This window comes from Clostridiales bacterium FE2011 (genome assembly GCA_017569305.1).
Classification (GTDB): domain Bacteria; phylum Bacillota; class Clostridia; order Christensenellales; family Aristaeellaceae; genus Aristaeella.
This window is the reverse complement of the sequence record CP069418.1, coordinates 2,705,502-2,763,172: the sequence shown is the minus strand read 5'-3', so window position 1 is coordinate 2,763,172 and position 57,671 is coordinate 2,705,502. Positions and strand designations below refer to the sequence as shown.

Sequence of the window (57,671 nt, the reverse complement as noted above, 5' to 3'; positions counted from 1 at the left end):
CAGCCGAAGGATACCGATGATCCAAGTGCCACCAGCGTATCCATATTCGGCGCGCCGTGGATCAGGGTCCGGAATCCGCTGGTGAAGAACTTCCCGTTGATGATCATCACAATCAGCGACAGCAGCATCTGCGTCAGCGTCAGCGCCAGGTGATTATGCGTCAGGAAAGCCGGCAGCGGCCATCCCGCCATGTGATGGCCCATTGTGATATACATCAGCACTGCCAGGAAGCCCACTGACAGCAGCAGCCTGCGTTTCAGTTTCGGTGTCTCCCGGTCCTGCAGCGCTTCCTCCTGTGCAGCCAGGTAATCCGTCTTCGCTTCCCCCGCAGGCGCGCCCTTCAGGCTGGCGCCGTATCCTGCCGCCTCCACAGCGCGGATGATTTCCTCCTGCGATGCGCTTCCCTCCACGCCCATGGAGTTGGTCAGCAGGCTGACAGATACCGAGCAGACGCCCGGCACCTGTCCGACCGCCTTCTCCACCCGTGCCTGGCAGGCCGCGCAGCTCATACCGGTCACAATGTATTGTTCCATGGTTTCCTCTCTTCTCACTTCATGAGTTTCTGCATCACTTTAACAAACTCATCAATGGCTTCTTCCTTGCCGTTCCGGATATCCTCCGATACGCAGCTGCGGATATGGCAGGCCAGCAGCTCCTTGTTGAAGCTGTTCAGTGCGGCGCTCACCGCGGACACCTGGATCAGGATATCCGGACAGTAGGCGTCTTCCTCCACCATCTTCTGGATGCCCCGGATCTGGCCCTCCGCCAGCTTCAGGCGCCGAAGCAGCGCGTTCTGTTCCTCCGCTGTGCGCTTCTTTTTCCGTTCACTGCAATGCGGACAGGCGTTCGTTTCGCTCATCTGCATCTCCTCATTTCCCGCATGTGATATACCCCCACGGGGTATTATGATCATATACCCTACCGGGGTATTTGTCAACACTGTTCTTTTCCTGCCCTTTCCTTGACCGGGCAGGGGCTTTGTGCTACGATCTGGAATTGACGCAAAGAAAGGAGTATGTGAATATGAAAGACCGTAAAATCTTTTGTCTGAATAATATCGCGAAGATCGGCACGGACGGTTTCCGCTCCGGCTATACGCTGATTGATTCCATCGACGAGGCTGCCGGCGTGCTGGTTCGCTCCGCCGACATGAAGGAAATGTCCTTCCCCGCCGGCCTCCGGGCCATCGCCCGCGCGGGTGCCGGCGTCAACAACATCCCGCTGGACCGCTGCGCGGAAGAGGGCATCGTGGTGTTCAACACCCCCGGTGCCAACGCCAATTCCGTCAAGGAGCTGGTGCTCTGCGGCATGTTCCTGGCCTCCCGTGACATCGCCGGCGGCATCAACTGGGTCCGGGAAAACGCGGATGATGAAAACATCGCCAAGACCACCGAGAAGGCCAAGAAAGCCTTCGCCGGCACAGAGCTCAAGGGCAAGACCCTGGGCGTCATCGGCCTGGGTGCCATCGGCGTCCTGGTCGCCAATGCCGCCATTTCCCTGGGCATGAAGGTCTATGGTTTCGACCCCTACCTGTCCGTCAATTCCGCCTGGAATCTTTCCCCCATGGTCATCCATGCGGAGAAGATCGAGGAAGTCTACGCTGCCAGCGACTATATCACCATCCACGTGCCTGCCACCGCAAGCACAAAGGGCATGATCAGTGCCGAAGCAATCGCCCAGATGAAGAACGGCGTCGTCCTGCTGAACTTCGCCCGGGATACCCTGGTGGATGAAAAAGCCCTGGCCAGCGCCCTGGAAGCCGGTGTGGTCAAACGTTATGTGTCCGACTTCCCCACGCCCGCCAGCGCCCATATGAAGAATGCCATCGTCATCCCGCACCTGGGTGCCTCCACGGAGGAAGCGGAAGACAACTGCGCAGTCATGGCCGTGAAGCAGCTGCAGGATTACCTGGACAACGGCAACATCCACAATTCCGTCAACTATCCGGAAATCAACCTCGGCTTCTGCGAAACGGAAGCCCGCGTTGCCATCCTGCACCGGAACATCCCGAACATGCTCAGCCAGATCACCAACTTCTTCGGCAACCAGGGGCTGAACATCGAAAACCTGGCCAACAAGAGCCGCGGTGATTACGCCTACACCCTGCTGGATCTCAGCCATCCCATGCCCCATGACACCGTGGAACGGCTGAAGGAGATCGACGGCGTCATCCGCGTCCGCCGCATCGTTGAAAACAAATAAGGCGCACATAACAAACCCCGCTTCCGGATCCACCGGAAGCGGGGTTTTGATTTTCTTACTTTTTCTTTTTCCCGTTGATTATCTCGTTGTAAACGCTCATCACTTCTCCGGGAGAGGATTCCATGTGAACCTTGTTGATCTCCTCCAGCACCGCCTTCCGGGGACTGGGCACACAGTAGGGACAGGGCGTCAGCTTGTTGTAGGGCGCTTCATCCAGTTCGCCGTATGGGAACTCAGTCAGCGGCAGGTACCGCTTTTTGATGTTCACGCAGTTGTCCTGGGAATGGTATTTGCTGCCGCCCTTGGGATTGTAGTACAGCGGAGTATCATCGTCCGGAATCTTCACCTGCCGTCCCTGGTAGTCTTCCCAGATCACCAGTTTGACGCAGTTTTTATCCTGCCGCTTTTTGATCAGGTTGGACAGTACGGACATGCTGTACCCTGCCCGGTTCTGTTTTGCCTGTACCCGAATGCATCCGTGGCTGGCCCGGCTGCCGAGGATTTCCTCAAATCCGCGGTAATTCTTGGAGCCGTCATTGTTTTTCCGGTGGGGCACCTCGTGAATATAGTCTGCCGCGTTAAACTTCAGGGCATAATTGCAGACCATGCCGGACTCGTCGTCGATCAGGGCGCCGGTCTTGGTATAGATAATCAGGTACTCGCCGGAACGGGTCTCGTTATAAGGCTGCTGCTTCTTCGCGCTGGGATTGTACTTGCCCGTTGACACCGCCAGCGATGTCTCCAGGTGGCCGTCCTTGAAAAGGTACAGCCGCTGGGTCAGCTTGTCTATCACAATACCGTAGTTCTGGTTCACTTCCACGGTTTTCAGCTTCTTGGTCGGCACATAGCCGGTCACAAAAGCGTTGAAATTTTTCACTTTGCTGTCATGAAAGCTGGTGGAGTAGGTCTCAATCTTGGTCCATCCGTTATCCAGCGTTTCCAGCACATGCACGCCCTGGCTCTGGCCGGTCAGCATACCGATGCCTTCGCTGCTCTCATCCGGTTGGGAATAGATCACCATCTGCTTGTTCATGTCGATATCTGCCACGGTGATGGGCAGGGTCAGCATCTTCCAGATGGCTTCCTCGTCATCCAGGTTCATGGGGGTATCCCAGTAGCTGTCATCCGGTTCCCCGTCCCGGGGTTCTTCTGAACGGAAGGAAGGCGTTATATCGGACGGTTCAGGAGCGACGCCCAGCAGAAAATCCTCCGCCGGCGCGCTGGCCGCGGAGAACAGCAGAATCATAAGCAAAAGCACTGCTGTTATTCTGCGCATGCTATTCCTCCATCCTTTGTGTTTCAGGACTGAAGAATCATACCATATATGGGAAAAAGTGTCAAAGTTCTTTCTCCTTGTTTTCAGGCGTTCAGCGCAGATTTTGGGAAATACAGAAAAGGCTTGATTTTCATCCCCGAAGGGGGTATACTGCCTGTATCCTTTTCAGATGAAGGGAAACACGCGGTCAGGATACCGGTTCACAGAGAGCGGGAGAAGGTGCAAGCCCGCAGCAAGGCCCTGATACGATACCATTCCCGGATGAGAAGCGGCTGCCGACCGATAAAGCGGCTCAATGAGTGGTTTTACAACAAGCAGGGTGGAACCGCGAATGCTTTTTCAGCATCCGTCCCGGCACAAGAATGCAGGGCGGATGCTTTTTTGTACACAGACGCCCGGAAAAAAGGAGGGTATTCCATGAAAATCATCTACAACGACGGTCATGTCGCGGAATGTCCCGCGGAAGATGAGCTGGAGGTGCTCCGTCACTCTGCCGCTCATATCATGGCCCAGGCGGTCAAGCGCCTGTACCCCGACGCCCACTTTGCCTATGGTCCCGCCACTGAAAAGGGATTCCATTATGACATCGATCTGGGCGACGTCAAACTCACAGATGAAGACCTGCCCGCCATCCAGGCGGAAATGCAGAAGATCGTGAAGGAAAACCTGCCCTTCAAGGTCTATCCCCTGCCCCGCGATGAGGCTGTCAAGCTCATGCAGGACCGCGGTGAAATCTACAAGGTCGAGCACATTGCCGACCTGCCCGATGACGCCGTCATCACCTTCTATCAGCAGGGCGACTACATCGACATGTGCGTCGGCCCGCACCTCACCTACACCAAGGCGCTGAAGGCTTTCAAGCTCACCGCCCTGTCCGGTGCCTACTGGAAAAACAACCAGAACAACAAGATGCTTACCCGCCTCAACGGCGTCGCCTTCCGGAACCAGGAAGAGCTGGCCGCCTATGAGAAGCAGGTTGAGGAAGCCAAGGCTCGTGATCACCGCCGCATCGGTAAGGAAATGGGCCTGTTCATGACAGACGACCTGGTCGGCAAGGGACTGCCCATGTTCCTGCCCAAGGGCTACACCGTCTGGCGCGAGCTGGAAAACTATATCCGGGATAAGGAACTCCGCCTGGGTTATCAGCATGTTATGACTCCCTGCGTCGGCACGGTGGATCTGTACCGCACCAGCGGTCACTGGGATCATTACAAGGACAATATGTTCCCCGCCATGGAGGTGGAAGGCGAAAGCTTCGTGCTTCGTCCCATGAACTGCCCCCATCACATGATGATCTACGCCAACCGGCTGCATTCCTACCGGGATCTGCCGATCCGCATCGGTGAAATCGCCCACGACTTCCGTTTCGAGCCCAGCGGCACCCTGAAAGGCATCGAGCGCGGCCGTCACTTCTGCCAGAATGACGCCCACCTCTTCGTCACGCCCGAACAGATCAAGGATGAGGTTTCCAGCGTGGTCAACCTGATCCGTGAAGTCTACCAGGACTTCCATATCACGGACTACCGCTGCGTGCTGTCTCTGCGTGATCCGGAAGACAAAGTCAAGTATCATCAGGATGATGAGATGTGGAACCGTGCGGAATCCGCCCTGCGCGAAGTGCTGAAAGAGCTGAACATCGACTTCACGGAAGAAATCGGTGAAGCCGCCTTCTACGGTCCGAAGCTGGACGTGAACGTCAAGCCCGCCATCGGTGCAGAATACACGCTGAGCACCTGCCAGCTGGACTTCTGCCTGCCGGCCAAGTTCAACCTGAAGTATGTGGACCAGGACGGTTCTGAAAAGACCCCCGTCGTGCTGCACCGCGCGATCCTGGGCTCCATCGACCGCTTTATGGCTTACCTGATTGAAGAAACCAAGGGTGCCTTCCCGCTGTGGGTTGCTCCCGTCCAGGTTAAGGTGCTCCCCGTCAGCGACAAGAGCATGGACTACGCCGCCAAGATCACCGAAGCCCTGCTGGACGACGGCATCCGTGCCGAGCTGGATGAGCGCAATGAAAAGATCGGCTACAAGATCCGTTACGCCCGCCAGGAGGACAAGGTTCCTTACATGCTGATCATCGGCGAAAAGGAAATCGCGGAAAACACTGTTTCCGTCCGTGACCGCGCCACCGACCAGACAACTTCCATGACCCTGGAAGAGCTGATCAAAAAGCTCGAAAAGGAAATCACGGAACGCCTGTAATCAACCTAAACCTAATAATCAAAAGAGTGTCCTTCACAGGACACTCTTTTTTCATGCGTTTTGAGTATTAATTATGCATTGTGCATTATGCATTGATTCCAAGTTTCAGCGTGTTAGCACAGAAACTTGGAAGTCTCTCCGGCAGTTTCACGACTACTACCCCGTAGTCCTTCCTGAACTCCACCGGTCCGTATCCCAGCAGCTCCACGCTCTTCACCTCATCCTCCGCGAAGCTGCGCAGCGTCACCGTCTCTCCGCCCTTTGCGCCCAGCAGGAAGGCATAGACCGCGCCCTCCTTCTGCACATAGCGGACGTCACTCAGGTTCCAGTCCGTCTTTTCCTCGGTAAAGCCGTCAATCTTCACCCGCGTTTCACCCTCGCCGAAAGTCCTCCACGGCCTTGTCCCGTAAACCGCTTCGCTGTTAATCGCGAACCAGGCTGCCAGCCTGTCCAGGATATACTCCGCGTCTTCGTCGATGGTGCCGTCCGGCCGCTGGAGAATATTCAGCAGCATTACGCCGTTTTTGGAGATAATGTCCACCAGCATCTCCACAATCTGTTCCGGACTCTTGTAGGGATGATGCACGTCATAGAACCAGTTGCCGATACAGGTATCTGTATGCCAGGGTTCCGGCATGATACCGGGCAGCTGGCTCTTTTCAATATCCAGCACACCCACGCTGAAGATTTCTTCCCGACGGTCCTTCTGCAGGTACACCGCCTGGTTTTCTCCGTGTTTGTCAATGGACGTGTTATAGAGCCTGGCCACCGCCTGCAGGCCGCGGTTATAGACAGACAAGTCCGTCAGTTTGCCCTGTTCCGCCATCCAGTGATCACCGAAGGGCAGCACGCCGTCGGAATACAGCAGGTCAGGCTTGAACTTATCAATCATCTCATTCACGCACTTCAGCCAGTAATCCCGGAACTGCTCGTTATCGGTATACCAGGGCGTCAGGTCCTCCCCTGTGCCATGCTCCTGGTTCGCGTGGTAGAAGTCCTGATACGCCGGATCGTTGCCGTCATAGGGCACACCCGCATAAGGACCGGTCTTGTCACAGCCTTTGTTCACCCGCCACCAGGAGAAGGAAGCCCCCAGGTGCTCGCTGATGCCGAAAGGCAGCTGATACTTGTCTGCCGCGGCTTTCCACAGCGCCAGGATATCCTTGTGGGGTCCCACATTCATGCTGTTCATGCGGTTGATTTGGGAATCATAGTTGAAGAAGTGATCATGATGGGTCGCCTGGGTCATCAGATACCGGGCGCCCGCCTTGTAATACTTTGCGATCAGTGCGTCCGGATCGAACTTTTCCGCCTTCCACAGGGCACAGATATCCTTGTAGCCGAACTTGGAAGGGTGGCCGTAGTGACGCAGGTGATACTCATACTGCGGCTGTCCCTGGATATACATGTTCCGGGCATACCAGTCACCGAACATCGGCACGCTCTGGGGTCCCCAGTGGCTCCAGATTCCGAATTTGGCGTCCCGGAACCATTCCGGTGCGGAATACTGTCTCAGTGATTCAAACGTCGGCTCAAATCTCATACTTCAACCCGCTCTTTCTTCGCTTTGTTGATTACTCCTATACATTATACACGAAACGTTTCTATTTTCTACTGTTATTTTCCCTTTCCCGTAGAAAAAAGCGTGTGCGGTCCCCCGCACACGTTCAGGTATTAATTCTGAATTCTGAATTCTTAATTCTTAATTAGTTTAACCGCTTTCCTCACCGGTACTGTCAGCAGTGCCGCAGCAGCAATCTTAACTGCGTCACCGATCAGGAATGGCACCACGCACAGGGCCAGTGCCGCGCCCAGGCCGTTTCCCGTATGGAGCATAAAATTCACTGTGCCCACCAGGTACAGCAGCGCCGTCCCTGCGATCATCATCAGCGGATGATACCACCAGCCGATCCGTTCTCTCTTCTCCGCGCCTTCGCCGGACATATACGCACATGGCAGGTACCCGACAAGATATCCGCCCGTAACTCCCGCCAGCTTCTGGAATCCCCCGCTGAAGCCGCTGAACACCGGAACCCCGATGATACCGATCAGCAGATAGAGCCCCACCGCAATAGTTCCTTTTTTTCGTCCCAGCACAGATCCGGCCAGGTAAACCGCGAAAGTCGCCAGGGACAGCGGAATCGGTCCTGCGGGAATCGTCAGCGGTCCCGCCACGCAGATCAATGCCGCCATCACAGCGATCGTTGTCATATCCAATGTCTTCATTTTCCTGCTCATTTTCCCTCTGCTCCATTGTCTGTCAGTTTCAGGCTTACTTCACCGTAGTTCAGGCAGGTGCGTCCGTCCTCGGTTTCAATCACCAGCCGGCCCTGGTCATCTATATCCACTGCCTTGGCCGGATATCTCTTGTCTCCTTCGATGACCGTCACCGTCCGGCCAATCACGTTGGACCGTTTCCGGCTTTCCTCCAGGAAATGTCCTGTCTTCAGGTCTCCCAGCAGGGCCTCTGTCTCGTTCAGGATTTCAGCGATCAGCCGGTTCCGTTCCGGGGCTTCGCCGCACTCATTGCCAATGGAGGTTGCAATCTCCTGCAGTTCCGGCGGAAACTGCATCCGCGCCGTATTCACACCGATCCCGGCCACGGCATATTCCAGCTTTCCGGCTTCCATGCCCAGGCCTGCCTCGCACAGGATGCCGCAGATCTTCCTGCCGCTGATATACAGGTCGTTCACCCATTTGATATCCGCCTTCACATCCGCGGTCTTCTCCACAGCCCGCGCCGTTGCCACAGCCGCCAGGGAGGTCAGCAATCCTGCCTGGTCCGGTGCGCAGTCGGGTCTCAGGATCATTGTCATATATACGCCGCTGTGATCCGGAGAGAAAAAGCTGCGTCCCGGCCGGCCCCGGCCGCCGCTCTGGCTGTCGGCAATGATCACCGTGCCATGCTTTGCCCCGGCTGCAGCCAGCATCTTGGCCCGGTTGTTTGTGGAATCAAGCCGGTCATGGATTTCGAGCTCCCTGCCCAGCTCCCGGGTCTTCAGCCATTTGCGGATGCCGGCTTCACTCAGCACATCCGGGGCGGAAACCAGCCGGTATCCCCGGTTCGTCACCGCTTCAATCTCATAGCCGTCTTCCCGCAGGCGTTTCATCACCTTCCACACCGCGTTCCGGCTTACACCCAGCTCCTTCGCGAGCTGTTCACCGGATACCGTTTCTCCGGTTTCCAGCAGTGCCAGCGCCTTTTCCCTGATATACATACAGGCAGTCCCTCCGTTTCGTTCCGGGAGATAATATCATCATCGTCTCTCAATCGTCAACCTTTTCAGTTTCTTTTGGGTGACAATTCGTTTCGTGGACATTTTCCTTACCCCTGTGCTAAAATAGGGCATTCAGAAAACCAGATCAGATTGCCGGTTTTTTCCGGGGAGGTTGTCCATGAACGAGATCAAATGTCCCAATTGCGGGAAGGTTTTTCAGGTGGATGAGGCCGGTTATGCCTCCATCGTTTCACAGGTTCGCAATGCGCTGTTTGAAAAAGAAGTGGAGGACCGGATCAATTCCGTCCGCCGTGAAAGCGCCGCTGTCCAGGAAAAGGCACTGGCCGAGCTGAACGCAAAGCATAGGCAGGCTCTTACCGAAAAAGACCTGGAAATCAACCATCTGAAAGACAGCGCCCGTGCGGCGGAAACAGAGAAACAGCTTGCCGTCCGGACAGCCATTCAGGAAAAAGAAAACGAGATTACTGAATTGCGCGGAAAAGTGATTCAGGAAAAGCAGGCAGCCGAAATCCGCGAGCAGAGCCTGAAGGAAGCGCATAAAACCGAGGTGGCTCGTCTGGAGGCAGAAGTGGAACAGTACCGGGACTTCAAGCTTCGCCAGTCCACCAAGATGATCGGTGAAAGCCTGGAGCAGCACTGCCTGACCACTTTCAACCAGGTCCGGATGATGGCCTTCCCCCGCGCCTATTTTGAAAAGGATAATGAGGTCATCGAGGGCACCAAGGGCGACTTCGTTTACCGGGAGGAAACGGAGGACGGGCTTCCCCTCCTCTCCATCCTCTTCGAAATGAAGAATGAGGCGGACGCCACCGAGAAAAAGCATAAGAATGAGGACTTCATCGACAAGCTGGACAAGGATCGCAAAAAGAAAAACTGCGAGTACGCGGTGCTGGTCACCATGCTGGAGCCTGACAGCGACCTGTACAATGCGGGCATTGTCACCGAGTACCGGTATGAGAAGATGTATATCGTCCGTCCCCAGTTCTTCCTTCCGCTCATCTCCCTCCTGCGCAATGCCGCGCTTTCCAGCACACAGATCCGCCGGGAGCTGGAAACCGTACGCCGCCAGAGCCTGGACGTCCAGCAGTTTGACCAGGCATTGCTGGAATTCAGGGATAAATTCGGCAAGAACTATCAGATTGCACAGTCCCATTTTGACAAGGCAATCAGCGAGATCGACGAGACCATCAAACACCTGGAAAAGGTCAAGGAATCCCTCACCAAGTCCGGCTACCAGCTGCGGCTGGCCAATGATAAGGCCCAGGATCTTACGATCAAAAAGCTTACGAAAGGCAACCCCACCATGCGGGACAAGTTCGAAGAAGCCGGGATCAGCATTGACTGATCCCGGCTTCTCTGTTTTCAGACATTCCTAATTTCACTTTGTTCCTGGAATGGGATGACGTGCATCAGGTGTCATTCCGAGCGAAGTCGAGGAATCCCTTGATATATCAGCTGCGTGTCCACAGCCTGGCCAGTGTCCGGGCCACGCCGTCTTCATCATTGCTCTCCGCCACTTCATCCGCTACAGCTTTGACGCAGTCCAGCGCGTTGCTCACCGCCACGCCGTATCCGCATCTCCGGATCGGCTCCACATCGTCATTGTCATCGCCGAAATACACGGCCTGTTCTGCCTCCAGTTTCACACTGTCCAGCAGCTGCTGAATCCCCCGCCACTTGGTTGCGGTACCGCCCATATACTGGCGCAGTTTTTTATCCGCCACGGTACTGTATACCGTTTCCGGCAGGTCAATCAGGATCTGCTCCGGCGGACAGTCCGGATGACTGGCCAGGATCTTATAGATCTTTTCCTGCCGGGGAAGCTCTCCGATATCTTCAATCACCCGGGGACTCCAGATGGGAATGTCCTGGTTGGCGTAAATGCCGTTCTCGGCCTCCACGGAGATCACCACGCCTTCCATCCCGGAAAGCTGTTTAAGGATGGACAGGGCGTCCTCCGTTGCAATGGTATTCTCATACACCCTGTCCGGCGTAATGGTCCGCGCCCCGTTCAGCGTGGTTACCGCCTGGAAGTCAATGATCCTTCGGTAATCCATGATGGCTCTTTCCGGCCTCGCAGTTGCGGCAAACAGATAGGCGCCTGCCTGCTGCCAGTCTCGCAGCACATCAAGGGTATAGTCTGAAATGGATTTGTCCGTCCGCAGCAGCGTCCGGTCAAGGTCAACAATCACCGCAAGATAGGGCAGCTGGTTCATCGACTTTCCTCCGTCAGTTTTATGTTTTTAACCATGAACACGGATTTCCGGAAGGATCGCGTCAACATCTACAAAGCCGACGCTGTAATCATACCGGTCCGTATAAACCGGCACCTCATCCGACTTCAACAGGTCCGTCACATCCGTATACAGATACCGGCTGTACCACACATGCGCGACGCCGGAATCCGGATCGGTATAGTGGCATTCCAGCATATACGGATTCCCGTGCGCACCGTTCACGTTCCGGTTCACTTTCGCGCCGGCAATCTTAGCCATCACGTAGTACCCGCCCTCATAGGCACGGCGCTGGCGGGTTCTGCGCCGGATATCCTTTCCCAGGCACAGGAGGCCGATCAACAGGAAAATGGCGCCGATCCCGCCGAAGACTGCCAGGAATATGATGGGGTCTTCCGGTTTTTGTCCGGCGCCTGCAGACCACAAAGCCACACCCAGCACAAGAAACAGCAAGCCCATCGGTGCAAAGATCAGTCCCAGGATTCCATAGACTGTCCATCCGTATTTCTTCTTCACAGGCATTTCCCTCCTGAAAAAATATTAGCGGGATTATACATCAGTATCCCGGTAAAATCAATCACAAGTTTGCCATATTTTTCCTTGTCAGTTCAGGACAAAAAAACAGGCGGATTTATTCCGCCTGTCCGTGTTCTTTCAGATATGCCAGGAACTCCGGTGTCCGGGACCAGTATCTGATTCCCCAGTTCTCAAAATTCCACTCATCCATGTACTCGTTGCACTCGTAATCCACATACCAGATCAGGCCGTCCCGGATCACAAAATTCGTCGGAAAATAATCGATGTTCAGTCCCGCTGATCTGGCTTTTGCTGCCATTTCCCGCACCTGTTCCAGATAGGGATCGGCGGATTTCCCGTCCTTCACCAGGTCGAATATGGTTTCGCCGGCAATATATTCCTTGACCACCCGTTCAGCTTCCTCATCGATGGCAATCATCTCCGGAATCCTGATCCCGGCCTGCCGCAGCCGTTCATAGTCCCGGCGTTCCGCCTCGATCTTGTTGCCGAAATGGTAGTATTCACAGAGTTCGTGATGGATCTGCTTCAGCACAGCCTGCCGGCCTTTCCTTTCCGCCAGATAGGAATATCCGCCTTTCCCGTGTCCAAGCAGCCGTATGATGCGGTATTCTTCCCCGCACACCGTCATTTCCTTTTCCATTCTGTCCTCCGGAATCCCTGTTACAGTTCCTTGTCCAGGCATACGGCATCCGCTTCGTTCTCATAGGGCGGATAGTTTTCGCAGACCTGGTATCCGTTCTTCTTGTAGAATTCAATGGCGTGGGGATTGCCTTCCCGGCATTCCAGCACCAGCCGCCTGTAGCCGGTCTTCCCGGCCAGGTTTTCCATGGCCTTCATCAGTGCGGCGCCGATGCCTTTGCGGTTCTTGCGGGCATACACGCGCTTGATTTCCCCGGTTTCGTCGTCCAGCTGACGCAGCCCGGCGCAGCACACAGGAGTTCCGTCGTCGTACCCCACCAGGAAGAAGCCTTTCTCCTGGCTGAAGTCGTCAAAGCAAACATGTGCCATTCCGTTATGGCCCAGAATACCCATCAGGGTTTCGTTCAGCTCCCGCAGGAGCGTTTGTGCGTCCGGGTTCTCCACACCGGTCTGGACAAACGCAAGACTCATTCGCCTACCTCCGTTTCATCAGACCGGATCAGTTCCCTCAGGTCATGTATTTTCAGATAGGATGTTTCCACATCCGCTGCCGGATTGGCCGCGATCAGGATGGGGGTGATTCCCAGTTCAGCCGCTCCTTCCAGGTTGCGTACACTGTCGTCGATAAAAACCGTCTCTTCAGGCGCTGCGCCGCATTTGCCCAATGCGTCCAGGAACATGTGCCTGTCCGGCTTGAACACGCCCACAAAACAGCTGTAGGTCTGGAAGGAAAAGTATCGGGAAACACCGATGTACTCCAGCTGCTGTTCAATGCTCGGCCACGTGTCAGAGATGATCCCCAGCTTATGCGTCCTGCTCAGGGTTTCCAGCACCTCTTGAATCCCGGGATATGGAATATAGTTTTCCATATTGAAGGTGCGGTCCCGGGCCGCCTGTTCCAGTTCGTCTGTTGTCAGTCCCAGGCCCAGCTGTTCTGAAACAATCGAATAGTACCGGTAAAACTGCTTCTGTTCCTCCTCAACAGAGGTCACCAGGTGGTTCTCCGCCAGATAACGCAGTCCTGCATCCCTGGCCGCGTTGATTTCCGCCTCACTGTGCTGTTTCAGTTTCTCCCCGGCCAGCTCCAGGAACTTTCCGGTAAACATCCAGTCGCCTGATGCCGGCCTGTCCAGTGTATAGCCTACGTCGAAGAAAATAACCTTCTTGTCCTTTATCTGATTGATCATAATACTCTCCGGTCATTGTATCCCGGTCAGCCAATTTCCAGCTGATCCAGGTAGGGTTTATACCTCGCGTACTGTTTTTTCAGCACCGGTTCTTTGGGAATCAGGCCAAAGAATGTTTCCGGCTCTGTCCACTGATAATCCACCGTTTCTCCCTCCTGGAGCCGGACAGCGTCTTTCGCGCAGTCCACCACCGCCAGGTAGGCATAAACTACCGACCTTGTCTTCGGGTTCCGGGTAATCCCGATCAGCTCCAGCATTTCCGCCTCCAGTCCGGTTTCTTCCCGCATTTCCCTCCGTGCCGCTTCCTCCGGGTTTTCGCCGGCCTGGGCGGCTCCTCCGGCGCTGGCTTCCCAGCAGCCGGGGAACGCTTCCTTACGGTCGTCCCGGAGGGTCAGGAGAAACGTCCCGTCCCGGTGCCGGATCAGGACATCACAGACCAGATGATATCTCCCTTCGGGAATTTCCCGCATCCTGCCCCGTTCCCATGTTTCTCCGGTCTTTCTTCCCTGTTCATCATACAAATCCCAGATTTCCATTTCTGAACTCCCGTCATTCCCGGACGTTCACCGTCCTGTCTGTTTTCTGTCTGAATAACCCGTGCTGGTTACAGTAGTAATACAGCCATCCGCTTCTGCGGAAAAAGAACCGCGTTTCCGCATTTCCTTCCGGATACAGTGCTTTGATCTCGCAGCTGTCCGGTGTCATATAGGCGATAAAGGACAGGTAATGCTCCTTGCTCATGGGATGTTCTGCGGATACATAAATCTCATCCTCCACCATCTGCACTTCCAGCCTGTGTGCCGGATCCGGCTCTTCCGTTTCCAGTGCCGGCAGCTGGATCCCGCAGCAGGAAATCATCGCGTCCCCTCTCGCGAAGAGCACATTTCCGCACACAGGGCATACATAAAACCGGCTTTTCAGCATATTGGATGCCCGGTTGGTATTCACAACAGCCTGCCCGCACAGCAGCTCCGCCACGGATATATGCAGTGCCTTTCCCAGCGGTTCCAGCAGGGATACGTCCGGAAATCCCCTTCCGTTTTCCCATTTGGATACGGTCTTATCGCTGACGCAGAGTTTTTCCGCCAGCTCTGCCTGTGTCATCCGTTGTTTCTCCCGCAGCGCCTTGATCGTTGCTCCGGTTACATAGTGATCCATTTCTTATCACTCCTTTCCGGATGAGCATAGCGCCGCCGACCGCTGCCTGCAACCTACGCTTCGTAGAGTGTCAGTTGCCTGTCAGCGCCTTTACCTCTTCAAGTTTCGGTGGATTCAGCGGCAGCGGGAACCGGGAAATAGCGATTGCAGAGCAAGCGCTGGCAAACCGCACCAGTTCTTCATCCTGCATACCCTGCATCAGTCCGTATACGCAGCCCGCCTTGAAGGTATCACCGGCGCCCAGCGTGCTCCGGACTGTCACAGGGAACGGCTTCATCCGGTGTATGGGTTCTCCCTTCCGGGCATAGAGCATGTCTCCCCCGCCCTGGGTGATAATGGTCAGCCCGTCCGTTTCCTGCTGCATCTTTTCCATAACAGCTTCCGGCGCCATGCCCGCGTAATACTCCGGTACACATTCTTTGGAAACCACATTCACCGCCGCCATCTGATGCAGCCGGGAATCATGCGGACTGTCAATCGTCACAAAGGGTACGCCGTTCCTCCGGCAGAGTTCAGCTGCCAGCAGGGATTCATCCCGGAAATAGGGATCCACTGCCGCTGCTTTGCAGCCTGCGATATCTTCTTCCTTCGGAATGTTCCACCAGCGTTCTCCCGTGGAAAACAGCGTCTGGAACCGGCCCATGGGAGACCGAACCAACCCGGCAATCACCACATAGTCCATCACACCGGGATCTTCTGTAAAGCACATGGAAGACAGGTCCACCTGCTTGTCCGCGTAAAACGCCTTCAGCATCGGGGCGACCTCTGTGCCGATCCATGTCCCGTCCATTTTGACGGACACCCCAAGAGAATCCAGTACTGTTGCCGCCGTCCCGGTTTCACCACCCGGCAGGAAATACTGGTCCTTGATTTCCGCGTATTCATCCGGCTGGAGGAATCCGTCCCTCAGCAGGAAAGAATGGGTACCCAGGATCTGTCCAAAGAGATACACGTCATGTTGCTGCGCCATATACCGTTTTCCCTCCCACTTTCTCCCTGCCTTATTCAGGCCTGTCCATTTCAAGCTCCAGGCATTTCCAGGCTTCGTTCCCAAAGTGATAGTATTCCGTTTCTCCGGTATCCTTATCCCGGAATCCGACAGCCCGGTAGCACCGGTATGCCGGCTCGTTGTTTTCAAAAACACCCAGGGTGATCCTGTCCGCCTTCAAAATATCGAAAGCATACCGGATAGCCAGCTGAAGCATTTCCCTGCCGTATCCGTATCCGCGCTTCCCGTCGTCCACGATCACAAAGCCGAACCGGAGAATGGTTTTCTTTTCATCCGTGAATCGCATGATCAGATGTCCCGCCACGCCGGTCTCATCGAAGGCTGTCATTTCATAAAAGGAGTCCGAATCAGCCAACCTGTCATAGTGCCGGTTCAGGTCCTCCGCTGTAATCGGATAGGACTCAAACCGGTCCGCGCTCCATTTCCGGAACATGGTTTCGTCCCCGATCCAGGAAACAATCGTTTGTGCGTCACAGGCCTTGTAAGGTCTCAGTCTCAGCATATATTTCCCTTCAGGGTTCCTTCCAGAACCCGCCTTTATGGAAATTCTCATTCCCCAGCGGCTTTGCGGTCAGCCTGAACATCACGCAGCCGTCCGGGCACACAATCGTTTTGGTATATTTGCTGTCTCCGCCCAGGTTCTCCAGGTCTCCGCCGCTGCGCACAGCCTCCATCAGCGGATAGAGCATCATCATCGTCTTGGAGCAGATTCCCTGTCCGTCCTGGTTCACCGGGCAGCCGTAGGTGCAGGTGTATTTGTCGCCGGGTTCTTCCCCGTTCCGGCAGTAGCGTTCCGTATGATCTCCCCGCAGGAATCCTGTCACTTCAACCGTGAACTCATATTCCTCGTCATACCACTTTTTCATACAGACCTCCCGTACGTTTACATCTTTTTACAGTTCTTTCCGTCTGCTTTTGATTATAGAGATCTTGTCTGAAAGTTGCAATCCAGAATCACGGAATGCTCTTTCAGTTTTTCCGGAGGATATCCAGGGTATGATGGGATGCCCCGATCAGATCCTGCCGTTCGCAGATTGCGAAGTGGTACTCCAGCCATTTCCTGAAGGTCTCATCGTCCATTTCGTCAACCATCGCCCTTTGGTAATTGGTCGCGCCGTCCGTGGCAATCAGCTTCACCCGTTCCACCGGTATTTCAGCGTCCAGCGAAGCAATCTCCTCTGTCCTGATCAGGTCGAATACTTCCGCCGGGTCGCTGCCCAGGTGCCAGTCCGGCGAAAGCATGTTCCGCTCCAGCAGGTCCTGCACATGTTTGGATCCGAACGCGTAATTGATCACCGTCGGCTCGTTCATACAGTAAGCTGCCAGGATATATCCGCCCGGTTTCGTCACCCGGACCGCTTCCCTTAACGCCCGGAGTTTATCCTCCCGGGTATACAGGTGATACATCGGTCCCAGCAGCATAGTTAAGTCAAAGGCGTTGTCCGGCAGGAAGGACAGGTCCAGCACATTCCCCTGCATGGCCCGGATCGGTTCCGTTCCGTCCAGCTTTGATTTCAGCACTTCCAGGTTGTGTTTCACCAGTTCCACGGCAGTCACCCGGTAGTCTTCCTTCGCCAGGGTCACGCTGTATCTTCCTGTTCCCGCTCCGACCTCCAGGATGGAGGGATCGTCCATCCCGTCTATACATTCATGAATGTATTTCATGGTGGTCAGGTACTCTACCTGGCCGTGCCGGGAAAGGAGCCGGTTGTCTTCATCACAGACACTGTAGAATTCATCCAGATAATTCATCGGAACAACCTCCTGTATTCTTCACCCGGATAGCTGCTGCTTCCGTCCAGCTTGGTCAGGATCACGTCTTTTTCATAGGTCATGCCCAGCTTTTCCATCACCCGGCGGCTTCGGTTGTTTTCCCTGGCAAACGTTCCCCGGATTCCCCGGACATTCCTCTGGCTCCGGACCAGTTCCAGTACCGCCCGGATCATTTCCGCAGCATATCCGTTTCCCCACTGATCTTTCCGCAGGTTGTACCCGATCGTCCAGAGGTCCTCTTCTTCCCAGTAATACAGGCCGCCGCTTCCGATCAGATCTCCGGTTTCTTTCAGCACGATGCCCGCGTCATAATCGTCCGGACTGTCCGGATCCAGTGTCTCCAGCCACGCTTTCACGTCCTCCGCCTTCGTGTATACGGGATAAACCATATAGCGCGCCACGTCCGGATCCCCGCACCATTTGAATACTTCCCGGTAATCATCCGGGGTCAGGTTCCGCAGGATCAGCCGTTCCGTCTCCAGGTTAATGTTCATCTTCTTCTCTCCTTATGCTTCCTTCCGGGACACAATCATCAGGTGCTCCGAATGTGCCAGGTACTCTTCCTTCTCGCAGAACCGCAGTGCGTAGTCGCACCAGGCTTTCCTGATCTTCCTCGGGCTCTTGCTGAGCACCCGCTTGTAGGGTGCCAGGATTCCTTCCTGGCTGAAAGCGGTCTCTGTCTTCAGGCCGGGGATGGAAGCCAGCAGCTTCTTCGCGTCTTCGACGGTGATCATATACGCATAGGTGAAGGACTCTCCGGAAAAACTTTCCCCCTTTGCGGCCAGTTCATAGAATTCCTCTTCTTCCGGCATCAGGATCGTTTCCTGGATTTCCCGCATGCCGTAGACAACCCCGCCGAAGGTCAGGATAAAGCTGCTGAACAGGTATCCGCCGGGTTTCAGGACCCGTTTAGCTTCCTGGATGGCCCGGATCCTGCTTTCCTCTGTCAGCAGGTGATACAGCGGTCCCATCAGGAAAACCGTATCAAAGGAATTGTCAGGGAACCGGGACAGATCCGTTGCGTCTCCCTGCACCGCCGTGATCTTCACCCCGTACTGCCGTGCTTTCTTTTTTGCGAAGCGCACGTTCTCGTCGCTCAGGTCCAGCAGCGTCATCGTATGCCCCTGCCTCGCGTAGTGGATGGAATACTGTCCCGGGCCTCCGCCGATATCCAGGATCCTGCTGCCGGGCTGGATATACCGGTCCATCATATGGGTCGTAATATACTTTTCATAAGGAGTCCTTTTCTGCAGCCGGTCCCATTCCTTCAGGGGATCCGCGTCATAATGGGAGCGGATCGCTTCTTTCTCTTCGCGCATTTTTCCATCCTCCTTCACAGTTCTTTATACATCAGGATCTCGTCGTGATAGCTTCCGTCGTCAAACTTCATCCCGTGATAATACCGGCCGCTTTCGATAAATCCGCATTTGCGGTACAGACCCTGCGCCCGGGTATTGTCCGCCACCACGATCAGTTCCATCAGCTCGTAGCCCATCTGCTTAGCCATCTCGATCAGCATATTGAGCATGGCCGTGCCCAGGCCCTGTTCGCAGTATTCCTCCAGCAGGCCGATCCCCATGGAACACCGGTGGCGGATCTTCCGTTTCTCCTGGTTACTGAATACGGAGCAGCTCCCGACTACCTTCCCGTCTGCTTCAGCCACGATCATCACAGCTTTCGGATCCTCCAGCGTCCTGTTGAGAAATGCCCGTTCGTCTTCCGCTTCTTTCCTGATCTCATCCGGATAGCGCGACATAAACTGGGTTTCGCCGGCGATCTGCTTCAGGTAGCTGATCATTTCCTCCGCTTTTTCCGGAACAGGCGGCTTCAGGATACAGTTTCGTCCGTCCTTCAGTGTGATGGTTTTTTCCGTGAAAATCATGGCCTCATTCTCCTTCCGGTATGTAAACTAAAAAGCCGCTTATCATCAGAGATAAGCGGCTTGATAAACCTTGTCCGGATCTGCCGGGGCTACGCTTCTCTGATGTGTGCTTGAGGGTACGTAAAATGAACGCGGACCAGCCATTCAACGTTCGCGACGACAGCATAATTATTCAGTTCACACACGTACCGTTTCACAGAGAAGCGCTCCTTTCCGAAAAATATTGGGATGACTATACTACGGAACAAACGCCCGTGTCAAGAACAAAATTCAGGGTTTTATTTGCGGTTTTTCCGCATCGTCCAGCGCCGGATCGCCTTTTCAATCTCCACAATCGGGATCACGACCAGGGCCAGCGCCATCGCTGTCAGGTATTCAGCAAGCGTGATCGGCGTAAAGGAGAAAGCCTTGTTCAGGAACGGCACAAAGATGACCGCGGCTGTAATCAGCAGCGAGAAGGCCAGCGTTCCCCACAGCCACATGTTCTGCTTCTTCAGGCTGAACAAGGAAGCATGCCTGGACCGCATATTGAAGGAATGGAAAATTTCGACCATGCTCAGCGTCAGGAAAGCCATGGTCATGCCGGCCGGGGATTCCGCAATCCCCCAGGCTCCGCTTTCCATCCGGTGTCCGATAAAGTAGCTGAACACTGTCACGGCGGCGATAATCAGTCCCTGGAAGGCGATACCGAAGCCCAGCCCGTCTGCGAAGATGCTTTCCTTCCGGTGCCGCGGCGGACGCTGCATTACGTCTTTTTCCGCATCCTCCATGCCCAGCGCGATTGCCGGCAGCGTATCTGTGATCAGGTTGATCCACAGGATGTGGACCGGTTTGAGAATGGTAAAGCCCATCAGCGTGGCGGAAAACACCGCCAGCACCTCCGCCAGGTTGGCGGACAGCAGGAACTGGATGGCCTTGCGGATGTTGTCATAGATCCGGCGGCCTTCACCGACCGCGGAAACGATGGTGGCAAAGTTGTCATCCGTCAGGATCATATCCGCCACGGACTTGGTCACGTCGGTACCGGTAATGCCCATGCCCACGCCGATATCCGCGCTCTTGATGGAGGGGGCGTCATTGACACCGTCTCCGGTCATGGCTGTCACCATGCCCAGCGCCTTCCAGGCGTTCACGATGCGCACCTTATTCTCCGGCTGCACCCTGGCATAGACGGAATAGCGCCTTACGTCATGCGCAAACACTTCGTCCGGGATCGCGTCCAGTTCCGCGCCGGTGATCGCCATCTGGCCGGGCTGCAGGATGCCCAGTTCCCGTGCAATAGCCGTAGCTGTATCCTTGTGGTCGCCGGTGATCATGATGGGCCGGATGCCGGCGCTGCGGCACTTTTGTATGGCGTCCTTCACTTCGGGCCGGATGGGATCGATCATGCCGCACATGCCGATCCAGGTCAGATCCTGCTCCAGATCCTCAGCGGCGTTGGAAGCAGGACGCTCGTCATAAATCCGCTGGGCAGCGCCCAGCACCCGCAGGGCCTGGTCCGCCATTCCTTTGTTTTCAGCAAGAATTTGCTCCCGCTGTTCTTTGGTGATCGGAACCGCCTGGCCGCCCTGCCAGATCTTCGTACAGCGGCGCAGCACCTCATCCGGGGCGCCCTTGGTAAATTGAATAAATCCATGCCCGGCACCCATCCGGTGCAGGGTGGTCATCATTTTGCGCAGAGAATCAAAGGGGGCTTCATCCACCCGCGGCAGGTCTGCCGCCAGCTCTTCCTTGGGCATGCCGTTCCGGTTGGCGTCGTTGACCAGCGCGCATTCGGTCGCTTCGCCCACAGCCTCCCCTTCCTCCAGCTCCGCGTCGGAACACAGGGCCATGGCGGACATCAGCAGTTTCTCATCGTCAGTCACTTTCCGGACCACGGTCATTTTGTTCTGGGTCAGGGTACCGGTTTTATCCGAGCAGATAATCTGGGTGCAGCCCAGGGTCTCCACAGCCGTCAGCTTCCGGATAATGGCATGGTTCTTGCTCATCTTGGTCACGCCGATGGAGAGCAGCACCGTTACCACCGCGCTCAGGCCTTCCGGAATGGCCGCCACGGCCAGGGAAACCGCGATCATGAAGGTGTCCAGGACGGCCTTTCCGCCGTTCCGCACCAGGTTGACGATAAACACAAAGGCGCAGATCACCAGGATCATCGCGGACAGTTTCCGGGACAGCTCCTTCAGCTTGATCTGCAGGGGTGTCTCCTCGTCCTTCGCGTTGGTCAGGGCATCCGCAATGGCGCCCATTTCCGTATCCATGCCTGTGCCGGTCACAACGGCGTGTCCCCGTCCATAAGTGACGATGGAGCCCATGTACACCATGTTCTTCCGGTCGCCCAGGGAGACTTCCCCGTTCTCGGCGGCTGCCAGCGCTTCGCTCTGCTTCTCCACATCCGTGGATTCACCGGTCAGGGCCGCTTCCTGCGTCTTCATGGACGCGCATTCCACAATCCGGGCGTCCGCGGGCACAGCATCCCCGGCCTCCAGGATCAGCATATCGCCCCGGACCACTTCGTCCGCGTGGATGGTTTTCAGGTGGCCGCCGCGGATTACCTTCGCGGTGGCTGCCGCCACTTGCTGCAGCGCCTCAATTGCGGCCTCCGCCTTGCTCTCCTGGTAAACGCCCAGGCAGGCGTTGATCAGCACCACCGCCAGGATGATGATGGTATCGGTCAGGCTCTCACCGGCATACAATGCCGTGATGGCGCTTACCACCGCAGCGATAATCAGGACGATGGTCATGGGATCCTTCAGTTCCCCGAGGAACTTCCTGATCAGGCTTTCCTTTTCGCCTTCCTTCAGCTTGTTGTGTCCATCCCGGACAAGCCGTACCGCAGCCTCTTCGTCGCTCAGGCCTTCCATGGAGGAACCCGCCTCTGCCAGTACAGCCTCTTTTTCCTCAAGATACGGTTTCAATCGTTTTGCCCTCCTCTGCTTGATGCAGTATCACCTACGAATGAATATCCTGTTTTTGCCATTGTATACCGGACCGGCCGCACAATTCAAGCGCCGGCTGCATTACCGCTGTTCATTTTCCTGTCTGACAGCCGCCTCAATATGCGCTTCCGGCGCTTCCATGATATTCCAGCATAACGCGGCGCCTTCAAATCCGTGACGCCTGACCGCAGCCAGGGATTCCGCTATATAGTCCGGATCCGTCCTGATAATTTCCTTATCATAATTGATCTCAATCCCCGGATATTTCCCGCATGCAACCTTCCCCACCGCATCCAGCTGGGTTTCCAGCAGGGTGATGCCTTCCGGAAGGCTGACGCGGCCTCGGGCCTTGGGGGCATGCTGTTCAAACAGCGCGTATTCATATCCGATTCCCGCGGGAGCGTCTGTCCTCCGGTAAAGCATCGGCTTGATGAAGTCAGCGTACTTCGTGATCATCCCGTAGTTCTGGCCCACAAACCGGCTGACAACCGGAGCAAACAGATCCAGCCCGACAATCAGGCCTTTCTCCTTGAAAAACCGGCTGAGATCCCAGACTGACTCGGCTATGATTTCTTCTTTTGCCTCAAAAAAGCGCTGGGCCAGCGGATCTTCCAGGACAAACTGCCCGTCCGCCGGATAAGCCGACATGTCAAAAAAGGAATCCTTTTTCAGCTCATATTGTTCCCGGACAGCATCTGTATTCACGCCTTTTTGCCGGAAAACCTGCCTGCAGTTTTCACACCCGCAGCTTAAAACGCCGGATACACCGGTCACAAAGGACTGGCTCCTGACCCTGTCCAGGAATACCCCGTCAAAGCCGCATTCGGCGAAATACCGCTCATAGACGTCCTTCACCGCCTGGATATTCCGCCGGGACGACGGGCAGGAAAATACGAATGCCTTCCCTTCCTGCTCGACGGGAGTTTCAATCGGTCTCCCGAAAAGGTCCACCGCCTGGTCGGTCTCCGCCACGTCGCTGATCTCCGTAAAGACCGGAAGCCAGAGCACCATCTGGATGCCCTTTTCGTGAAGATACGTCCCCAGCGTCCTGTAAACTGCCGCATCCGTATTCCAGCCGATAATCACCTTTTCAACCGGAATCCGGGCGGAAATCTCTTCAATTTTACGGATCATGTCCTCCGGCTTGTCATGTTCCGCGTGCCATGATCCCGCAAATATCTGCAGTATGTATTTCATGGGTGCTTCTTTCCTTTTCTGTTATGAGTTCCAGATCTGCTCTAGTATATCATCTGCACACGCAAAAAAACAGCGGATCTGATACAGAACGCGGCCCCGGTGACAAACACCGGGGCCGCGCTGCACATACTGGATTATTTCTGCGGTTTGATCCGCCAGTATCCTTGGGAATTCCGGTCCAGAAGGCCTTCCGAGATCAGGTCCCGGCGGATTGTGCAGAAATCGTCATGAAAATCCGCAATGATGATATTCACTTCCCGCTCCGGGTAGATCCGGTCATACTCGAAGGCGTCGGCAATCACTTCCAGCACGATCCGCTCCTTCTTCTGCTGGGCAGGGATGGCTTTCAGCTTCCCGTATTCAAAGAAGGCATTGATGACCTTCTGGCGGTATTCTTCGTCCCGCTTCGCCTGCTCCCGGGCCTCGTCAGACTCTTCCTGGATAATCTTCAGGATGCTAACCTCAAACACAGCCTTGTTCAGCGAGTACATCATATAGTACTGGCTTTTGTAGGATGTTACAGTCCCGGCATCCGCCAGCTTCTTGAGATGGAAGGATACCGTCGGTGCGGAAATCCCCAGTCTTTCGGCCAGGCGTTCCACATACATATCCTCAATCGCCAGCGATTTCAGGATCTGTAGCCGGGATTTATCCGACAGGCATTTGAAAAGCCGGATAGCTTCGGTTTCTGTCATTCTGCTCCCTCCCATACCTTTTCAAACTGTTCACGGATTTCATGAACCACGTCCAGTTTGACCTGCTCTGTCTGCATCCTGGCCAGGTCGTCGTGTTCCTTCGCCTTTTCATACGCGGTCCTCCAGCTGGCCGGAATGGTCTCCGTCCACCCGATAAAGAACTGCTTCACCGCGGCGGGATCTCCCCTGCCGATCCGCACGCCCGCCCCCAGCATAGTACGGTAATTGTCATAGATATTGCCCTTCACTTTTTCAAAAACTGCTTCATCCTGCCGGTCATCCGCAGTCAGTTCCCGGTCGCGCTGTCCGCACGCCGCAATCTTTTCATCAAACCATTTGTTCATTTCAGATACTTTCTGTTCAATCATACTGTTACCTCCATTTATCCGCATCCGGTATAATCGATGTAGCCGGCGCTTGAAGTCCATTTCGAAATACACATCATTACCCTGGCGCATTTTTATCATATCATAGTCTAATCGGATTTGCAATACTATTTAGATGTTTATCTAATCATTTATTCGAACAGCAAGAGAAATGAGAAAAAGAGCCCCTGATTCCTCAGGGGCTCCCGCATTCTGAAACTGTTTATTTCAGCATGGATACCGCGTCCGCGATGGTCTTTTCCAGCGCTTCATGACCGTACTGGTCCACCGCCGCCTTGTTCTTTTCACCGTGGGTCAGGTTGCCTGCCCCGCCGATACAGCCACTGATGCAGGCCATGCCTTCGATGAAGTTCGCGTCCAGGGCATTCCGGCTCTTGCGCATCAGGGCAGCCTTGCACTCTTCAATACCGTCGCAGGTGCAGGCCTTCAGTTCAAACTCGTCCAGCTGCTGTTCCTTCAGCGCTTCGGCAACCGCGTCGGACAGTCCGCCGCTCCGGGCAAAAATCCGGCCGAAGTAGGAGGCATTGTCCAGCGTTGCCTCCTCCAGGGTGGTCAGGTCAATATCCCGGCTGTCAAACAACGCCTGCAGTTCCTCAAAGGTGATTGCCGCGTCCACATAGGGCTTCACGCTGTCCAGCTGCACCTCCGCCTTCTTGGCCGTGCAGGGCCCGATGAAGACGATCTTCACGTTTTCCTCATGTTCCTTGATATACTTGGCCAGGGTTGCCATCGGGGACATATTGTGGGAGATGTAGGGAGTCAGTGCCGGGAAAGCGGTTTTGACGTAGCGCACAAACGCCGGGCAGCAGGAGCTGGTCAGGAATCCCTTCTCCACCAGTTCCCTGGATTCCGTCTGCGCCACCATGTCACCGCCCAGGGCCACTTCCACCACCGTATAGAAGCCCAGCTTCTTGATGCCGGTGATCACCTGTCCCAGTTTCACGTAGTTCATCTGGCTGCCGATGGCGGGCGCCACCAGCGCGTACACCTTATACTTGCTGTTGTCCCGGCTCCGCTTCAGCATATCGATTACATTGATGATAAAGGACTTGTCAGAGATCGCGCCGAAGGGGCACTGATATACGCACGCACCGCACTGGATGCACTTCTCGTCGTCAATCTTCGCCGCGTTATCCTCGTTGATCGAGATGGCTTTGATCTTGCAGGCATTCTGGCAGGGCCGCTTGCGGTTCACAATGGCGCTGTAGGGGCATACCTTGGCGCACATGCCGCATTCCACGCACTTGGTTTTGTCAATGTGCGCCTCGTGCTTGTGGTCGAAGGAAATCGCGCCGCGCTTGCACACGTCCTCGCAGCGGTGGGCCAGGCAGCCCCGGCAGGATTCCGTAACCTGGTATCCCACCGCGGGGCAGTCGTCGCAGGCAATGTCGATCACCTGGATGATGTTGTCCGAGTTTCCACCGCCCATAGCCAGCTTGACCCGTTCTCCCAGGATCGCCCGCTCCTTGTATACGCAGCAGCGCATAGTCGGCACCTTGCCGGGCACAATGGCCTTCGGGATGTCCATCACGTTTTCCATCAGCGTATCATTCCAGGCGTGGCGCGCCACTTCCCGCAGCACTTTGTATTTCAGATGTTGAACCTTCGTATCAAACTTATGCATGCTCTCACCTCAAAAATAACTGACCTTGATCCGTTTGCCCATCTTCTGCAGTGCCGCGCTCAATTCCTGGACCAGGTTCATCTTAATGCTGAAATTGATCGGCAGGTCCGGGTTCTGATGTGCCGGATTGATTGCCCGGCCTACATAGAAGTTGATATCCGTCGCTTCCTCAAACAGCAGTTGACTGATCAGGGAGGCGCCGTCCTTGTGATTGCTCCATTCGTCGTAGCAGGTATTGTCCCCGATGAAATCCTGGGCATACTGCACCACCCGGTTCACCGTGATCACGCCTTCGGTCACCAGGTCCACGCCCTCCAGCTTCGCGATGGGCGGGATGTCCCCCTCATAGTTCAGGGAAGGCCGCAGCGGCTTGTTCAGCCACTTTGCCGCCAGGGAGGATGTGGTTCCGCCGCAGATGATGTGCTTTCCTTCCTTGGCAAAGAACAGGCTCATCATCCGGTCCGTGTCGTCCCGGTTTCCGGGCGGGCCGAAGAGCATATTCATCGGCACCCGCCTGCGCATCCGCACCACACAGGACGTGGCGTCATCGCCGGGCTTCCCGCCGTACAGCCGGTCGCACTCGTCCACCAGCATGGTGGACAGCAGCTTTGCGGAATACCCGCACAGGTTCATGGCCTCCATGTAGGAGATGATATCTTCCCGCTTCCAGCCGAAGTTGTATCCTACGCCGATGCCGGCATGGGGACAGCCGTCGCTCATGGCAATGAACACGTCGTTTTCCTGCAGCCGGATCACCGAGCGGTAAATCTGCTTCCCGCCGATGGACATTTCCTGCCGGGGATAGTCCCAGTTGGCGCCGTCCCGCAGCAGGATCACATGGGGATTGTCATACTGGATCACTTCCGCCATACGGTTCTGGATGATCCGCAGGATGGTAAAGGTGGAATAGGCCACGCCCCGCACCGAGCACACCGGCAGGGTGGCGGCGATGGTTTCCACGCACTCTTCCAGCGAAAGGCCCGCCGCCAGCATGGTGGAAATGATCTTGCTGGTCAGGGTGGACAGGATGCTGGCCTTCACGCCGCTGCCCAGTCCGTCCGCCAGCACGATCACCGTGGAGCCATCCTCCTGCTCGGCGATATCCACATGATCGCCGCACAGCTGTTCGCCTGTATGGTTAATGCTTTTGAAGCCGATATCGCAGCAAAGATCATTCATTGGTAATCGACTCCTTCAGCTTGGACAGCGCAATCTTGGTTTCCGCAGCGGTCTCGCCCAGCAGGGAAGCAATCTCCTGCACAATGCGCATCTGCTTCTCCACCACCTTGTCTGCCACTTCCACCGTCTGCCGGCTGATCTCTTCCTTCTCTCTGCGCGTTTCCTCTTCCATGGTCACGTCGCGCATGATGCACAGGATCATCCGGCCTTCCTCCGCGGGCACCACGGTCTGCTCCACATAGCAGCCGTATTCGGTCAGGTATACCCGCTCGTTGAAAATCCCCCTGTGGGTCTTCTGCACCTTCATGAAGGGCAGCGGATCCAGGATGCGCACCACCTGGTCGCCCAGCACCGCGCCGGCATCATGGATATTCAGCAGCTTCATCATCATGGGGTTGATCTGCTGAACCTCCAGCCGGTCATTGAGCATCAGGATGCCGTTGGGGGAATTGCGGGAAATGGCGTCCGTCATGTTCTCCGCCTTGTTCATCAGGAAAGGCAGGCACATGGAGATTTCGGCCTTTCCCTGGTAGATGGCAATCGCCTTTTCCCGGCACGTATCGTATCCGCAGGAGCCGCAGTTCAGCTCCTGGCTGGGCTTGAACTTGCCCATTTCCCGCAGGATCTCCGTGATTTCCGCTTCGGACGGCATGGCCGCCTTCAGGTCAATGGGCTCAAAGAACTTCCGCATCTGCCGGTTCTCCGGCTGCCGGATTTCAAAATCGCTGTCCCCTGCGAAGGAAGACACCGCAAGGTAATCCTGCACGGGGCTGCACCGGTTCTTTTCCATCACCGGGCCGCCCAGGCAGCTGCCCTTGCACGCGCTCATCTCTATAAAGCAGTGGTGGATCCTTCCGCTCTCGATGTCCTTCAGGGCCGCGATGCAGTTTTCCACGCCGTCCACTGCCAGGTAGGTATAATCCGGTGCGTCGCAGTCCATGGTCTTCAGGATGCCGCCGGTTGTAGGAAAGAACCGTGTCCGGCTGTTGGGTTCAGGGGTGATATCCTGCCGCAGGCCGATCTTCTCCGCCCGCAGCCAGCTGGTCAGTTCCTCAAAGGTCAGCACGGCGTCCACGATTCCCTCGTAGTATTCCGCCTCATCCTTCTTGGCCAGGCAGGGTCCGATGAACACCGTCTTCGCGTTGGGAATCCGCTTTTTGATGTCCTGGCAGTGGGCCTGCATGGGCGAAACCACGTCCGCCAGGTACTTCAGCTCCCGCGGGAAGAACTTCTGGATCAGTAGGTTGACGCTGTGGCAGCAGGAAGAGATGACGATATCGCGGTCATCCTCCCGCAGCATACGGTCGTATTCCCGCTTCACCTGGGTAGCTCCCAGGGCGGTTTCCTCCGCGTCCCGGAAGCCCAGTCTCTGCAGGGCTTCCCGCATGCTTTCAATACCCACGCCGGGATAGTTTGCGATAAAGGAAGGCGCCAGGGAGGCCACAACGGGCTCCCCGCTCTGGATCATTACCTTCACCTTTTCCGTCTCGTCCACAATCTGCTTGGCATTTTGCGGACAGACAACAAAACAGGTACCGCACAGGATGCACTCATTGCCGATAATATGGGCCTGGTTTCCCGAAAAGCGGATGGATTTCACCGGGCAGTGCCGGATACATTTATAACAGTTTTTACAGTTTGTTTTTTTCAGTGTCAGGCCGTGCGGCATGCGGCTTCCTCCTTGCAAAAAGGCGCCGGGCGGTGTTTCCTCCGCCCGGTGCGTATTGATTTACGCCAGCTTCGCCTTCACTTGTTTCTCAAAAAATTCCTTTACGCTTTCAGGTGAAACGGAGAACAGCGCCCCGTCCACGGTCACGCACACACCCTGCTGGCATTTGCCCATGCAGAAGGTGCCGCCCAGTTCGATCCGGTCTCCCAGATCATTCTCCGCAATCAGGGCCTGCAGCTGTTCAACTACCGGCCGTGATCCCTTGATGTGGCAGGAAGACCCGATACAGACTGTGATTTTCATATGCTTTATCCTCCGTTCTTATTCGTACTCCACCACATTGACCCATCTGAGCAGGAATTCCCGCTCCTGTTCGTTGCCCTTCACCGACTGGCTGGCCGCCACAATCGGCATCCACTTCTGGACGTACCGCCTGTCCGTGTTGCTTTTTTCACAGAACAGGTCCAGGTACTTTTCAGCGCCTTCGGTATCGCCCTTCAGGCAGAACAGCAGGTAGGTTCGGGCCGCGTCGGCGGAGGCATTGCCCTGGGTCACATGGCTCCAGTCCAGGATGTAGGGCGTTCCGTCGTTCGCGATGATGATATTGGAGGGACGGAAGTCGCCGTGGCACACCTTGTTGTGCTTCGGCATTCCCTCCAGCCGGGTATGAAGATCATACCGGATGGTAGCGTCCAGGCTGGCCTGGCTGATCTTGCGGTTCATCTTGTCCTTCAGCTTGTTCAGCAGCGGGCAGGTTTTGCTCTGCACTTCCAGCTGCAGGTCCACCATCTGCCCGATGTATTTGTCCTTATCGTCGGGGTTGTCTTTCATCAGCTGGCTCAGGGTTTTTCCGGCAATAAATTCGGACACGATGGTCCATTTTCCGTCCAGCACGGTCACTTCCAGAACCTTGGGGATATGCAGTCCGGTTTCCTCGATGCGGGCCTGGTTCAGCGCTTCATTCAGCACGTCTGCCTTGGAATACTCGGCGTTGAATACCTTCAGGCACCGGTCTCCGTCCCGATAAATCGTCTTGGCGTTCCGTACGGCGATTACTCGATCCTGATTCATTGTCCTTCCCCCTTTCACAGCTTATGTCCGGGACGATAGGCTTTTTTGGCCGCGTCATCCTCGTAGGTGGCGATGTCATACTCAGTGGGCTTGGCCGTTTCGGTGAAGTGCTTCCCGCCGTAGTAGGCATTCAGGTACATCTGCTTGATTTCGCTCATCAGCGGATACCGGGGATTGGCGCCGGTGCACTGATCGTCGAAGGCCTGCTCTGTCATGGCGTCCAGCCGGTCCAGGAAGTCCTTCTCATCCGGCACATAATCCCGGATCGTGGACTTGATGCCCACATAGGCTTTCAGGTCATTGATCTTCTTGATCAGCGCTTCCAGCTTGTCTTCGTCGGTACCTTCCGTAATGCCCAGTGCTTCCGCCACTTCAGCGTACCGCCGCATGGTGTGGGGATATTCATACTGGGGGAAGGTCCCCATCTTGGCCGGGGTTTCCGCGGCGTTGAACCGCAGCACCTCTTCAATCATCAGTGCATTGGCCACGCCGTGGGCAATGTGATGGAAGGCGCCCAGCTTGTGCGCCATGGAGTGGCACACACCCAGGAAAGCGTTGGCGAAAGCCATACCAGCCATGGTGGCGGCGTTGGCCATCTTCTCACGGGCTTCCACGTCCGTCATGCCGTCATCGTAAGCCCGGGGCAGGTAGGTGAAGATGTTCTTCAGTGCCTGGATGGCCAGTCCGTCCGTATAGTCGGTTGCCAGCATGGAAGCGTAGGCTTCCAGCGCGTGCGTCACCGCGTCGATACCGCTGGCCGCGGTCAGGCCCTTGGGGGCGGTCATATGGAAATCCGTGTCAATGATTGCCATATTTGGCAGCAGCTCGTAATCCGCCAGCGGATACTTTACGCCGCTCTGTTCATCGGTGATAACCGCGAAGGGAGTCACTTCGCTGCCGGTTCCGGCGGAAGTGGGGATCGCGACAAAGTACGCCTTTTCGCCCATCTTCGGGAAGGTATATACCCGCTTGCGGATATCCATGAAGCGCATGGCCATGTCCATGAAGTCAACCTCGGGATGCTCATACAGCACCCACATGATCTTTGCCGCGTCCATGGCGCTTCCGCCGCCCAGGGCGATGATCACGTCCGGCTGGAACAGGCGCATCTGCTCGGCGCCGGCTTTGGCGCAGGCCAGGGTCGGATCGGGCGCTACGTCGAAGAAGGTGGCATGGCTGATTCCCATCTCATCCAGCTTGTCGGTAATCGGCTTGGTGTTGCCGTTGTGGTAAAGGAAACTGTCTGTTACCACGAAGGCCTTTTTCTTTCCCATCACGGTTTTCAGTTCGCTCAGGGCCACCGGCAGGCAGCCTTTCTTGATGTACACCTTTTCAGGAGCGCGGAACCAGAGCATGTTTTCCCTTCTTTCCGTCACGGTTTTGATATTCAGCAGGTGCTTCACACCCACGTTTTCAGACACGGAGTTTCCGCCCCAGCTGCCGCAGCCCAGCGTCAGAGAAGGCATCATCCGGAAATTGTACAGGTCACCGATGCCGCCCTGGGAGGATGGGGTGTTCACCACAATGCGGCAGGTCTTCATCCGGGCCGCGAAAGCATCCAGCACTTCCTGCTTCTTCTGGGTATTGATATACAGGGAAGCGGTGTGGCCGTAACCGCCGTCCGCGATCAGCCTGTCAGCCTTCGCAAACGCGTCTTCCAGATCCTGTGCCCGGTACATTGCCAGCACCGGGGACAGCTTCTCATGGGCGAATTCCTCGGAGATATCCACGGATTCAACCTCACCGATCAGCACCTTCGTGCCTTCCGGAACGGTCACACCCGCAAGCTCGGCAATCCTGTATGCGCTCTGTCCCACAATCTTTGCGTTCAGGGCGCCGTTGATCAGGATGGTCTTCCGGACCTTGTTCAGCTCTTCTCCCTTCAGGAACCAGCAGCCCCGGGCAGCGAATTCAGCCTTCACGCTGTCATAGACGCTGTCCACGACGATCACGCTCTGTTCAGAAGCGCAGATCATGCCGTTATCGAAGGTCTTGGAATGGATGATGCTGTTGACTGCCAGCAGGATATCCGCACTTTCGTCGATCACCGCGGGCACGTTGCCGGCGCCCACGCCCAGGGCTGGCTTGCCGCTGGAGTAGGCCGCCTTCACCATGCCGGGACCGCCGGTCGCCAGGATAATGTCCGCTTCCTTCATCACGGTGTTGGTCATTTCAAGGCTGGGCACGTCAATCCAGGAGATGATGCCTTCCGGTGCGCCGGCTTTGACCGCTGCTTCCAGCACTACCTTCGCGGCAGCGATCGTGGCCTGTTTGGCACGGGGATGGGGGCTGATGATAATACCGTTGCGGGTCTTCAGACAGATCAGGGATTTGAAAATGGCAGTGGATGTTGGGTTTGTGGTCGGAATCACGGCGGCCACCACACCGATGGGCTCCGCAATCTTCTTCATACCGCCGGCTTTGTCTTCTTCAATCACACCGCAGGTTTTGGTGTCCCGGTAGGCATTGTAGATATATTCGCTGGCATAGTGGTTTTTGATCACTTTGTCTTCCACCACACCCATGCCGGTTTCCTCAACAGCCATCCTGGCCAGGGGAATGCGGGCCTGATTGGCGGCGGTTGCCGCTGCCAGGAAAATCCTGTCCACCTGTTCCTGGGTGTAGGAGGCGTACTGGCGCTGTGCTTCCCGCACCCGGGCTATGGCAGCCTCCAGTGTTTCCGGGCTGTCCACCGTTTCATAGGTCTTCTGATCCATGTGAATCCTCCTCCGTTGTTTCATTGGACATGCCTGCTACGATCTTCAGGCAGGCAAGGGATAACGCAATGTTTTCATGCTTCACCGTCACGGTATCCGGTACCCGGATCGGCACGGAAACAAAACTGAGAATCGCTGTGATGCCGCTGTTCACCATCTGGTCCGCAGCCTCCTGGGCCGCTCCTGCCGGTACGGTCAGGATCCCGATGTGAACCTCATGTTCCCGGCACCATCCGCTCATCTCTTCCATGGGAAGGATCGGTTTCCGTTCGTGGCTTGAATCGGTCACGCGGGTATCGAACGCCGCCGCGATCTCCAGCCCGTACTCCCGGAATCCGTCATAGGCCATCAGGGCTCTGCCCAGTTTACCGGCGCCGACCACCACCGCAGGGATCGTCTGCTTCATGCCCAGCACTGCTTCCAGGTCTTCCCGGAGCCGCTCCGTCGGATAGCCAATCTTCGGCATCCCCGCCGGGCAGATGCTGGCCAGGTCTTTTCGAACCTGAACCTCGCCCAGTCCCAACGCCCGGGCAACAGTCGCGGATGAAACATTCTCCGTCTGTACGGTGCGGATAAACTGCAGATACAACGGCAGCCTACCCATCGTCGCTTTGGACAGCGTACTGCTCCTCATGGCCCTTCCCTCCTTGCCGCGGGTTATTATAGAAGAACAGGCGTCTCAGCGGAATTACCAAAACCGTATATGAGTTATATATATATCGATAACTCTTTATCGATATATCGATATAAAAAGAAACCTGCCCCGTAACGAGGCAAGAATAAGCAACAAACAAAACCTTATTTGTCAACCATATTCATTGCACAGAACAACGCACTCCAGGCTGTCATTTCGACCGAAGGCGTAGCCGTAGTGGAGAAATCCCTTACTAAGAATTCCGAAGGAAATCCCATTTATTCAACAAAAGCGCTTCCGCCGTATACGGAAGCGCTTTTCTCCACCATTATTCATTTTTAAGTCTTAAGTTTTCAGTATTCATTGATGAAAACGCATTATGCGTTTTCATCGAACTGACAATTTCGTTTTGAAATTGTCAGTTCCGTTATAAATTGCTTATCCAGCTCTGTCAGGTGATAATTCTTCCTGCGGATCAGCACGTCCCGGTACAGTTTCTGGTTATCCACGCAGCGTCTCTGCACCAGGTGGAGGTTCTTCAGCAGCCGCTCCGGAATCGGGGAAACCCACATGAAGGTTTCCGGGTTTTCCGAAAGCAGATCCATCTGGCTGCCCCGCTCAAACACATAAATCCTCCGGGGAATATCCGGCAGTTCTTCATTCTTGACCACGGACAGCGGCATGGAGGGTACATAGGGATCCGCATGCGCGATCTGGATATATCCGGCCAGGTCTTTCATCCGGATGGTCTCCATTTTTGCCAGCGGGCTGTCCTCATGCATGATCAGACAGTAGGTGAATTCCATAATCAGGTCCCCGGTCAGGTCCTTATCTTCCAGCATCTCCCGGAAATACTTTTCATGCTTGGAGGCATACCGGAGGATGCCCAGGTTATACCCTACCTCCAGGATGTTTCTCACAGCCTTCAGTACATTGGTTTCCTGGTAGAAAACTTCCGCGTCATCCTTGCTCAGTGACCGGGAAAAATGGGCAAAAGCGTCGGAGATGTAGCTGGCCCGCGGGGCGGAGATGGAAAAGCGCTGGCAGGCCGGCTGTCCGGACTTGTACATGTGTTCCATGTCGTCCACCTGCTCCAGGATCTTCCTGGCCCGGCCCACAAACTCCTCCCCTTCCGGGGTCAGGATCATACCGTGGGCACTGCGCTGGAAAATGGTAATCCCCAGGTCGGCTTCCAGTTCCTTGATTACCCGGCTCAGGTTGGGCTGGGCTACATGAATTTCTTCCGCTGCCTTGTTGATGGAGCCGTTGTCCGCGATGCTCACAGCATACTTCAGGTGCAGAATGTTCACGCTTTCATCTCCCTCGGTCTCAACGTAAAAGAATGCCCGGAAAACCAGATCGGACATGTCTATTATAACACAACAGACAATTTCTGCCAGTGCCGCTGCAGGCGGAACAAAAACCGGAGGCCTGTCTGAAAGGCCTCCGATCCTGTTGACTGTAATATGCCGCGGTTTTTTATTTCTTGATTTGCGCCAGGGCATCGTTCACGGCGGCAATCAGGGCTTCGCTGGTCTTGGTCGCGCCGGAAACTGTATCAATCTCGGTGGAGTTGGCCGCGATGATCGCGTCGGGAATGGCCGCAAAGGCCGGATCGCTGACGCCGGCAGTTTCGTTGTGGCTCAGCACTTCAATCTTCGCGATCTTGTCCCCGTCCATGGTGACCTTCACCTTCACCTCGCCGCCGATTTCGCTGATGCCGGTGCCGATATACTCATTGGCTGCCAGCGCCTCCTCTGCGGGAGCGGCTTCCTCTTCCGGTTCAGCCTCTTCGTATCCGTACAGGACGTTCAGCAGGGAAATGGCTTTGACTGCCACTTCGGCCGTCACAGACGCGCAGCGGGCCTTGCGTTCCGGATCCGCCATCTTGTATCCGGTCGCCGCCATATAGGTGCCTACGGAATCAACGCAGTTGATGGAGTGAGCCACGGTAGTGATGGATTCAAATTCAGGCTGGTACTGCGGGAAGCTGTGTTCCCGGTACCAGGCAAACAGCTGGTCACGCACAGCAGCAGCGTCCTGGGGTTCGCACACCAGGCCCACAAACATCAGGGCGCCCGCCAGGGAACCGCAGAGCGTTCCCGCGCCAAAGCCGCCGCCCATCAGGGCGCATGTGCGGCCGGGAACCATCTCATTATAGGGATAGCCGGTCACTTCACTCATGATGTCGATGATGCCGCCAAAGCATCCTCCGCCGCAGCCTCCGTATTCATAGAACTTTTCATAGCAGCGCTTCAGCAGCTCATCCTTGTCCAGCGGCACATATTTCCAGGGCCATACGGGAGTTTCCTTCCCTTCCGCCACAACAGGCAGCGGCAGGCTGCTGACTGCGACCGCACCCAGTGCGGCTTTTCCGGCGGTACGCAAAAATTCACGACGGTTCATGTCCATTTTTTCATCTCCCTTTTCTGTTTTTCAGTCTGTGTGTACATTTCAGACATCTGGTTTCATTTTACGGAAAGCTGCCATTCCTGTCAACAGCGTCGGGAATGTGCCAAATAAAAAAGCATCCGGTTTCCCGGATGCTTCGTTGCAGTTCCTTAAGCGTTCTGTGCTTCCTGCGGAGTTTTTTCAGCCAGCCGTCTGAAGCCGAGCACCGCCACGATCACGCCGAGCACAAACAATGCAACGGCAAAAGCGAGCTGCAGGATGTTCCCCGCGGTCGGATCGCCGATCAGCGCAATGATCTTCTGGACCAGGGCTGTCAGCGTCACGCAGAGCATGATCACCATGGGAATCCACAGCATCCAGCCCTTGCGGTTGGTCTTCTTCAGGTAAACAGCGCAGGCAATGAGCGCCAGCGCGCTGAGCAGCTGGTTGGCGCTGCCGAACAGCGGCCAGATGTTCTTGTATCCCATCTTTGCCAGGATATAGGCCAGCACCAGCGTAATCACCGTCGCAAAGTATTTGTTGGTTACCACCTTGCGCCAGGGCTTCATGTCCTCATCCTTGATGGAGGCGTCCAGGAACAGCTCCTGGAAGGACAGCCGGCCGATCCGGGCAACCGAGTCAAGGGAGGTCAAGGCGAAAGCGGAAACCGCCAGATTGATCAGCGTGAAGATAATGTTATGGGGCATGCCCAGCTTCTCCAGGAAGTTGGCAACGCCGCCCGCAAACACCTGCGTGGGGGTGGAATAACCAGCCGCCGCGGCTTCTCCCGCCGCGAAGCTGGCCACTGCGATCAGGGAGATCACAGCCAGCAGGGATTCCATCAGCATGGCGCCGAAAGAAACCGGCAGCATATGCTTTTCATTCTTAATCTGCTTGGAGGCTGTACCGGAAGAAACCAGGGCATGGAAGCCGGAAACGGCGCCGCAGGCGATGGTCACGAACAGGATCGGGAACAGGTTGCCGGTTCCTGCCACCGTGAAACTGGTGAATGCCGGCAGGTTGATGCTGGGATTGGTCGCCATGATACCAACCACCGCAGCCAGGATCATGAACACCAGCAGGTAGCTGTTCAGGTAGTCCCGGGGCTGCAGCAGGGCCCACACCGGAACCACGGAAGCAATCATGATATAGATGAACACGATGATATGCCAGGTATTGGCCGGAATGAACACCGGCAGGGCCAGGCCCACCGCGACGCCGACCACCAGCAGGGCGATGGCAATCAGGGTGTTGACCCATTTGTTCATCTTGGAGAACCGGAGCAGGAAGCCCAGGGCCACCGCTTGGACGATAAAGAGCATGCTTGTGGTCGCGACGCTGCCGTTGGCAGTAATCCGGGCGCCGTCGGCGGCAAAGCCGTTGAATGTGCCGGCAACCACGTCGGCAAAAGCTGCAACCACCAGGATACAGAACAGCCAGCAGAACAGCAGGAAAAGCTTCTTGCCGACCTTGCCGATGTATTCCTCAATGATATAGCCGATGGTACGTCCCTTGTTCTTCACAGAGGCGTACATGGCTGAAAAGTCCTGCACAGCGCCGAAGAATACGCCGCCGATCAGGACCCACAGCAGCACCGGCACCCAGCCGAAAACCGCCGCCTGCACAGGACCGTTGATGGGGCCAGCGCCGGCAATGGAAGCAAACTGGTGTCCGAAGACCACATGGGTATCGGCAGGTTCATAGTCAACGCCATCCCGCAGTTCGTAGGCCGGCGTCTTGGCTTTGGGATCAATACCCCACTTTTTCGCCAGCCAGCGGCCGTAAACGAGATAGCCGGCGCCCAGTACAACGATGGCAATGATCATCATGAGTAAACCGTTCATAATCAATTCATCCTCCCTCGTATGAATAACTTGTCCGGACTATTTTTCAGTAAGCTATCACTGCATCCCCGGATTGTCAATTGAAATACAAAAAGAACGCAAAAAAAGAACTCCTGATGCTTCAGGAGCCCTTCTGCCTTGTTGTCTTACGTCTTCAGATTGTGATCTCTCCGCGCAGGCTCTGCTCCATTCTGGAGCGGATTTCCTTCTCCTCCAGCCCGCAGCTGAACAAATAGTACAGCTTGGCAACGGCAGCCTCCGTGGTGATGTCATACCCGCTGACCGCGCCTGCGTTCCGCAGTGCCTCCGAGGTCTCGTACGCACCCAGTGCGACGGTGCCGTGCGGGCACTGGGAGCAGACGATAATAATAGTTCCGTTTTCACTGGCCTTGCGGATAATCGGCAGCAGCGCGTCCGAGGATCCGGGAATGTTGCCGGCGCCGAAGGTTTCGATTACGATTCCCTTCAGCCGCTCTGTCATAATCGAATCAAACAGTTCAAACTGAATTCCGGGGAAAACCTTGATAACCCCGATGGGAACGCTCTTCAGGGTCTGCAGGGAAAATGTCTCTTTGCAGGCCGGAAGCAGTGCGGGGAAATTGTACCGGATCTCAATTCCCACCTCCGCCAGCGGCTGGAAGTTTGGGGATTCAAAGGCGATCAGGTCATCCGCGGAATACTTGATGGACCGGTTCCCGCGCAGCAGCTTCCCGCCGAAATACAGGCACACCTCATGCACCCGGTCATCTGCCGCCACCTGCATGGCGGTAATCAGGTTGTCCCGGGCGTCGTTCCGGATCTCGCACAGCGGAATCTGGGATCCGGTCAGGATCACCGGTTTGCTGTTGTTCCGCAGGGTAAAAGAGAGGGCCGAAGCCGTATAGGCCATGGTATCTGTTCCGTGGAGGATAACAAATCCGTCAAACCGGTCATAGTTGCCGGCAATCATGGTGCCGATGGTGTTCCATTCCCTTACGGTAATGTTGGAGGAATCCAGCAGCGGATCCATGTCCACAACTTCCCAGTCCGGCATGCCCTCTGCCTTAAGCTCCGGAATGGCGTCCAGCAGCTGATGGAACTTCTCCTTCTGCGGGGCATAGCCGTGGCGGGTCTTCATCATGCCGATGGTTCCGCCGGTATAGATAATCAGTATTCTTTTCCGTTCCTGTTTCATGCGTTCCTCCGGGCAGTGTTTGTTCATTCAAACCGGACTATTATCCCAGATCCCTGCTCATCTGGCAAGCATCAAAAAAGAGTTCCTGATATTCAGGAACTCCGTTTTCAGTTCGGTCAGGATTTAACATGCACATCCATTTGGGGGAACGGAATGGAGATGCCGGCGGCGTCCAGCGCCCGCTTTCCTTTATCCAGCAGCCGGAAGTTCACCGGCCAGTAATCAGCGGTTTTGACCCAGACCCGGACTGCAAAATCCAGGCTGCTGTCCGCGCACTTGGAAAGGACAATCTGCGGAGCCGGATCCTTCAGAACGGCTGTCTCCTGGCCCACCAGGTCGTTCAGCACCCGGTACACCTGATCCATATCGCTGCCGTAGTCAACAGAGAAAGTCAGATCCAGCCGTCTCGTTCCCTCCCGGGAGAAATTGACAATGGTCGTATTGGTCAGGGCACCGTTGGGCAGGCAGAGCTGTTTGTTGTCCACGGTAATCAGCTCCGTATAGTAAGCGCCCACGGTTTTGACGGTGCCTTCGCTGTCGCCGATCTTTACGTATTCCCCCGCCCGGATCGGCCGCAGAATCAGGAGAATCAGTCCGCCGAGCAGGTTGCCTACTGCGCCCTGCAGCGCAAGGCCGATGGCCACGCCTCCGGAAGCCAGCAGCGTCAGAACGGAGGTCATGGGAATACCTATAATATTCACGGCGGTCAGGACCACAATCGCGGAAAGGGTGATCTTGACCAGGTTCTGCAGGAAACCCCGCAGCGTCGGTTCAATCGCGTGGAATTTCTTGTTGTGCTTGAGAATATTGCCGATCCAATGAACCAGCAGGAATCCTATCACAAGCACCGCGATACCGCCGAGAAGCTTCAGTCCTGCATCCTTGAGCCAATTCATGATACTGTTGCTGCTTTCCGTAACCATGCTCCTGTTCCTTTCTGCTCTTATGTACTTTTATTCCTGTCCTGAGACGGGTTCATTATATCATCGGCCCGTTCAGCTCTGCAATTATTCATCCCCGGTTTTTCTTCAGATCCTCATATGCTTCCGAAATCCATCGGTGCGGCATGAGCAGCAGTTTGTTTTCGAACTGATAACGGATATAAAAGAAGCAGGCCTCTTCCAGGGATTCCTCGGCCATTTTCTTCAGCTCCTCATAATAAGGCGGAACCCCTTCCTGATCCCAGGAGATCTTGTCCGCGATAAAGACAAGCTGGTCATACGGACCGGCGTTTTGCTTCAGGGTCGTGTGGCATTCAACCGCACTCAGGATATCCTCATCCCGGATGCCGAACTGTTCCTCCGCAATGATCCTGGATATCCGCTGGTGCAGGAGAAAATGATATTTCTCCTCTGCCGGATCAATCGGCATGCCGCGTTCCACAGCCGTCTCATACATTTCCAGCGGCGACATCACCGCACTGATGTCATGCAGCAGCGCCGCCGTCCTGGCTTTCTGTATATCCAGCTTATGGATCCCCGCCAGCCATACCGCCGTCTCCGCCACTTCTTCCACATGCTTCAGCGTTTTGACCTTGTTTCGGGTCAAATAGGTGTCTCTGATCAGTTCTTCATTCATGCTGTCAGGCTTTCCCCTTACAGAACGATTTCGTAGTATAGATAATCCCCGGTATATGCGCTTTCCGTCTCATTGGGCTTCCTGTCATATAGAACGAAGCCAACTGACTCATAATTCCTCGGAGCGATCAGGTTACTGTTGGTACACACAATGATCCGCTTCAGTCCCTCATACGCCCGGATCCTGCGCAAGGCCTCTTCCAGCTGCAGATGTCCGTATCCCCTGCGCTTGTATTGTTCCCGGATACCGTTATGGCCGATCTCGACGTAATCCGGTCTGTGCCGCGGATCCCACGTCGCAAACCCGATCGGTTCTCCGTCCAGGCAGGTGACCAGGCTGTATTTGTCGGCAATCTCCGGATTATCATAGAAGAAGTCATCCGTCTCCTTCCAGTTCTCCTCCCAGATCTGCCGGTTTCTTTTATCGTAGGAATAGGCGTCCGCAAGGATATCATAGAGCGTGCCCCGCGGGAAATCGGTAAATTTCTTAAACTCAATCATTTGCCTTATACCTTTTTCCCTTCTTTAAACATCCTCATCATCTCATTGGTGAGGCTCAGGTTGTTCGGCTGCAGGACGATGTCTTCCCGCCGTACCCATTCAGCATATTTCAGTTCATTCGGATCCATCCGGATCACGGACTCCTCGTCCGCGTCACAGTAAAAGCCCACCAGCAGGTCCTGCGCCATTCCCCAGGGCTGGGACTTGTAATACCGGATGTTATGCACCCTGACGCCGGTTTCTTCCATAACCTCCCGATGCACGGTCTGCTCCAGCGTCTCGCCGATTTCCGTAAAACCGGCAACCAGCGCGTTGTGCGCATAGCCTTTCCGGTACCGGGTGATCAGCAGGCTGTCACCTTTGATGACGCCGACAATGACAGCCGGATTGATCCTCGGATAAACCACATGCCCGCAAATGCTGCATTGCAGGGCCCGTTCCGCGGTATGGCATCTGTTTTCCCCGCCGCACCGTCCGCACCGGCGGTTGTCGGCATACCACCGCCACAGGTGATATGCGGTAAATGCGGCAAAAAGCTCTTTGCCGCTGCCGGCGTCCCGCAGCTCCCGCACTGTCCTGAATTCAAACCCCGGAAGCGCTGTCCCGGCGGGTGTCAGCGCGCAGAAATACCTGTCCCCATCCACCGAAAACAGATAAACTGTACCGTCTGCCGGAACCTCTTTCCCAGTGGTAAAACGAATCTTTCCGTCTCCTGTTCTGACAAGTATTCTTCCGTCCACGTCAAAAAGCAGGACGAAATCTTTTTCCTCAGGGTTTCCCGGCCTGAATGCGTTGTCCAGCCTGGATGGTTCAATATCCTGGATCATATTTCTGATTCTCCATACACAGTCTTGTTTTCCAGGTTATCATAGCTGAAAACTGCTTTACGATCAATAACGTGATAACGGAACAGCAGACGACTTTCCGGTTCTTTTTTCGCGTTGAACGGCTGAAATCAAAAAGACTCCTGTTTTCCAGGAGTCCGTTTTATGAAATGCAATGCCTTATGCGTTTCCGTTCACAATATTGATATACATCTCCTTCGGGATCATCGGGGTTTCCAGCCTGGCGATTGTCTCCGCTGAAAGCTTCAGGCTGGCGGCATATTCCTCCCCTGCCTTTTCAAAGCTGGCCAGCAGCGGATCCGCCAGCGGCGCGGCTTCCGGGACGTTCAGCATGGGAGTTTCCGGAACACAAACCATTTCCAGGTTGCCGAAGCACTGCCTGCACTGCATCTTCAGTCCGTCAAAATTCCCTTCCCAGTCCGGGAATCCGCATCCGCAGAGAACCACCGTATGTATCCTGGAAAAATCGACCAGGGCTTCATGCCGTACCCTTCCGTTCTCCTCCTGGCGCATATCCATTTTGACCAGCGGGATTGTCCGGTCCAGGAACGCCTTCAGGTGGGACGGCATGCCGTAGCAATACAGCGGAAAGTTCCAGATGATGATGTCGGCACTCCGGTATTCGTCCAGGAGGGCATTCTGGTCGTCCTCAATCACGCAGTGACCGTCCAGCTTCTGCCAGCAGCCGAAGCATCCCCTGCAGGGGGCGATCTTTTTGTCAATCACGTTGACGATCTGAACCTCGTGTTCCTGGTTTTTATTCAGTCCCCGCAGGAAGGCTGCCGCCATCCGGAAGGTATCGCTTTTCTTCTTGGGGCTCCCGTTCAGTACAAGTACTTTCATAACATACGCTCCTCTTCTCAGTGTAATGGATCTGTTTAGCTCCCGGATCCAGGTCAGAACTTCAGGTTTCTGATCGCTTCCACCAGGTTCCTGCCGTAGACTTCCGCTCCCAGCGCATTGGGATGGAGATTGTCCAGGAAGTACTCCGGAAGGTGCGGAACCAGTCTGAACCCGTCAACCACTTTCACATTGGAATAACGGCCGGCGATCGCTTTCACGTTTTCGCAGAAGCGGATCAGCACGGGAATCTGTTCCGGCAAATCCCCGCGCCATAGGGGTGAAATGCAAAGAATCGGGATCCGTTCTCCGTAAATTCCGATCAGCGTTTCATAGTATTCTTCCACGTCTTTCATGGTTTCACAGCCGAACTGGTTTGTTCCCAGGGCCACAATAATCTTGTCCGGTGTATAGCCTTCCATCTTCATCAGGGACTTTTTGTCATAGACGTATCCGCCGATTCCCTGGTTGATGATGTCGTAGTTCAGGATCCTGTTGGCCACGCTGACGTACGTCATCGCGGAGCGAAGCGGTCCGTAGCCCTGGGTAATCGAATCCCCGAGCCACAGCACCTTTTCATTCTTGCGCGCCGGAGTAAAGGATCCGTCAATCTCGCAGTTGCGGATCAGCACGGTCGCGTCCGCAGGAAGATAAATCACAATATCCTTTTTCCCTTCCGGAAGCTTCCATTCCAGCTTTCCTTCCTTCGGCAGGTCCTTCACGTAACGGATTTCGGTAATCAGTCTGTCAACCATCAGTTCAAAGGAGTCCGGGGATCCCTCCCAGATACATTTGTATTCAAAGGAAATCGTCCGGGCGTCCGTGGTCATCTCCAGCGTCTTGGCGGTAGTGGCCAGGCACCGGTCATACCAGAAATCCAGTCCGATCTTGATGCAGGATTCAAAATATGCCACCTGCTCCTTCGAATACTGGAACGCCTGCAGCCAGCCGTCTTCTGTCTCATCAAAAGTATAGGCGCCGAAATAAATGCTTTGCAATTCCTTGTTTGTCATGATCGTTTTCCTCCAGTGTCATTAACTGCGAATATACCATGTGTATAGCCGGAAATCAACAATATCACAAAAAGCGAGAAGCGACAGCAACAAATGACAGGCTGCTGGAACAGTTCATCAGAATGATCTTTTATTTATTGACTTGAAGTCAACTCTATGGTTTAAGATATTTAAAACAATTGTCGAAGGAAAAGAGGTCAGCATATGGACAGAAATACCCCTTTGTATGATACAGGCCTTTCGAACGAAGCCCGTGCGAAATGGCTCGTTTCCCAAATGTCGGTTGAGGAAAAGTTCAGCTGGTTCTCCCTGCGGGTCCGGAACGACCGTCTGGGGATCATCGCCTCCACCTGCGGCGGCGAGGGAGCCCACGGCGTTCAGGCCCGGGCCGGTCAGGGAGAGCTGTATCCGCCGACGCCCACGACTTCCTTTACCCAGCCCATCGGTATGGCCGCAACTTTTGACCGGGAGCTGATCCGCAAAGCCGGTGACGTGACCGGAAAGGAATCCCGCGCCTTCGGAAATGCTGTCGGCAAGGGCGGTCACGGCCGCCTTGCGCCCACTGTCGATCTGTGCCGCGATCCCCGCTGGGGCCGGAACGAGGAAGGATACGGCGAAGATCCGTACCTGACCGGCAAGATGGCTTCCGCCTACATTCTCGGCATGCAGGATGAGCATAACTATGACGGCACGCCCCTTGCCCCCGGTGCCCGGGGAGACCGTGTCCGGACTGCCGCGGTCCTGAAGCACTTCTATGCCAACAACCAGGAATACCGGCGCGCGTATGACAGCTTTGACATCAGCGACAAGGTCAAATATGACTATGAGCTGGAGCCTTTCCGCTACTGCGCCCAGGAAGGCCACGCGGAAGGCGTTATGACCTCCTATAATGAGATCAATCATCTGCCCGCCATGCTCAACCATGAGGTTCAGGACATCCTGAAGGATCAGTGGGGGATTCAGTATGCCATGACAGACGGCGGCGATTTCCTGCAGACCGTGAACTTCCATCATTATTTTGAATCCCATGCGGAAACCCTGGCTGAGGGTGTGAAAGCCGGTGTGGACGCCATGCTGGACAATCAGACCGAGGTCGTTAAAGCGGCAAAGGAAGCCTATGAGCGCGACCTGATCAGCGAAGAAGAAATGGATAAATCCATTACCTGCACGGTTGTAGAGCTGATCCGCCAGGGTGCCTTCGATCCGGAGGACCCCTATGCCGAACTGGATATGGCTGATGTGGGGACGGATGAGGCGAAACGGATCTCCCTGGAAATGAGCAAGTCCTCCAACGTCCTGCTGAAAAACGAGAACCATTTCCTGCCTTTCTCAAAAGAGGACGATATTGCTCTGATCGGATTTGTGGGAAACAACTGGTATATGGACTGGTACGCCGGAAAGCCGCTGTACAGGGTGACGCTGAAGGCCGGCCTGGAAAAGAAGATGCACCGGACAATTCCCTATGAAAGCGGACAAACCCTGTTCCGTTTCAGGGCTGGGAACAGGTATATCGGTGCCAGCCGTCCGGCGCGGATTCCGTGGGGAGCCCCCGATCCCGGCCCGGCCGAACTGGTACTGGTGGACAGGGCGGAAGATGCCGTCGTCTTCGAACAGCTGAACTGGGGCTGCGGCAGCAATTTCCTCTACGCTCCCGAATTCAGGAAATACGCGACGGTGGGACCGGATGGAAAGATCACCCTGTCTTCCGATGAACCATTCACCTTTAAACTCATGGAAAACTTCACCATCGGCAAAGCGGACGCTGTCCGCACACCGCAGTCCCGGAATGCAAACTGCGTGGAGCTCACCGAATACTGGAATGACGAAGCTTGCGACGTGAAGCTCTACTGTTTTGGCAACCGCAACGTCTACCTGGAGGACGGAAAGCTGAAGACGGATCCTCTGGTCCGTCTCGCACCCGAAAGCAACACCAAGGAAGGCGGCAATATTCTGGAAGCCTGGGCCGGTTCCGAAAAGGAAGCGACAGCGCTCACCGTGGAGATTGTCTCCGACGGCATCCAGCGCGCAAAGGAACTGGCCAGGAAAGCAAAAAAGGTCATTGTTGCCCTGGGCTGCAACCCTGTCATGAACGCAAAGGAAGAGATCGACCGGAGCACCATTGAAATGATCCCCCTGCAGCAGAAACTGCTGGAGACGGTATACGAGGTAAACCCGAACGTCGCGGTTGTCCTGATCACAAACTATCCTTACGCCATCAACTGGATGCAGGAGCATGTGCCGGCCATTCTGCTGAACGCAACCGGTTCCCAGGATCTGGGCAACGGCCTGGCCGCTGCAATCTTTGGGGAAGCGAACCCGGCCGGACGTCTCCCGATGACCTGGTATAAAAGCGATGCAGACCTGCCGCCGATGGAAGACTATGACCTGATCAATCACCCCCGTACCTACCGGTACTTTGACAAACCGGTGCTGTATCCCTTCGGCTACGGCCTGAGCTATGCCGCCTTCGGCTACAGCGGTCTGAAAGTTGAGAAACAGAACGGCGGCCTGCGGGTCTCCGTGAATGTAACGAACACCGGCGCCGTAACCGGCGATGAGGTGGCCCAGTTGTATATCAGGCGCGTATCGCCCTCGAAAACGGTCCACCCGCTGCGCCGGCTTATCGGCTTTGAACGGCTTCACAGCCTCGCACCCGGAGAAAGCGCGGAAGCAGTCTTCGTTGTCAATCCCTGCGACCTGGAAATCTATATGGAGGATGCCGGGAAAAAGGTTATTGAGCCCGGTCAATATCAGGTATACGCCGGCGGCTCCTGCCTGGATGAACAGGTTGCTGCGGAGATCGAATTATAACGTAAGACAGACGACAGTTTATGGAGGCAGGGATACATTCCCCTGTCTCCTTATTTGTGATGCTGAAACTTAAGAAAAGGGCTCCTGATCTCTCAGGAGCCCTTACGTGCGGGAAACAGGACTTGATAGATAACATGGGAGTTACATCGTTCCGATCCGTCTGAACACAACCCATATGGTTTTGAATAAGATATAAATATCCTTTTTGAGAGACCAGTTTTCGATGTATTCCCGGTCCATACGAACCACTGTGTTAAAATCGCGGATATTGCTGCGGCCGCTGACCTGCCAGAGTCCCGTAATTCCAGGCCGTGTGGACATCCTGGACCGGTGATAGGGCTCGTACCGCTGCCATTCGTCCACCGTAGGCGGACGGGTTCCAACCAGGGACATTTCACCTTTCAGGACATTGAAAAACTGAGGAAACTCATCCAGGGACAGGGCGCGGATCCATCCGCCCACCCCCTTCTTCCATTTTCCGTCAGGGCCTTGTTTGCTTCCGATAATGCGCGGATCATTTTCCATCTTGAACATAAGGTGGCCTTCCTGGCCGTTTTCCTTTGCCACCTGCTTTTTCCGTGCTTCCGCATCCATATACATGCTGCGGAACTTATACATCCTGAACTTCTTCCCGTTTTCACCGATCCGGATCTGGGAGAAAAAGATCGGTCCCGGATCAGAGAGCCAGATTGCCAGTCCTACAGTCGGAATAAGAAGCAGTGTAATCAGGGCACCGATCAGTCCGCCTGCGATATCCATGATTCGCTTCAGCAGCAGATCACGCCCTGTGACATAACCCAGAGAAGTCGTAATGGTCAGGTGACCGCAGATCCATTCCACGTTCTTATGCCGGGATTCGATGTCATCCAGGGACGTAAGGGCGGTATGAATGGTAATACCTATGCGCATGAGGCTGTTGATAAGGTCCACAGGCATATCTGTTCCGGGCGGAACGTCCAGATACACTTCATCCACCCAGTTATTGGTCAGGTATTGCTCCAGCGTATCAGCTGTAGCCACAACCGGAATCGTGTCCACTTCCGGATACTCCTCCCGCACCTGGTTCAGCGCATGCCTCACCTGTTCTTCGGAAGAATTGGCTCCCATAATCGCCATACCGGAGAATCGGTAGATTCCATAATTCGAACGGAGAATTCTCGGGATGACTGTCGGAATTTGGGAGGCTTCCAACGCAATCAGCATGGAATGCCGGTTATGGATATGGTGTTTTTTCTTCAGAAAACTCTTGTATACCTGACGCATGATATAACAGGACACCAGATACATCGGCAAGCCATATAGCGTGATCTTCAGCAGGTCTGCTTCAACAGACTGGTCCAGCAGCCGGATAATCAGCAGGACAAGTATCACATTTCCTGTCTGGCTGAGGAGCCGGATCATCTCATCCCACGGTGAATGATGCAGCACACTGTGATAGGTGTCCATGACAATCATCACAACCGTATTCACCAGGATGATTTCCAGGGCCATCCACCAGAAAAAGCGGGAGTTTACACCTTCCTTTTCAACGATCAGGAATGCAGCCAGAAGGCTGACAAAAGCGCAGAGGATGTCCAGAAACATAAAGTCTATATGCTGGGACCAGCCGCGCACCCTTCGTTTGTACATGCTTACACCTGCTTTCCATGATGATTTATACGTCCAGTTTTTTTTCCTGCCTGACCCGGGCGGCGCACAGCAGCACAGCCGGCATCACCAGATGCATTTTCAGCAGCAAGATGACGGCTCCCGCCTTTCGCGGCAGATCTCCGGCAGACACAAATGACAACATTCCCGATTCATGGAGCCCCTGCTTCATATGCCGCGCGGCTTCCCGCAGGGAAGATTCTGTCCGGACGCGCCATTTCCCCGTACGGATGATCAGCATCGCCGCGTATTCGTTGAGCTGGCGGCCGATGGTTGGCGTCAGGCCGCTCATATGCTCCCTCATATAGGCGACCAGGTAACCGAAACTTTTTGTGAGGAGGTTCTCCCGGCTTCTGGCACGGATCGAGTCCTCATTGGTTTTATTGTACATATACAAAGGTTCGTTGCATATGTACACGTACTGGCAGTGCAGAAGGCATTCATAGGTCATGGGCACGTCGGTAAAAACGCGGATCCTCTCGTCACGTGTATAATGCCCGACCAGCAGTTCACGCCTGAAAGCCTTATCCCAGGTATGTGCCTGAATCCTGCCCGGATGAAGCCCGGTCCGCGTATCCATAAGCAGATACGGGAAAATTTCCTTCTCCAGTCGTTCCCGGTTGTAGTATCCTTCCGGTACATTGTTCAGCGTATCTTCCATATGATCCGCATATACATTGTGGGCAGCGAAAAGCACCATGTCGGGCAGTTCCGGTGAACCGGATACGGTATCGTGAATGAATTGCAGCATGTTTTCGAGAGCCCAGTCATCCCCGTCCAGGATACAGACATAGTCCCCCCGGGCAGCAAGGATGCCCTTATTCCGGGCGGAAATCAACCCGCCGTTGGGCTTATGGATCACCCGCACGCGGGAATCACAGGCTGCGTAATCATCGCAAATCTGTGGGCACCCATCCGTTGAGCCATCATCCACCAGCAGCAATTCAAAATCGGTATAGGTTTGATTCAGAATACTATCCACGCATTTTCTCAGGTATTTTTCCACATTATATACCGGCACAATAACACTGATCATTCTTCGGTTCTCCCTTCCCCGACTGGGGTGTCCGCATCCTGTGTCTTCCGGTTTCCCGGCAGGATGTTCCTTTTCAGCTGTGAAAGGCTTTCCCGGAACACGTGGTTTCGTCCGTAAATGGCAAAGTAGATCAGATTCGGTACCAGGAAACTCACTGCGGCATTCAGGATCAGGGCCGGCCATGTATCCAGCGTAAACAGGCGGCAGGCAAACCATGATGCTGTGCAGGATGCCAGGGCAGCCGCCGTCAGTCCGCAGAAAAGCCGGATATACCGGCCCAGCTGTTCCCGGGGGAACACTTCCCTGAACAGGTTGTGGAACAGCCAGGGAATCTGGATAGCAACGATGGAGATAACCGAGGAAAGCAGCACCCCGTACAGCCCCAGCCACCGGACCGTGGCCAGGTTCAGGCCCAGATTGACCAGCGCCGCCGTCAGGGGCCTCCAGCGGTCCTGCCGCCATATGCCCGCTGCATCCTTGAACATATTGACCAGCTTATTGGCACCCATGGAGTAGTAATAAACGACGAAGCAAAGCACCAGCCCCATGGGGAGCATATTCTCTTCGCCCATCCAGAGATTCATAAACGGCTGGAATACACACAGCAGCATGGAGCTGCTCACCCCCAGCACCCAACTGAACAGGAGGCTGATCTTTTCCAGGTCCCGGTAATTCGCTTCCCGGCTCTCCATGACCATCTTGTTGCCCACTCCGGCCATACAGGCGTTGAGAAGCACCACCAGCATGATCCGCAGTGCGGTAATCACAAAATAGTAATTCTGATAAAGTGCCAGGACGGTCAGGCCCATAAAAGCGGAGATCACCAGGGTGTCCGCGGAATCAAAAACCGTGGCGGAAAGCTTAGAAGTAAAAAGATCCCGTACCCTGCGCAGAATATCCATTCGCTTTTCTTTCGGCAGGTTTCCTTCGGGCACGTATCGGGGATACATTCTGGACGCGTACACCGCCGTCAGCACGTTCACGGTAATCTGGCTCAGCAGCTGGACGGACAGGTAGAGATAATAATCCCGTATAAAAACCAGGATCAGGATCTTCAGGGTATATTCCGTGATCCGCACCGCCAGGCTGACCTTGCTGATTACATCCCGCCGCTGGTGCGCCTGGAGCAGGCTGCTTTTGTAAGCGAACAGCCAGTACGTCACCACCGTGTTCCCCAGGTTCATCAGGTACAGGACGTACAGGTTCATGCCGGCGGGGACATCCCCCTTGATGAGTCCCGGCAGAACAGGGATCAGGAGCAGCCCCAGCATGGCGATTACCAGTCCGATGATCCGGTAGAGGGTACGATACAGGCGCAGCAGGGCGCAGATGGTCCGGGTATCATCTTCGGCAATGGGTTTGTACATGCTGAATACCATTGCGCTGCCCACGCCGAGCTCTGCCAGGTTCAGGAAGGTCAGGAGCGACTTGAACAGGCCGTTCAGGCCCAGGTATTCTGTTCCCAGGCAATGCAGCATGACAGAGCGAATGACAAACGGAAACAGCAGGTTGGCCATTTCCAGTGTCCCGTCAAACACAATGTTCCTTGTCGCGTTTCTGGTGCGTTCAAGCTTCATGCCGATTGCTGCAGTCCTTTCAGTTGGATTTCAGGGATTTCCGGGCAGGATACCTCCAGCCGTATGCCCGATCTCAGCCGTCCAGGAGTCTCCTGTACAGCCTGTCCGTCTGCTCCGTAATCTCCTGCCAGGTATACTTGGACGAAATCACTTCCCGGGCTTCACTGCGATATGCTTCCGCCTGATCGGGATGGTCGCACAGGTTCTGCAGCGTCTCCCGCAGGGCTTCCGCGTTCCCGCGGGGAAAAGTGAGGCCGCAGCCGTTCATAACAGCTGTACACTCCCTGATATCGGATGTCACGCAGCAGCAGCCGTAATTCATAGCCTCCAGCAGGCTGAGCGGCATACCCTCGTGGTCGCTGGGCAGCACATACAGATGCGCATTGCTGTACAGCTCTTCCAGGACAGGCCCCTGCAGGAAACCGGTAAAGATGATGGACGGGGTATCTCCGGCCATTTCATGCAGCTGCTTCACATAGTCATCTGTATCCGATGATCCGCCGGCGATCACCAGCTTCTTATCCGTATGGAGCTTCCGGTATGCATCAATGAGGTAGTGAATTCCTTTTCCCGGATCAAGGCGGCCCACAAAAAGGATGTATCCCCGGGAAACCAGTCCGAACTGCTCGATAATCTCACGAGCCGGCCGAATCTCTGCCGGTTCGACACCGTTGGGAATCAGCACCGTATCCCGTCCGTATTCCCTGAGGAAATACTCCTGCATGCTGGTGTTCAGCACGATAATGCTGTGGGCATGACGAACCGCCGCTTTTTCTCCCCGCAGAATATATGCGGAAGCGAACTTCCCCCATTTCTGACGCTTATGGTCAAGCCCGTGGACAGTCACCACGACCTTTTTGCCCATGAGTCTCGGCAGCCAGCAGAAAACACACGGTCCCTCCGCATGGAAGTGCACCAAATCAAACCGGCTGAATGCCGCCATGATCGTCGCAAGGACTGAGGAGGATACAGCCGCCAGCCCGCGGCGGTCCACCGTCGGCGTCCAGATCAGCCGGACTCCCCGGTATTCCCGTGCCAGGTTCCCTTGTCTCCGAAGCTTCCTGGCCTCTTTGCTTGTCCTGTTATAGCAGGTCACCTTATAGCCGGCCTCCGCGAGATGCGGCGCAAGGTTGCTTACAACAACCTCCACTCCTCCGTCCCTGGAGGGGATGAATTTGTGTCCGATTATTGCGATCCGTTTCGCTTCTTTCTGCACGCTGATCATTCCCTCCTTTCATAACAGACGGGCAAGCCGGTCCTTCAGGCTTCCGGCTGTGCGGTGGAATACGCGCGGGCTTCCATTTCCAGGTAGATCTCCTGAAGTTTCCGCGCTTCCGTATGTATGTCATACCCTGCCTGGCGGACAGTTTCCTTTCCCTGCAGCCGGTTCGTTTCTGTTTGTCTTATCGCTGCAATCTGCCTGGCCCATTCCGCGTCGTCCGTGTCGAGGGAAATCCTTCGCGCTTCCGGAGAGAGCAGGATCTCGTCTGTAACCCGGTCAGAGAACACACACGGCAGTCCGGCTGCCTGCGCCTCGATGCCGACCACCGGAAGTCCTTCAAACAGTGAAGGGAGTACAAAGCAGTCCATTGCCTGATACCATGCGCTGACATCCGCCATCTGCCCGGGCATAATCGTCCTGTCCAGGATTCCGAGGCCGCGCGCCTTCTCCTTCATGGCCTGTTCCAGCTCGCCGGTGCCGATCAGGACGAGGCGGGCTTCAGGAATGTCCCTGGCGGCAGCGGCAAAAATATCCAGCAGCCGGCTATGGTTCTTCTGGACGTTGAATCTGCCCACATGGCCGATCACAAAGCATTTGTCCAGTCCTTGCTGCCGCCTCTTGCGTTCCCGGACTTCCGGCCGGAACCCGAACCGTTCCACGTCGATTGCGTTATGCAGAATGAAGCCGGATGTGTTCCAGCGTTTTTTTCCGTAATAGTAGATTCCCGCATCCCTGCCGCAGCTCCAGTAATCCGTCGCCGCGCCGGGAAGCAGCTGCTTGCAGACCAGCTTCAGCGGATATTTGTAATCGCGGATAATCCGCGTATTGTGCGCATGCGCAATCCGGATCCGGATCCCGGCGTCTCTGGCGCTTTGGAGAGCATAATACCCCATCGCCTCATTATGCGCGTGAACGATTCGGATATCGGGATTGTCGCGCAGAAGCTCCGCCATGTACCGTCTGTACCGGGGAAAATGCAGCGGATTCAGCCCGGGACTGACAAACACACGCCCGCCCAGGCTGCGGATCTCTTCGTCATATTCGCCCGGTACCGGTTTGTTGGCCAGGAAATCAAACTGGATCCGGCTCCGGTCTATCTCCCGGTAATAGTTCATCAGCATGGTTTCGATTCCCGCACGTCCCATATTGCTGACGGAATGCAGTACACGAAGCATCTTCTTGGGTTCCTCCCCTGCCGCTGTTTGGGGCGCGGCGCCCGTTTCCTGTCATTTTTCCCCGCTCATACGGCTGAGGATCCGGTACGTCCGCTCACAGTTGTTTTCATCCCGGACCGGGAAAAAGGCCTCCAGGCGGTTCCGGTATTCTTCCTGCACCCGGAAATCATTCCCGGCACATTCATATAAGGCGTCCATCACTTCTTCCTCTGTCCTGGCAACAGGACCGAATCCGTGTTCCTCTGCTGTGAAATAGCCTTCCTGGTAATGATATTTCCGGAAGTCCTCCAAATCGAACTGATAATATATCACCGGCTTTTCCATATATCCCACGTCAAAGAACACACTGGAATAATCCGTAATCAGCAGGCTGCAGCGCATCAGCAGTGTCTGGACATCATAATCCTTCCAGCTTGCCAGGACAATCCGGTCCGATGGAGCTTTGAACTTATCCAATTCTTCCTGAAGCTCAATGTGAGGATAGAATATCAGCCTGAGATCCCGCTCCTCCAGGAGGCGGAGCAGGCGGGCATTCTCCAGCAGGGACTGAAAATGACGGTAAAAAGGTGTTCCGTAAAACTGTGCTCCGCGGGGATAGTCCGAACCCCGCCAGGTGGGCATAACAAGGATTTCATTGGAAGGCTTGTTTCCCCGGAGGAGATTGTCATATCTGCATAATCCCGTGTATTGAATCACGCCTTCCGGGAAACCGTATTCAGATACGAGGTAATCGTATTCCATCCTGCTGCCGCTGGCAAAAAAGTCAAGCTTCAGCCCGGGATATCTCATCAGTCTCATGTTGTTCTGAATAATCCCGTGCTGCAGGAAAATCTGTTTCCCCCTTGGCCGGATCCCCATCTGACGAAGATGATAAAAAGCCATCAGGTCGGGCGAGGCAGGCTGGACATGGGTACCAATCAGCATATCTGCAGCCAGATACATCAGATAGTGTTTCAGCGATCTCCATGCAGCGACCTTGCCAAGCTGCGCAACCTTTCCGTAATCCGGGCTGGCCGGATCAATGACAAAGCACACGTTGATCTGCGGCTGCTGTTCCCGCAGATAGCGGAAAAACCAGTATGCGTTATCCCTGGCGTCATACCCGCGTTCCATCACCAGCCAGAGATGGCGGTATGCATTGCTCGTTTTTCTCAGTACCGCGGCGATGGGCCGGAGCAGCGTCAGCAGAAACACATCCTTCAGATAAGCCGGCAGCCGCTTCAGTATGTGCAGCATTTTCCATCATTCTCCCATCTCAATCAGCCGGATCTCATTCATCGCTTCATCCGGTGTCGGCGCTTTCCACCGAACCTGCTTCAGCTTTTCGCGGATCCGGTAGCTGTAACTCATGGGAATCAGTTTCAGGCCGATACAGCTCCAGAAATAGAAAGCTGTATTGTCCGTCAGGTACGTTACGGTCATATAGGCCAATATGGCTATATACAGCAATCCGGTTTCCGTATCATGCTGTTTCATCCAGTAAGAGGGATACAGGATATAATTGATCCCCGCCCACAGGGTGAATCCCAGCGCGCCGAGTTCAATAAAGATCTTCAGGATATCATTGTGCAGCGGAAATGGATGATTGATCAGTCCGTTGCTGTACCAGATATTCACCAGGTCGGTCACGCCTTCAAAGCCCAGTCCCTTCCAGAATGGGGAAAGCTCATAGTAGTCATTGGGCAGCTTCCACAGGATATCGCGGCCCATCATATCGATACCGAGCGATTCGAGAAAAGATACCAGGATGCCGCTCCGCGTCAGGTAGAGATACAGGTAGAAAAACAGAAACAGGCTGATCCCCGTCGCCATGATAAACTTTCCCGGTTTTCGGGCCTTCCGGACCAGCTTTACGAATACACATACAAAAAGCACCGCCGGCAGGACGCTGCGTTTCAGTCCCACCAGCATGAAAAATACGGAGAGGATCACCCCCAGGCGCCGGATGCGTTTCTCCGGTTTTGATCCTTTCGGTGCAAACATCATGTAGTAAATGAAGAACTGCCCGAACAGGAAAGTGATATCATGGATTTCCAGCGCCCGCACAAACCCTTCAGCCTCACCGAACGTGATCAGACAGGTCACAACGGAAGAGATGCTCTCCACGAAACCGTACTTCGGCATTTCCAGCAGAATGATGGCCGCGTTTGTGGCGCACATGCTGAAAAACATGTAATTGATCGCCCTGTCTTCAAACAGGTAGCACATGAATACACAGTAAATAATAACAATTGTCTGGAACAGGATCTTCTGCCCTGCCCGGCTGATGGATGCTGTCTGGGAAAGATCCGTGATCCATATATACAGGCTGACCAGGGTATAAACGGCAATCATGAGCAGGAAGATGGGAAAATACCCTATTGCCTTCCTGATCTTTGCGAAATCTGCGGTCACAAGGAAACACAGGAATGCACATACGATCGTCCCGAGCACGATGACTTTCGGCAACGCTCCGTATGCATCATTGAGTGTCTTCCAGTCTCCGAGGCCGGCGAAAACGGTGCAGGCAACAGCGAGAAATGCGATAAATACCGGGCATTCCTTTCTTGTTGTTTGCTGCATCCGGCTGTATTCACCATTCAGCAGGGAGTTATTGCGCATCATTTTTTTTCCTCGTGCTTACCGGCTTTGTGCGATTCCGGGTTTTCTCCGGTGCATTTTTACCGGAAACATCCTCTGATTCGGCCTCATTCTGTTCAGAATGCATTCTCTGCAGGGCAAGCCTGAGCAGATCTCTGATTTCAAAAATGTGGTCCTCGCTTGAAACAGCTTTGCCGGAGATATAGTGAACAGTATGTCCCTGATTCAGGTTATTGTATTTCTCAACCTGGCGTCCGATTGCTTTCAGAATCACATCCAGCTTGTCCGGCGGGCATTTCGGGAAGAAGGCGTAGAAGACGCCGCTGCCGTTATGCCCCACAAATCCGTACAGGTCGCCGTAGCTCTTCAGAATCGCCGCAAAGTCCTTCAGCACTTCATCACCGGCTTCCCGTCCGTATTCATTGGACAGGCTGCTCAGGGAATCCATCTTCAATGCTACGCAGGCAAAATTCTCATCCAGCAGTTTGTTCGCCCATTCACTGATATACACGTCGCATCTGGCCCGGTTCGGAATCTGAACGGTTTTATCCACATACCGGAAATAGTCGATAAAGTCCAGTGCTCTTCCCAGCAGTACAGCTCCGATGCCGCCCACCAGCACAAACAATATGATGGCAAGCACAAGGTACAGCTTGATGTTCACAGTCGGCTGAACATTGATGCTGCTGATCATCGCCAGATAATTTGCGCTCAGCTGGCGGTTCAGTTCGCGTCCCGTGTTTTCCACGTACTGATAGTATTTGTTTGCCAGTTCTGCACAGCGATTGATCTTTTCACGGATTTCTTCGGAACTGAAAGTCTTCCGCCCCTGTGCATGGTCCTCGGCCTCAAACACAGACAGCAGGTATTCCTTGTGTTCCTTCTCGATTGTTTTCTGCCGGACATCGATGTTCAGGTCCACATATTCCTGGATCAGGCCGTCATATGTTGTTTCCTTGTTACTATGCTCATGATTGTATTCAACATCCTTCAGGATGGATTCCGTTCCGTTCTCCGCGCTTTGATAATGATAATCCATCATTTCCTTGTTGCGGATGCTGTAATTGTCAATCAGTTTTTTCAGGGATTTTGACCGTTCCTGCCGGTTTTCGATATACAGCTGCAGATCCTCGCAGTCTTTTGTCAGCCGGCTCACCAGCAGGTCGCTGTCATTCGTCTCCGCATTGGACAGTATTGCCGCATAGAGGCCGGGAATTTCGTAATTGTACAGCAGGCGGTAGATACGGTACAGGTCGTTGTATGTATATCCCGTGTCCACCGACCGGAAATACGGATAGTCTTCCCGTTTGCTCAGCAGGTAATCCAGCATTTCCGAAATGGAATCCTCCATCACCTGCGTACTTTCCACATAGTCATAGTTCCCTTCCGCCAGCACGGAAACGCCGTTGCCCTGCAGCGGTTCCTCCACATACTTTCCTGCATAGAACTCGTAATAATTCTTGATGATGGCGTCCAGCATGTTCCAGGCATAATCCTCACCGGTATCATTGTTGCCGATAAAATATACCCGGTACGTATCCGTAACATAGGAGGGATCCTCACCCTTTTCCACCAGGGCTTCATTCAGCTTCTGCTGTGTTTCCGGAACCACTTCCTCCACATAGCAGTTGGAGCGGACAGAATCAATATTGGAATGAAATCCCAGGTCTGCCATGGCAGCGTCAATCACCGTCGAAGAATAGATTTCTTCCACATTCAGGGGACTTCCGTCCGGTGTATACCCCTCTTTGGCAGCGGAGTTGGTATACTGGATCACCGTGGAAGCCACATACCGCTGCTGGGATTTGGCGTAGAAATAGATAAACAGGGAGCCGATCACGGACAGAAGAAAGATCAGCAGGCTGAATTTCTTCAGATAGCGCAGAATGCTGAATTGTCTCATACTTCTTTCTCCTTGTCTGAAAGAATCTTCCACAGCAGCACGCAGGCCAGTAACGCGATCAGGGCCAGCACGGAATAAAGGAGAGAATG

General features: G+C 55.0%; 54 protein-coding genes (2 of these 54 cut by a window edge). 4 read left to right on the top strand and 50 right to left on the bottom strand.

Annotation, left to right across the window (positions count from 1 at the left end):
- A protein-coding gene (locus tag JRC49_12570) for a heavy metal translocating P-type ATPase (protein ID QTE70618.1) crosses the window boundary here: on the bottom strand, nucleotides 1-533 show its start. 2,026 nt of this gene lie to the left of the window's left edge; only the first 533 of its 2,559 coding nucleotides appear in the window; the start codon lies at nucleotides 531-533; its stop codon lies off the left edge, out of view.
- A gap of 14 nt (nucleotides 534-547) precedes the next feature.
- A complete protein-coding gene (locus tag JRC49_12565; GenBank protein QTE70617.1) occupies nucleotides 548-859 on the bottom strand; it encodes a metal-sensing transcriptional repressor in 312 nt (103 codons plus the stop codon).
- Nucleotides 860-1,023: 164 nt separating this feature from the next.
- Between JRC49_12565 and JRC49_12560 the strand changes: the two genes are divergently transcribed.
- On the top strand, nucleotides 1,024-2,202 hold the full coding sequence (locus JRC49_12560) for a phosphoglycerate dehydrogenase (protein ID QTE70616.1): 1,179 nt from the start codon (nucleotides 1,024-1,026) through the stop codon (nucleotides 2,200-2,202).
- A gap of 55 nt (nucleotides 2,203-2,257) precedes the next feature.
- On the opposite strand, the gene JRC49_12555 is transcribed toward JRC49_12560, so the two are convergent.
- Nucleotides 2,258-3,478 (bottom strand): L,D-transpeptidase, encoded by a 1,221-nt coding sequence (locus tag JRC49_12555; GenBank protein ID QTE70615.1) that lies wholly within the window; start codon nucleotides 3,476-3,478, stop codon nucleotides 2,258-2,260.
- A 417-nt stretch (nucleotides 3,479-3,895) separates the two neighbouring features.
- Between JRC49_12555 and thrS the strand changes: the two genes are divergently transcribed.
- Entirely contained in the window at nucleotides 3,896-5,680 is a 1,785-nt protein-coding gene (gene thrS / locus JRC49_12550) for a threonine--tRNA ligase (protein QTE70614.1), read from the top strand.
- Nucleotides 5,681-5,765: 85 nt separating this feature from the next.
- Here the strand turns inward: thrS and JRC49_12545 are convergent, their stop codons facing one another.
- The 3 genes from JRC49_12545 to JRC49_12535 all read right to left on the bottom strand — a co-directional run bounded on the left by JRC49_12545 (nucleotide 5,766) and on the right by JRC49_12535 (nucleotide 8,898).
- Entirely contained in the window at nucleotides 5,766-7,223 is a 1,458-nt protein-coding gene (locus JRC49_12545) for an alpha-L-fucosidase (GenBank protein QTE70613.1), read from the bottom strand.
- Between the two features lie 152 nt (nucleotides 7,224-7,375).
- Nucleotides 7,376-7,918: a biotin transporter BioY gene (locus JRC49_12540; protein ID QTE70612.1), complete on the bottom strand. Its 543-nt coding sequence runs from the start codon at nucleotides 7,916-7,918 to the stop codon at nucleotides 7,376-7,378.
- Nucleotides 7,915-8,898 (bottom strand): biotin--[acetyl-CoA-carboxylase] ligase, encoded by a 984-nt coding sequence (locus JRC49_12535; protein QTE70611.1) that lies wholly within the window; start codon nucleotides 8,896-8,898, stop codon nucleotides 7,915-7,917. The genes JRC49_12540 and JRC49_12535 overlap by 4 nt, the downstream gene beginning before the upstream one ends.
- Before the next feature lie 178 nt (nucleotides 8,899-9,076).
- Here JRC49_12535 and JRC49_12530 point away from each other — a divergent pair, with 178 nt between their 5' ends.
- Nucleotides 9,077-10,264 (top strand): DUF2130 domain-containing protein, encoded by a 1,188-nt coding sequence (locus JRC49_12530; protein ID QTE70610.1) that lies wholly within the window; start codon nucleotides 9,077-9,079, stop codon nucleotides 10,262-10,264.
- Nucleotides 10,265-10,370: 106 nt separating this feature from the next.
- Here the strand turns inward: JRC49_12530 and JRC49_12525 are convergent, their stop codons facing one another.
- The 35 genes from JRC49_12525 to JRC49_12355 form a co-directional block, all read right to left on the bottom strand.
- Complete coding sequence (locus tag JRC49_12525; protein QTE70609.1) at nucleotides 10,371-11,135, bottom strand: HAD hydrolase family protein; 765 nt, start codon at nucleotides 11,133-11,135, stop codon at nucleotides 10,371-10,373.
- 27 nt (nucleotides 11,136-11,162) lie between these two features.
- A complete protein-coding gene (locus JRC49_12520) occupies nucleotides 11,163-11,669 on the bottom strand; it encodes a hypothetical protein (protein ID QTE70608.1) in 507 nt (168 codons plus the stop codon).
- A 115-nt stretch (nucleotides 11,670-11,784) separates the two neighbouring features.
- Nucleotides 11,785-12,330, bottom strand: a complete 546-nt coding sequence (locus JRC49_12515) for a serine/threonine protein kinase (GenBank protein QTE70607.1) — start codon at nucleotides 12,328-12,330, stop codon at nucleotides 11,785-11,787.
- 20 nt (nucleotides 12,331-12,350) lie between these two features.
- A complete protein-coding gene (locus JRC49_12510; protein QTE70606.1) occupies nucleotides 12,351-12,800 on the bottom strand; it encodes a GNAT family N-acetyltransferase in 450 nt (149 codons plus the stop codon).
- Nucleotides 12,797-13,516 (bottom strand): HAD-IA family hydrolase, encoded by a 720-nt coding sequence (locus JRC49_12505; protein QTE70605.1) that lies wholly within the window; start codon nucleotides 13,514-13,516, stop codon nucleotides 12,797-12,799. Before JRC49_12505 ends, JRC49_12510 begins: the two co-directional genes overlap by 4 nt.
- Before the next feature lie 26 nt (nucleotides 13,517-13,542).
- Nucleotides 13,543-14,052, bottom strand: coding sequence for an NUDIX hydrolase (locus tag JRC49_12500; GenBank protein QTE70604.1), 510 nt, complete (start codon nucleotides 14,050-14,052; stop codon nucleotides 13,543-13,545).
- 13 nt (nucleotides 14,053-14,065) lie between these two features.
- Nucleotides 14,066-14,674 carry a helix-turn-helix domain-containing protein gene (locus JRC49_12495; GenBank protein ID QTE70603.1) on the bottom strand — a complete coding sequence of 203 codons (609 nt, stop codon included), beginning with the start codon at nucleotides 14,672-14,674 and terminating at the stop codon, nucleotides 14,066-14,068.
- 70 nt (nucleotides 14,675-14,744) lie between these two features.
- On the bottom strand, nucleotides 14,745-15,644 hold the full coding sequence (locus tag JRC49_12490) for a carbohydrate kinase family protein (protein QTE70602.1): 900 nt from the start codon (nucleotides 15,642-15,644) through the stop codon (nucleotides 14,745-14,747).
- Between the two features lie 31 nt (nucleotides 15,645-15,675).
- Nucleotides 15,676-16,185, bottom strand: coding sequence for a GNAT family N-acetyltransferase (locus JRC49_12485; protein ID QTE70601.1), 510 nt, complete (start codon nucleotides 16,183-16,185; stop codon nucleotides 15,676-15,678).
- 10 nt (nucleotides 16,186-16,195) lie between these two features.
- Nucleotides 16,196-16,549, bottom strand: coding sequence for a TIGR04076 family protein (locus JRC49_12480; GenBank protein QTE70600.1), 354 nt, complete (start codon nucleotides 16,547-16,549; stop codon nucleotides 16,196-16,198).
- Between the two features lie 103 nt (nucleotides 16,550-16,652).
- Nucleotides 16,653-17,435: a class I SAM-dependent methyltransferase gene (locus JRC49_12475; protein QTE70599.1), complete on the bottom strand. Its 783-nt coding sequence runs from the start codon at nucleotides 17,433-17,435 to the stop codon at nucleotides 16,653-16,655.
- Nucleotides 17,432-17,950 carry a GNAT family N-acetyltransferase gene (locus JRC49_12470; protein ID QTE70598.1) on the bottom strand — a complete coding sequence of 173 codons (519 nt, stop codon included), beginning with the start codon at nucleotides 17,948-17,950 and terminating at the stop codon, nucleotides 17,432-17,434. Before JRC49_12470 ends, JRC49_12475 begins: the two co-directional genes overlap by 4 nt.
- A 12-nt stretch (nucleotides 17,951-17,962) precedes the next feature.
- The gene (locus JRC49_12465; protein ID QTE70597.1) at nucleotides 17,963-18,775 is read right to left on the bottom strand and encodes a class I SAM-dependent methyltransferase; all 813 of its coding nucleotides are present in this window, start codon (nucleotides 18,773-18,775) and stop codon (nucleotides 17,963-17,965) included.
- A 14-nt stretch (nucleotides 18,776-18,789) separates the two neighbouring features.
- Nucleotides 18,790-19,338 (bottom strand): GNAT family N-acetyltransferase, encoded by a 549-nt coding sequence (locus tag JRC49_12460; GenBank protein ID QTE70596.1) that lies wholly within the window; start codon nucleotides 19,336-19,338, stop codon nucleotides 18,790-18,792.
- A gap of 278 nt (nucleotides 19,339-19,616) precedes the next feature.
- Complete coding sequence (locus JRC49_12455; protein ID QTE70595.1) at nucleotides 19,617-22,253, bottom strand: cation-translocating P-type ATPase; 2,637 nt, start codon at nucleotides 22,251-22,253, stop codon at nucleotides 19,617-19,619.
- A 102-nt stretch (nucleotides 22,254-22,355) separates the two neighbouring features.
- Complete coding sequence (locus tag JRC49_12450; GenBank protein QTE70594.1) at nucleotides 22,356-23,471, bottom strand: hypothetical protein; 1,116 nt, start codon at nucleotides 23,469-23,471, stop codon at nucleotides 22,356-22,358.
- 134 nt (nucleotides 23,472-23,605) lie between these two features.
- Entirely contained in the window at nucleotides 23,606-24,166 is a 561-nt protein-coding gene (locus tag JRC49_12445) for a metalloregulator ArsR/SmtB family transcription factor (protein QTE70593.1), read from the bottom strand.
- On the bottom strand, nucleotides 24,163-24,534 hold the full coding sequence (locus tag JRC49_12440) for a hypothetical protein (GenBank protein ID QTE70592.1): 372 nt from the start codon (nucleotides 24,532-24,534) through the stop codon (nucleotides 24,163-24,165). The genes JRC49_12445 and JRC49_12440 overlap by 4 nt, the downstream gene beginning before the upstream one ends.
- A 220-nt stretch (nucleotides 24,535-24,754) precedes the next feature.
- Nucleotides 24,755-26,176, bottom strand: a complete 1,422-nt coding sequence (locus JRC49_12435; GenBank protein QTE70591.1) for a 4Fe-4S dicluster domain-containing protein — start codon at nucleotides 26,174-26,176, stop codon at nucleotides 24,755-24,757.
- A gap of 9 nt (nucleotides 26,177-26,185) precedes the next feature.
- The gene (locus JRC49_12430; GenBank protein ID QTE70590.1) at nucleotides 26,186-27,355 is read right to left on the bottom strand and encodes a SpoIIE family protein phosphatase; all 1,170 of its coding nucleotides are present in this window, start codon (nucleotides 27,353-27,355) and stop codon (nucleotides 26,186-26,188) included.
- The gene (locus tag JRC49_12425; GenBank protein ID QTE70589.1) at nucleotides 27,348-29,024 is read right to left on the bottom strand and encodes a 4Fe-4S binding protein; all 1,677 of its coding nucleotides are present in this window, start codon (nucleotides 29,022-29,024) and stop codon (nucleotides 27,348-27,350) included. The genes JRC49_12430 and JRC49_12425 overlap by 8 nt, the downstream gene beginning before the upstream one ends.
- A gap of 60 nt (nucleotides 29,025-29,084) precedes the next feature.
- Nucleotides 29,085-29,327 carry a (2Fe-2S) ferredoxin domain-containing protein gene (locus tag JRC49_12420; GenBank protein ID QTE70588.1) on the bottom strand — a complete coding sequence of 81 codons (243 nt, stop codon included), beginning with the start codon at nucleotides 29,325-29,327 and terminating at the stop codon, nucleotides 29,085-29,087.
- An 18-nt stretch (nucleotides 29,328-29,345) separates the two neighbouring features.
- Entirely contained in the window at nucleotides 29,346-30,095 is a 750-nt protein-coding gene (locus tag JRC49_12415) for a phosphotransferase (GenBank protein ID QTE70587.1), read from the bottom strand.
- 14 nt (nucleotides 30,096-30,109) lie between these two features.
- Nucleotides 30,110-32,812, bottom strand: coding sequence for a bifunctional acetaldehyde-CoA/alcohol dehydrogenase (adhE, locus tag JRC49_12410; protein ID QTE70586.1), 2,703 nt, complete (start codon nucleotides 32,810-32,812; stop codon nucleotides 30,110-30,112).
- A complete protein-coding gene (locus tag JRC49_12405) occupies nucleotides 32,793-33,446 on the bottom strand; it encodes a redox-sensing transcriptional repressor Rex (GenBank protein QTE70585.1) in 654 nt (217 codons plus the stop codon). Before JRC49_12405 ends, adhE begins: the two co-directional genes overlap by 20 nt.
- Before the next feature lie 377 nt (nucleotides 33,447-33,823).
- The gene (locus JRC49_12400) at nucleotides 33,824-34,756 is read right to left on the bottom strand and encodes a LysR family transcriptional regulator (protein ID QTE72877.1); all 933 of its coding nucleotides are present in this window, start codon (nucleotides 34,754-34,756) and stop codon (nucleotides 33,824-33,826) included.
- Between the two features lie 169 nt (nucleotides 34,757-34,925).
- Entirely contained in the window at nucleotides 34,926-35,858 is a 933-nt protein-coding gene (locus JRC49_12395; protein ID QTE70584.1) for an FMN-binding protein, read from the bottom strand.
- 149 nt (nucleotides 35,859-36,007) lie between these two features.
- Entirely contained in the window at nucleotides 36,008-37,681 is a 1,674-nt protein-coding gene (locus tag JRC49_12390) for a carbon starvation protein A (protein ID QTE70583.1), read from the bottom strand.
- Between the two features lie 154 nt (nucleotides 37,682-37,835).
- A complete protein-coding gene (gene ansA, locus JRC49_12385; protein QTE70582.1) occupies nucleotides 37,836-38,855 on the bottom strand; it encodes an asparaginase in 1,020 nt (339 codons plus the stop codon).
- Nucleotides 38,856-38,971: 116 nt separating this feature from the next.
- Entirely contained in the window at nucleotides 38,972-39,751 is a 780-nt protein-coding gene (locus JRC49_12380; protein ID QTE70581.1) for a mechanosensitive ion channel, read from the bottom strand.
- 115 nt (nucleotides 39,752-39,866) lie between these two features.
- Nucleotides 39,867-40,433 (bottom strand): bis(5'-nucleosyl)-tetraphosphatase (symmetrical) YqeK, encoded by a 567-nt coding sequence (gene yqeK, locus JRC49_12375; GenBank protein QTE70580.1) that lies wholly within the window; start codon nucleotides 40,431-40,433, stop codon nucleotides 39,867-39,869.
- A 17-nt stretch (nucleotides 40,434-40,450) separates the two neighbouring features.
- Nucleotides 40,451-40,933, bottom strand: coding sequence for a GNAT family N-acetyltransferase (locus JRC49_12370; protein ID QTE70579.1), 483 nt, complete (start codon nucleotides 40,931-40,933; stop codon nucleotides 40,451-40,453).
- Between the two features lie 5 nt (nucleotides 40,934-40,938).
- Nucleotides 40,939-41,760 (bottom strand): NAD(+) diphosphatase, encoded by an 822-nt coding sequence (nudC, locus tag JRC49_12365; protein ID QTE70578.1) that lies wholly within the window; start codon nucleotides 41,758-41,760, stop codon nucleotides 40,939-40,941.
- A 177-nt stretch (nucleotides 41,761-41,937) separates the two neighbouring features.
- Nucleotides 41,938-42,621: a flavodoxin family protein gene (locus JRC49_12360; GenBank protein ID QTE70577.1), complete on the bottom strand. Its 684-nt coding sequence runs from the start codon at nucleotides 42,619-42,621 to the stop codon at nucleotides 41,938-41,940.
- A gap of 53 nt (nucleotides 42,622-42,674) precedes the next feature.
- Nucleotides 42,675-43,631 carry an SGNH/GDSL hydrolase family protein gene (locus tag JRC49_12355; protein QTE70576.1) on the bottom strand — a complete coding sequence of 319 codons (957 nt, stop codon included), beginning with the start codon at nucleotides 43,629-43,631 and terminating at the stop codon, nucleotides 42,675-42,677.
- 204 nt (nucleotides 43,632-43,835) lie between these two features.
- Between JRC49_12355 and JRC49_12350 the strand changes: the two genes are divergently transcribed.
- Nucleotides 43,836-46,442 (top strand): glycoside hydrolase family 3 C-terminal domain-containing protein, encoded by a 2,607-nt coding sequence (locus tag JRC49_12350; protein QTE70575.1) that lies wholly within the window; start codon nucleotides 43,836-43,838, stop codon nucleotides 46,440-46,442.
- A gap of 141 nt (nucleotides 46,443-46,583) precedes the next feature.
- Here JRC49_12350 and JRC49_12345 read toward each other — a convergent pair whose 3' ends face one another.
- The 9 genes from JRC49_12345 to JRC49_12305 form a co-directional block, all read right to left on the bottom strand.
- Entirely contained in the window at nucleotides 46,584-48,071 is a 1,488-nt protein-coding gene (locus tag JRC49_12345) for a sugar transferase (protein ID QTE70574.1), read from the bottom strand.
- A gap of 25 nt (nucleotides 48,072-48,096) precedes the next feature.
- On the bottom strand, nucleotides 48,097-49,125 hold the full coding sequence (locus tag JRC49_12340) for a glycosyltransferase family 2 protein (GenBank protein ID QTE70573.1): 1,029 nt from the start codon (nucleotides 49,123-49,125) through the stop codon (nucleotides 48,097-48,099).
- A complete protein-coding gene (locus tag JRC49_12335; protein ID QTE70572.1) occupies nucleotides 49,122-50,702 on the bottom strand; it encodes a polysaccharide biosynthesis protein in 1,581 nt (526 codons plus the stop codon). Before JRC49_12335 ends, JRC49_12340 begins: the two co-directional genes overlap by 4 nt.
- Before the next feature lie 73 nt (nucleotides 50,703-50,775).
- Entirely contained in the window at nucleotides 50,776-51,927 is a 1,152-nt protein-coding gene (locus JRC49_12330) for a glycosyltransferase family 4 protein (protein QTE70571.1), read from the bottom strand.
- 35 nt (nucleotides 51,928-51,962) lie between these two features.
- On the bottom strand, nucleotides 51,963-53,099 hold the full coding sequence (locus JRC49_12325) for a glycosyltransferase family 1 protein (protein ID QTE70570.1): 1,137 nt from the start codon (nucleotides 53,097-53,099) through the stop codon (nucleotides 51,963-51,965).
- A gap of 51 nt (nucleotides 53,100-53,150) precedes the next feature.
- The gene (locus tag JRC49_12320) at nucleotides 53,151-54,335 is read right to left on the bottom strand and encodes a CDP-glycerol glycerophosphotransferase family protein (protein QTE70569.1); all 1,185 of its coding nucleotides are present in this window, start codon (nucleotides 54,333-54,335) and stop codon (nucleotides 53,151-53,153) included.
- A 6-nt stretch (nucleotides 54,336-54,341) separates the two neighbouring features.
- Nucleotides 54,342-55,703, bottom strand: a complete 1,362-nt coding sequence (locus JRC49_12315; protein ID QTE70568.1) for an O-antigen ligase family protein — start codon at nucleotides 55,701-55,703, stop codon at nucleotides 54,342-54,344.
- Nucleotides 55,690-57,582: a GGDEF domain-containing protein gene (locus tag JRC49_12310; GenBank protein QTE70567.1), complete on the bottom strand. Its 1,893-nt coding sequence runs from the start codon at nucleotides 57,580-57,582 to the stop codon at nucleotides 55,690-55,692. The genes JRC49_12315 and JRC49_12310 overlap by 14 nt, the downstream gene beginning before the upstream one ends.
- A protein-coding gene (locus JRC49_12305) for a hypothetical protein (protein QTE70566.1) crosses the window boundary here: on the bottom strand, nucleotides 57,579-57,671 show its end. It continues 1,122 nt past the right edge of the window; the window shows 93 of its 1,215 coding nt (coding positions 1,123-1,215); its start codon lies beyond the right edge, outside the window — the gene reads right to left on this strand; the stop codon is at nucleotides 57,579-57,581. Before JRC49_12305 ends, JRC49_12310 begins: the two co-directional genes overlap by 4 nt.

What these genes read in the sequence shown, in the direction of transcription:
- JRC49_12420 (QTE70588.1), bottom strand. Translation starts at nt 29,327, where the DNA reads ATGAAAATCACAGTCTGTATCGGGTCTTCCTGCCACATCAAGGGATCA.
- JRC49_12480 (QTE70600.1), bottom strand. Translation starts at nt 16,549, where the DNA reads ATGAAAAAGTGGTATGACGAGGAATATGAGTTCACGGTTGAAGTGACA.
- JRC49_12460 (QTE70596.1), bottom strand. Translation starts at nt 19,338, where the DNA reads ATGATTTTCACGGAAAAAACCATCACACTGAAGGACGGACGAAACTGT.
- JRC49_12515 (QTE70607.1), bottom strand. Translation starts at nt 12,330, where the DNA reads ATGGAAAAGGAAATGACGGTGTGCGGGGAAGAATACCGCATCATACGG.
- JRC49_12475 (QTE70599.1), bottom strand. Translation starts at nt 17,435, where the DNA reads ATGAATTATCTGGATGAATTCTACAGTGTCTGTGATGAAGACAACCGG.
- JRC49_12445 (QTE70593.1), bottom strand. Translation starts at nt 24,166, where the DNA reads ATGACAGAAACCGAAGCTATCCGGCTTTTCAAATGCCTGTCGGATAAA.
- JRC49_12565 (QTE70617.1), bottom strand. Translation starts at nt 859, where the DNA reads ATGAGCGAAACGAACGCCTGTCCGCATTGCAGTGAACGGAAAAAGAAG.
- JRC49_12340 (QTE70573.1), bottom strand. Translation starts at nt 49,125, where the DNA reads ATGATCAGTGTTATTGTGCCGGTATATAATGTGGAAAAATACCTGAGA.
- JRC49_12320 (QTE70569.1), bottom strand. Translation starts at nt 54,335, where the DNA reads ATGCTGCACATACTGAAGCGGCTGCCGGCTTATCTGAAGGATGTGTTT.
- JRC49_12560 (QTE70616.1), top strand. Translation starts at nt 1,024, where the DNA reads ATGAAAGACCGTAAAATCTTTTGTCTGAATAATATCGCGAAGATCGGC.
- JRC49_12450 (QTE70594.1), bottom strand. Translation starts at nt 23,471, where the DNA reads ATGAAATACATACTGCAGATATTTGCGGGATCATGGCACGCGGAACAT.
- JRC49_12505 (QTE70605.1), bottom strand. Translation starts at nt 13,516, where the DNA reads ATGATCAATCAGATAAAGGACAAGAAGGTTATTTTCTTCGACGTAGGC.
- ansA (QTE70582.1), bottom strand. Translation starts at nt 38,855, where the DNA reads ATGAAACAGGAACGGAAAAGAATACTGATTATCTATACCGGCGGAACC.
- JRC49_12545 (QTE70613.1), bottom strand. Translation starts at nt 7,223, where the DNA reads ATGAGATTTGAGCCGACGTTTGAATCACTGAGACAGTATTCCGCACCG.
- JRC49_12485 (QTE70601.1), bottom strand. Translation starts at nt 16,185, where the DNA reads ATGCTGAGACTGAGACCTTACAAGGCCTGTGACGCACAAACGATTGTT.
- JRC49_12380 (QTE70581.1), bottom strand. Translation starts at nt 39,751, where the DNA reads ATGAATTGGCTCAAGGATGCAGGACTGAAGCTTCTCGGCGGTATCGCG.
- JRC49_12330 (QTE70571.1), bottom strand. Translation starts at nt 51,927, where the DNA reads ATGATCAGCGTGCAGAAAGAAGCGAAACGGATCGCAATAATCGGACAC.
- JRC49_12530 (QTE70610.1), top strand. Translation starts at nt 9,077, where the DNA reads ATGAACGAGATCAAATGTCCCAATTGCGGGAAGGTTTTTCAGGTGGAT.
- JRC49_12535 (QTE70611.1), bottom strand. Translation starts at nt 8,898, where the DNA reads ATGTATATCAGGGAAAAGGCGCTGGCACTGCTGGAAACCGGAGAAACG.
- JRC49_12495 (QTE70603.1), bottom strand. Translation starts at nt 14,674, where the DNA reads ATGGATCACTATGTAACCGGAGCAACGATCAAGGCGCTGCGGGAGAAA.
- thrS (QTE70614.1), top strand. Translation starts at nt 3,896, where the DNA reads ATGAAAATCATCTACAACGACGGTCATGTCGCGGAATGTCCCGCGGAA.
- JRC49_12370 (QTE70579.1), bottom strand. Translation starts at nt 40,933, where the DNA reads ATGATTGAGTTTAAGAAATTTACCGATTTCCCGCGGGGCACGCTCTAT.
- JRC49_12525 (QTE70609.1), bottom strand. Translation starts at nt 11,135, where the DNA reads ATGAACCAGCTGCCCTATCTTGCGGTGATTGTTGACCTTGACCGGACG.
- JRC49_12430 (QTE70590.1), bottom strand. Translation starts at nt 27,355, where the DNA reads ATGAATGATCTTTGCTGCGATATCGGCTTCAAAAGCATTAACCATACA.
- JRC49_12390 (QTE70583.1), bottom strand. Translation starts at nt 37,681, where the DNA reads ATGAACGGTTTACTCATGATGATCATTGCCATCGTTGTACTGGGCGCC.
- JRC49_12465 (QTE70597.1), bottom strand. Translation starts at nt 18,775, where the DNA reads ATGCGCGAAGAGAAAGAAGCGATCCGCTCCCATTATGACGCGGATCCC.
- JRC49_12325 (QTE70570.1), bottom strand. Translation starts at nt 53,099, where the DNA reads ATGCTTCGTGTACTGCATTCCGTCAGCAATATGGGACGTGCGGGAATC.
- JRC49_12540 (QTE70612.1), bottom strand. Translation starts at nt 7,918, where the DNA reads ATGAGCAGGAAAATGAAGACATTGGATATGACAACGATCGCTGTGATG.
- JRC49_12335 (QTE70572.1), bottom strand. Translation starts at nt 50,702, where the DNA reads ATGAAGCTTGAACGCACCAGAAACGCGACAAGGAACATTGTGTTTGAC.
- JRC49_12510 (QTE70606.1), bottom strand. Translation starts at nt 12,800, where the DNA reads ATGAGTCTTGCGTTTGTCCAGACCGGTGTGGAGAACCCGGACGCACAA.
- JRC49_12555 (QTE70615.1), bottom strand. Translation starts at nt 3,478, where the DNA reads ATGCGCAGAATAACAGCAGTGCTTTTGCTTATGATTCTGCTGTTCTCC.
- JRC49_12405 (QTE70585.1), bottom strand. Translation starts at nt 33,446, where the DNA reads ATGAGGAGCAGTACGCTGTCCAAAGCGACGATGGGTAGGCTGCCGTTG.
- nudC (QTE70578.1), bottom strand. Translation starts at nt 41,760, where the DNA reads ATGATCCAGGATATTGAACCATCCAGGCTGGACAACGCATTCAGGCCG.
- JRC49_12345 (QTE70574.1), bottom strand. Translation starts at nt 48,071, where the DNA reads ATGTACAAACGAAGGGTGCGCGGCTGGTCCCAGCATATAGACTTTATG.
- JRC49_12360 (QTE70577.1), bottom strand. Translation starts at nt 42,621, where the DNA reads ATGAAAGTACTTGTACTGAACGGGAGCCCCAAGAAGAAAAGCGATACC.
- JRC49_12500 (QTE70604.1), bottom strand. Translation starts at nt 14,052, where the DNA reads ATGGAAATCTGGGATTTGTATGATGAACAGGGAAGAAAGACCGGAGAA.
- JRC49_12355 (QTE70576.1), bottom strand. Translation starts at nt 43,631, where the DNA reads ATGACAAACAAGGAATTGCAAAGCATTTATTTCGGCGCCTATACTTTT.
- JRC49_12470 (QTE70598.1), bottom strand. Translation starts at nt 17,950, where the DNA reads ATGAACATTAACCTGGAGACGGAACGGCTGATCCTGCGGAACCTGACC.
- adhE (QTE70586.1), bottom strand. Translation starts at nt 32,812, where the DNA reads ATGGATCAGAAGACCTATGAAACGGTGGACAGCCCGGAAACACTGGAG.
- JRC49_12315 (QTE70568.1), bottom strand. Translation starts at nt 55,703, where the DNA reads ATGATGCGCAATAACTCCCTGCTGAATGGTGAATACAGCCGGATGCAG.
- JRC49_12415 (QTE70587.1), bottom strand. Translation starts at nt 30,095, where the DNA reads ATGAATCAGGATCGAGTAATCGCCGTACGGAACGCCAAGACGATTTAT.
- JRC49_12350 (QTE70575.1), top strand. Translation starts at nt 43,836, where the DNA reads ATGGACAGAAATACCCCTTTGTATGATACAGGCCTTTCGAACGAAGCC.
- JRC49_12490 (QTE70602.1), bottom strand. Translation starts at nt 15,644, where the DNA reads ATGGCGCAGCAACATGACGTGTATCTCTTTGGACAGATCCTGGGTACC.
- JRC49_12395 (QTE70584.1), bottom strand. Translation starts at nt 35,858, where the DNA reads ATGGACATGAACCGTCGTGAATTTTTGCGTACCGCCGGAAAAGCCGCA.
- yqeK (QTE70580.1), bottom strand. Translation starts at nt 40,433, where the DNA reads ATGAATGAAGAACTGATCAGAGACACCTATTTGACCCGAAACAAGGTC.
- JRC49_12425 (QTE70589.1), bottom strand. Translation starts at nt 29,024, where the DNA reads ATGCCGCACGGCCTGACACTGAAAAAAACAAACTGTAAAAACTGTTAT.
- JRC49_12310 (QTE70567.1), bottom strand. Translation starts at nt 57,582, where the DNA reads ATGAGACAATTCAGCATTCTGCGCTATCTGAAGAAATTCAGCCTGCTG.
- JRC49_12435 (QTE70591.1), bottom strand. Translation starts at nt 26,176, where the DNA reads ATGCATAAGTTTGATACGAAGGTTCAACATCTGAAATACAAAGTGCTG.
- JRC49_12440 (QTE70592.1), bottom strand. Translation starts at nt 24,534, where the DNA reads ATGATTGAACAGAAAGTATCTGAAATGAACAAATGGTTTGATGAAAAG.